This window comes from Flavobacterium hauense (genome assembly GCF_054457175.1).
In genome coordinates this window covers 1-57,671 of the sequence record NZ_JBTKVX010000005.1, presented here as the reverse complement: position 1 = coordinate 57,671, position 57,671 = coordinate 1, and the positions used below count along the sequence as shown (strand labels likewise).

At 41.5% G+C, this 57,671-nt stretch carries 53 protein-coding genes (1 of these 53 running past the window's edge); 26 read left to right on the top strand and 27 right to left on the bottom strand.

The features are described 5' to 3' along the window. Both ACX0HA_RS04540 and ACX0HA_RS04535 read left to right on the top strand, forming a co-directional pair. Nucleotides 1-239 carry the 3' portion of a hypothetical protein gene (locus tag ACX0HA_RS04540; protein ID WP_458844081.1) on the top strand. 22 nt of this gene lie to the left of the window's left edge, so the window shows 239 of its 261 coding nt (coding positions 23-261); its start codon lies off the left edge, out of view; the stop codon is at nucleotides 237-239. Beyond that, complete coding sequence (locus ACX0HA_RS04535) at nucleotides 226-471, top strand: hypothetical protein (RefSeq protein ID WP_458844080.1); 246 nt, start codon at nucleotides 226-228, stop codon at nucleotides 469-471. The genes ACX0HA_RS04540 and ACX0HA_RS04535 overlap by 14 nt, the downstream gene beginning before the upstream one ends. A 110-nt stretch (nucleotides 472-581) precedes the next feature. Here ACX0HA_RS04535 and ACX0HA_RS04530 read toward each other — a convergent pair whose 3' ends face one another. After that, complete coding sequence (locus ACX0HA_RS04530; RefSeq protein WP_458844079.1) at nucleotides 582-1,688, bottom strand: transglutaminase domain-containing protein; 1,107 nt, start codon at nucleotides 1,686-1,688, stop codon at nucleotides 582-584. Between the two features lie 90 nt (nucleotides 1,689-1,778). After that, the gene (locus ACX0HA_RS04525) at nucleotides 1,779-2,789 is read right to left on the bottom strand and encodes a nuclease-related domain-containing protein (protein WP_458844078.1); all 1,011 of its coding nucleotides are present in this window, start codon (nucleotides 2,787-2,789) and stop codon (nucleotides 1,779-1,781) included. A 482-nt stretch (nucleotides 2,790-3,271) separates the two neighbouring features. On the opposite strand from ACX0HA_RS04525, the gene ACX0HA_RS04520 reads away from it, so the two are divergent. The 9 genes from ACX0HA_RS04520 (at nucleotide 3,272) to ACX0HA_RS04480 (ending at nucleotide 12,024) form a co-directional block, all read left to right on the top strand. Further along, nucleotides 3,272-4,303 carry a head maturation protease, ClpP-related gene (locus tag ACX0HA_RS04520; protein WP_458844077.1) on the top strand — a complete coding sequence of 344 codons (1,032 nt, stop codon included), beginning with the start codon at nucleotides 3,272-3,274 and terminating at the stop codon, nucleotides 4,301-4,303. Beyond that, nucleotides 4,303-5,361, top strand: a complete 1,059-nt coding sequence (locus ACX0HA_RS04515) for a hypothetical protein (protein WP_458844076.1) — start codon at nucleotides 4,303-4,305, stop codon at nucleotides 5,359-5,361. Before ACX0HA_RS04520 ends, ACX0HA_RS04515 begins: the two co-directional genes overlap by 1 nt. Nucleotides 5,362-5,481: 120 nt before the next feature. Beyond that, entirely contained in the window at nucleotides 5,482-6,081 is a 600-nt protein-coding gene (locus ACX0HA_RS04510) for a hypothetical protein (protein WP_458844075.1), read from the top strand. Then, nucleotides 6,081-6,509: a hypothetical protein gene (locus ACX0HA_RS04505; protein ID WP_458844074.1), complete on the top strand. Its 429-nt coding sequence runs from the start codon at nucleotides 6,081-6,083 to the stop codon at nucleotides 6,507-6,509. The genes ACX0HA_RS04510 and ACX0HA_RS04505 overlap by 1 nt, the downstream gene beginning before the upstream one ends. Continuing rightward, entirely contained in the window at nucleotides 6,506-7,657 is a 1,152-nt protein-coding gene (locus ACX0HA_RS04500) for a hypothetical protein (protein ID WP_458844073.1), read from the top strand. Before ACX0HA_RS04505 ends, ACX0HA_RS04500 begins: the two co-directional genes overlap by 4 nt. After that, on the top strand, nucleotides 7,632-8,129 hold the full coding sequence (locus ACX0HA_RS04495; protein WP_458844072.1) for a DUF6712 family protein: 498 nt from the start codon (nucleotides 7,632-7,634) through the stop codon (nucleotides 8,127-8,129). Before ACX0HA_RS04500 ends, ACX0HA_RS04495 begins: the two co-directional genes overlap by 26 nt. Nucleotide 8,130: 1 nt before the next feature. Then, nucleotides 8,131-11,010, top strand: coding sequence for a hypothetical protein (locus ACX0HA_RS04490; protein ID WP_458844071.1), 2,880 nt, complete (start codon nucleotides 8,131-8,133; stop codon nucleotides 11,008-11,010). Between the two features lie 23 nt (nucleotides 11,011-11,033). Beyond that, on the top strand, nucleotides 11,034-11,513 hold the full coding sequence (locus ACX0HA_RS04485) for a phage holin family protein (RefSeq protein ID WP_458844070.1): 480 nt from the start codon (nucleotides 11,034-11,036) through the stop codon (nucleotides 11,511-11,513). Further along, nucleotides 11,494-12,024: a M15 family metallopeptidase gene (locus tag ACX0HA_RS04480; protein ID WP_458844069.1), complete on the top strand. Its 531-nt coding sequence runs from the start codon at nucleotides 11,494-11,496 to the stop codon at nucleotides 12,022-12,024. Before ACX0HA_RS04485 ends, ACX0HA_RS04480 begins: the two co-directional genes overlap by 20 nt. 262 nt (nucleotides 12,025-12,286) lie before the next feature. Here the strand turns inward: ACX0HA_RS04480 and recO are convergent, their stop codons facing one another. Next, on the bottom strand, nucleotides 12,287-13,000 hold the full coding sequence (recO, locus tag ACX0HA_RS04475) for a DNA repair protein RecO (protein ID WP_458844068.1): 714 nt from the start codon (nucleotides 12,998-13,000) through the stop codon (nucleotides 12,287-12,289). 8 nt (nucleotides 13,001-13,008) lie between these two features. After that, nucleotides 13,009-15,297 (bottom strand): type IX secretion system anionic LPS delivery protein PorZ, encoded by a 2,289-nt coding sequence (gene porZ / locus ACX0HA_RS04470; protein ID WP_458844067.1) that lies wholly within the window; start codon nucleotides 15,295-15,297, stop codon nucleotides 13,009-13,011. Nucleotides 15,298-15,464: 167 nt separating this feature from the next. On the opposite strand from porZ, the gene ACX0HA_RS04465 reads away from it, so the two are divergent. Then, on the top strand, nucleotides 15,465-16,043 hold the full coding sequence (locus ACX0HA_RS04465) for a DUF6705 family protein (protein ID WP_458844066.1): 579 nt from the start codon (nucleotides 15,465-15,467) through the stop codon (nucleotides 16,041-16,043). 55 nt (nucleotides 16,044-16,098) lie between these two features. Here ACX0HA_RS04465 and gdhA read toward each other — a convergent pair whose 3' ends face one another. Beyond that, nucleotides 16,099-17,439: an NADP-specific glutamate dehydrogenase gene (gene gdhA / locus ACX0HA_RS04460; protein WP_458844065.1), complete on the bottom strand. Its 1,341-nt coding sequence runs from the start codon at nucleotides 17,437-17,439 to the stop codon at nucleotides 16,099-16,101. 295 nt (nucleotides 17,440-17,734) lie between these two features. Continuing rightward, on the bottom strand, nucleotides 17,735-18,880 hold the full coding sequence (locus ACX0HA_RS04455) for a cystathionine gamma-synthase (protein WP_458844064.1): 1,146 nt from the start codon (nucleotides 18,878-18,880) through the stop codon (nucleotides 17,735-17,737). A 103-nt stretch (nucleotides 18,881-18,983) separates the two neighbouring features. Here ACX0HA_RS04455 and ACX0HA_RS04450 point away from each other — a divergent pair, with 103 nt between their 5' ends. Continuing rightward, a complete protein-coding gene (locus tag ACX0HA_RS04450) occupies nucleotides 18,984-19,778 on the top strand; it encodes a DUF3298 and DUF4163 domain-containing protein (RefSeq protein ID WP_458844063.1) in 795 nt (264 codons plus the stop codon). A 139-nt stretch (nucleotides 19,779-19,917) separates the two neighbouring features. Here ACX0HA_RS04450 and ACX0HA_RS04445 read toward each other — a convergent pair whose 3' ends face one another. The 4 genes from ACX0HA_RS04445 to ACX0HA_RS04430 all read right to left on the bottom strand — a co-directional run bounded on the left by ACX0HA_RS04445 (nucleotide 19,918) and on the right by ACX0HA_RS04430 (nucleotide 23,979). Further along, a complete protein-coding gene (locus ACX0HA_RS04445; protein ID WP_458844062.1) occupies nucleotides 19,918-20,694 on the bottom strand; it encodes a Bax inhibitor-1/YccA family protein in 777 nt (258 codons plus the stop codon). A 126-nt stretch (nucleotides 20,695-20,820) separates the two neighbouring features. After that, nucleotides 20,821-21,276: a DinB family protein gene (locus tag ACX0HA_RS04440; protein ID WP_458844061.1), complete on the bottom strand. Its 456-nt coding sequence runs from the start codon at nucleotides 21,274-21,276 to the stop codon at nucleotides 20,821-20,823. A gap of 111 nt (nucleotides 21,277-21,387) precedes the next feature. Then, nucleotides 21,388-22,833 carry an anion permease gene (locus ACX0HA_RS04435; RefSeq protein ID WP_458844060.1) on the bottom strand — a complete coding sequence of 482 codons (1,446 nt, stop codon included), beginning with the start codon at nucleotides 22,831-22,833 and terminating at the stop codon, nucleotides 21,388-21,390. An 18-nt stretch (nucleotides 22,834-22,851) separates the two neighbouring features. Further along, the gene (locus ACX0HA_RS04430) at nucleotides 22,852-23,979 is read right to left on the bottom strand and encodes a porin (RefSeq protein ID WP_458844059.1); all 1,128 of its coding nucleotides are present in this window, start codon (nucleotides 23,977-23,979) and stop codon (nucleotides 22,852-22,854) included. 156 nt (nucleotides 23,980-24,135) lie between these two features. On the opposite strand from ACX0HA_RS04430, the gene ACX0HA_RS04425 reads away from it, so the two are divergent. Both ACX0HA_RS04425 and ACX0HA_RS04420 read left to right on the top strand, forming a co-directional pair. Beyond that, on the top strand, nucleotides 24,136-24,486 hold the full coding sequence (locus ACX0HA_RS04425; protein ID WP_458844058.1) for an arsenate reductase family protein: 351 nt from the start codon (nucleotides 24,136-24,138) through the stop codon (nucleotides 24,484-24,486). Continuing rightward, nucleotides 24,486-25,376, top strand: coding sequence for a DMT family transporter (locus ACX0HA_RS04420; RefSeq protein ID WP_458844057.1), 891 nt, complete (start codon nucleotides 24,486-24,488; stop codon nucleotides 25,374-25,376). Before ACX0HA_RS04425 ends, ACX0HA_RS04420 begins: the two co-directional genes overlap by 1 nt. Before the next feature lie 205 nt (nucleotides 25,377-25,581). Here ACX0HA_RS04420 and ACX0HA_RS04415 read toward each other — a convergent pair whose 3' ends face one another. Continuing rightward, on the bottom strand, nucleotides 25,582-26,082 hold the full coding sequence (locus ACX0HA_RS04415; RefSeq protein ID WP_458844056.1) for a CvpA family protein: 501 nt from the start codon (nucleotides 26,080-26,082) through the stop codon (nucleotides 25,582-25,584). An 89-nt stretch (nucleotides 26,083-26,171) separates the two neighbouring features. Here ACX0HA_RS04415 and ACX0HA_RS04410 point away from each other — a divergent pair, with 89 nt between their 5' ends. The 3 genes from ACX0HA_RS04410 to ACX0HA_RS04400 all read left to right on the top strand — a co-directional run bounded on the left by ACX0HA_RS04410 (nucleotide 26,172) and on the right by ACX0HA_RS04400 (nucleotide 29,243). Beyond that, on the top strand, nucleotides 26,172-26,528 hold the full coding sequence (locus ACX0HA_RS04410) for a hypothetical protein (protein ID WP_458844055.1): 357 nt from the start codon (nucleotides 26,172-26,174) through the stop codon (nucleotides 26,526-26,528). 1,148 nt (nucleotides 26,529-27,676) lie between these two features. Then, nucleotides 27,677-28,696, top strand: coding sequence for a phenylalanine--tRNA ligase subunit alpha (pheS, locus tag ACX0HA_RS04405; protein ID WP_458844054.1), 1,020 nt, complete (start codon nucleotides 27,677-27,679; stop codon nucleotides 28,694-28,696). A 121-nt stretch (nucleotides 28,697-28,817) separates the two neighbouring features. Beyond that, nucleotides 28,818-29,243, top strand: a complete 426-nt coding sequence (locus tag ACX0HA_RS04400) for a response regulator (protein WP_458844053.1) — start codon at nucleotides 28,818-28,820, stop codon at nucleotides 29,241-29,243. A 42-nt stretch (nucleotides 29,244-29,285) separates the two neighbouring features. Here the strand turns inward: ACX0HA_RS04400 and ACX0HA_RS04395 are convergent, their stop codons facing one another. After that, nucleotides 29,286-29,765, bottom strand: coding sequence for a copper resistance protein NlpE (locus tag ACX0HA_RS04395; RefSeq protein ID WP_458844052.1), 480 nt, complete (start codon nucleotides 29,763-29,765; stop codon nucleotides 29,286-29,288). 138 nt (nucleotides 29,766-29,903) lie between these two features. Between ACX0HA_RS04395 and ACX0HA_RS04390 the strand changes: the two genes are divergently transcribed. Both ACX0HA_RS04390 and ACX0HA_RS04385 read left to right on the top strand, forming a co-directional pair. After that, entirely contained in the window at nucleotides 29,904-30,311 is a 408-nt protein-coding gene (locus tag ACX0HA_RS04390; RefSeq protein WP_458844051.1) for a hypothetical protein, read from the top strand. A gap of 106 nt (nucleotides 30,312-30,417) precedes the next feature. Next, a complete protein-coding gene (locus ACX0HA_RS04385; RefSeq protein ID WP_458844050.1) occupies nucleotides 30,418-33,231 on the top strand; it encodes a GH92 family glycosyl hydrolase in 2,814 nt (937 codons plus the stop codon). 73 nt (nucleotides 33,232-33,304) lie between these two features. On the opposite strand, the gene ACX0HA_RS04380 is transcribed toward ACX0HA_RS04385, so the two are convergent. The 14 genes from ACX0HA_RS04380 to ACX0HA_RS04315 form a co-directional block, all read right to left on the bottom strand. Then, nucleotides 33,305-34,285: a TerC/Alx family metal homeostasis membrane protein gene (locus tag ACX0HA_RS04380; RefSeq protein WP_458844049.1), complete on the bottom strand. Its 981-nt coding sequence runs from the start codon at nucleotides 34,283-34,285 to the stop codon at nucleotides 33,305-33,307. Between the two features lie 16 nt (nucleotides 34,286-34,301). After that, complete coding sequence (locus tag ACX0HA_RS04375; RefSeq protein ID WP_458844048.1) at nucleotides 34,302-35,297, bottom strand: NAD(P)H-dependent glycerol-3-phosphate dehydrogenase; 996 nt, start codon at nucleotides 35,295-35,297, stop codon at nucleotides 34,302-34,304. Nucleotides 35,298-35,569: 272 nt separating this feature from the next. Beyond that, nucleotides 35,570-36,730 carry an iron-containing alcohol dehydrogenase gene (locus ACX0HA_RS04370; protein WP_458844047.1) on the bottom strand — a complete coding sequence of 387 codons (1,161 nt, stop codon included), beginning with the start codon at nucleotides 36,728-36,730 and terminating at the stop codon, nucleotides 35,570-35,572. Nucleotides 36,731-37,259: 529 nt separating this feature from the next. Next, nucleotides 37,260-37,841 (bottom strand): nicotinate (nicotinamide) nucleotide adenylyltransferase, encoded by a 582-nt coding sequence (nadD, locus tag ACX0HA_RS04365; protein ID WP_458844046.1) that lies wholly within the window; start codon nucleotides 37,839-37,841, stop codon nucleotides 37,260-37,262. A gap of 80 nt (nucleotides 37,842-37,921) precedes the next feature. Next, nucleotides 37,922-38,494, bottom strand: a complete 573-nt coding sequence (gene gmk / locus ACX0HA_RS04360) for a guanylate kinase (protein ID WP_458844045.1) — start codon at nucleotides 38,492-38,494, stop codon at nucleotides 37,922-37,924. A gap of 35 nt (nucleotides 38,495-38,529) precedes the next feature. Further along, nucleotides 38,530-39,390: a YicC/YloC family endoribonuclease gene (locus tag ACX0HA_RS04355; RefSeq protein ID WP_458844044.1), complete on the bottom strand. Its 861-nt coding sequence runs from the start codon at nucleotides 39,388-39,390 to the stop codon at nucleotides 38,530-38,532. A 219-nt stretch (nucleotides 39,391-39,609) separates the two neighbouring features. After that, on the bottom strand, nucleotides 39,610-40,359 hold the full coding sequence (locus ACX0HA_RS04350) for an SH3 domain-containing protein (protein WP_458844043.1): 750 nt from the start codon (nucleotides 40,357-40,359) through the stop codon (nucleotides 39,610-39,612). A gap of 48 nt (nucleotides 40,360-40,407) precedes the next feature. Then, nucleotides 40,408-42,180, bottom strand: a complete 1,773-nt coding sequence (locus tag ACX0HA_RS04345) for a BatD family protein (RefSeq protein WP_458844042.1) — start codon at nucleotides 42,178-42,180, stop codon at nucleotides 40,408-40,410. 170 nt (nucleotides 42,181-42,350) lie between these two features. Then, nucleotides 42,351-43,178 carry a tetratricopeptide repeat protein gene (locus ACX0HA_RS04340; protein ID WP_458844041.1) on the bottom strand — a complete coding sequence of 276 codons (828 nt, stop codon included), beginning with the start codon at nucleotides 43,176-43,178 and terminating at the stop codon, nucleotides 42,351-42,353. Next, the gene (locus ACX0HA_RS04335; protein ID WP_458844040.1) at nucleotides 43,178-44,212 is read right to left on the bottom strand and encodes a VWA domain-containing protein; all 1,035 of its coding nucleotides are present in this window, start codon (nucleotides 44,210-44,212) and stop codon (nucleotides 43,178-43,180) included. The genes ACX0HA_RS04340 and ACX0HA_RS04335 overlap by 1 nt, the downstream gene beginning before the upstream one ends. Before the next feature lies 1 nt (nucleotide 44,213). Next, the gene (locus ACX0HA_RS04330) at nucleotides 44,214-45,218 is read right to left on the bottom strand and encodes a vWA domain-containing protein (RefSeq protein WP_458844039.1); all 1,005 of its coding nucleotides are present in this window, start codon (nucleotides 45,216-45,218) and stop codon (nucleotides 44,214-44,216) included. 3 nt (nucleotides 45,219-45,221) lie between these two features. Next, nucleotides 45,222-46,841 (bottom strand): BatD family protein, encoded by a 1,620-nt coding sequence (locus ACX0HA_RS04325; protein WP_458844213.1) that lies wholly within the window; start codon nucleotides 46,839-46,841, stop codon nucleotides 45,222-45,224. A 31-nt stretch (nucleotides 46,842-46,872) separates the two neighbouring features. Further along, nucleotides 46,873-47,739, bottom strand: coding sequence for a DUF58 domain-containing protein (locus tag ACX0HA_RS04320; protein ID WP_458844038.1), 867 nt, complete (start codon nucleotides 47,737-47,739; stop codon nucleotides 46,873-46,875). Between the two features lie 86 nt (nucleotides 47,740-47,825). Then, entirely contained in the window at nucleotides 47,826-48,830 is a 1,005-nt protein-coding gene (locus tag ACX0HA_RS04315; RefSeq protein WP_458844037.1) for an AAA family ATPase, read from the bottom strand. A 408-nt stretch (nucleotides 48,831-49,238) separates the two neighbouring features. Here ACX0HA_RS04315 and ACX0HA_RS04310 point away from each other — a divergent pair, with 408 nt between their 5' ends. From ACX0HA_RS04310 to ACX0HA_RS04300, 3 genes are all read left to right on the top strand, one after another. Continuing rightward, entirely contained in the window at nucleotides 49,239-50,108 is an 870-nt protein-coding gene (locus tag ACX0HA_RS04310) for an aldo/keto reductase (protein WP_458844036.1), read from the top strand. 121 nt (nucleotides 50,109-50,229) lie between these two features. Beyond that, on the top strand, nucleotides 50,230-50,982 hold the full coding sequence (locus tag ACX0HA_RS04305; RefSeq protein WP_458844035.1) for an SDR family NAD(P)-dependent oxidoreductase: 753 nt from the start codon (nucleotides 50,230-50,232) through the stop codon (nucleotides 50,980-50,982). Nucleotides 50,983-51,077: 95 nt separating this feature from the next. Next, nucleotides 51,078-52,226, top strand: a complete 1,149-nt coding sequence (locus ACX0HA_RS04300; protein ID WP_458844034.1) for a DUF5929 domain-containing protein — start codon at nucleotides 51,078-51,080, stop codon at nucleotides 52,224-52,226. A gap of 53 nt (nucleotides 52,227-52,279) precedes the next feature. On the opposite strand, the gene ACX0HA_RS04295 is transcribed toward ACX0HA_RS04300, so the two are convergent. Next, the gene (locus tag ACX0HA_RS04295; protein WP_458844033.1) at nucleotides 52,280-54,490 is read right to left on the bottom strand and encodes a DUF7619 domain-containing protein; all 2,211 of its coding nucleotides are present in this window, start codon (nucleotides 54,488-54,490) and stop codon (nucleotides 52,280-52,282) included. Between the two features lie 171 nt (nucleotides 54,491-54,661). Between ACX0HA_RS04295 and ACX0HA_RS04290 the strand changes: the two genes are divergently transcribed. From ACX0HA_RS04290 to ACX0HA_RS04280, 3 genes are all read left to right on the top strand, one after another. Next, nucleotides 54,662-55,390, top strand: coding sequence for a metallophosphoesterase (locus ACX0HA_RS04290; protein WP_458844032.1), 729 nt, complete (start codon nucleotides 54,662-54,664; stop codon nucleotides 55,388-55,390). Nucleotides 55,391-55,516: 126 nt separating this feature from the next. Continuing rightward, nucleotides 55,517-56,671, top strand: coding sequence for an ergothioneine biosynthesis protein EgtB (gene egtB / locus ACX0HA_RS04285; protein WP_458844031.1), 1,155 nt, complete (start codon nucleotides 55,517-55,519; stop codon nucleotides 56,669-56,671). Nucleotides 56,672-56,674: 3 nt separating this feature from the next. Then, on the top strand, nucleotides 56,675-57,625 hold the full coding sequence (locus ACX0HA_RS04280; protein ID WP_458844030.1) for an L-histidine N(alpha)-methyltransferase: 951 nt from the start codon (nucleotides 56,675-56,677) through the stop codon (nucleotides 57,623-57,625). Nucleotides 57,626-57,671: the final 46 nt, after the last annotated feature.

The following is a 57,671-nucleotide window of genomic DNA, read 5'->3' as shown; positions in this document are numbered from 1 at the left end:
TCCTGTCAGGCTGGAAGAACTACCTCGACAAGAGCGAAGTAGCCGAAAACAATGCAATACAAAGGGCTGCGGTGTGTGCCGCCTGCCCTCACGCAAAACAGGGTATGCTGCTCGCCTTTATAAAAGACAGCCTTACCGAAATTGAAGGTGTTTACTGTGCCCTGTGCCACTGCCCTCTTAGCGCAAAAGTGCGCTCTACCGATATTTGTCCTGATAACCGATGGAATGACCCGATATGAAACAATAACAAGCTTAGGTGAAGACCTTATAAAACTCATGGGAAAGAGCATCGTTCCCGTGCATATCCTCGACTGGAAGGTGTATTATGAAGCTTACCTGAAACAAACCGAACTGCTCCTGAAAGAATACGGCAAACCCAAAAAGACCTGGGCTGCCGGCATGGTCGCCGATGAATACAACATTAGCGAACGCACCATGTTTAACGTGATATCTTTTATGGAGGGAAGTTAGGCTGCGCTGGTTTAAAGTTTAGGTTCGGAGTTACAATAAACCAAAGCGAAAAATGAACACAGATTTAGAAACGCAAGCCTGATTACTGCGAACTGAACACTGAACAATTTTTAAGGCTTCGCCCAGAAAAGCTCAGGGTTATTGGTCACATAGAAAGTTCGTTTATCACCGCTGTTGTAGGTCATTTCAGAAACGTGCTTTTGGTTTAGTCCATCCAGCGGAACAAGCTCGATATAATCCAAGTGAGGGTGGCTTTTATCCGTCTCGGTATCATAGGTACTTATAGCAGTTGCCTGAATGCGGTACAGGTTTTTAGCCATGTAACCATCAAGATAGTCTTCTTTGGTTCGCTTGTTTTTATGGTTCCAGTTGGCTTCCTTATTCAGCTTAAGCGGCTTACCGGAAATTAGCCTTTCGCGTACTTCTTCCACACTCAGCAGGTTCTTCTTATCGTCCATAACAAAGGCTTCAAAGGTAGGATCCATCCACAGCCATTTGCCCAGTTGATTGCTATACACTATGTTGATTACATGACAGTCGTCGAACTCAAGGTCACGAGGCATGCAGGTAATAAAACGTGACTTAAAGCCCATTGCCAGGTAGCATTCGTTAAGAACGGTAGCCATCATACGGCAGTTAACGCCAAGGCCTTCAGCCTTGCATACTTTTATGATTCCATTGGCATTCTTCACCAACGGATTATCGCCGCCGCCATCGTGGGTGATGGTATTGTGCACCCATCGCATCAGGTTCTTTATCTTAAATACCTCATCACCTTTTCCGGCAACCGAATCAAGGTTGTATTCCTTGCGCAGCTTTTGAAGGTTTGCATCGGTTGAAGGTGTATAGGCAAAGGCAGGGAATTCCCTTGTATCCTGAAGATTGTATGCTTCCCCTTTTTTCAGCAATTCAAGATACGAAGGTTCATATTGCACACGGGTCAACGCCTTCTTGCCATTCAGGTCAATGATGAAATCGTAAGGTTTTCCCTCGGTGGGATGTATGGTTATCTCTTCTTTATCAGTATAAAAAACTACTGTTTTGGCATTGGTGGCGTAGACATCGGGAGAAACATCGGGTGTAATCCTCCATGCATTTTTCTTAAGCTTCCCGTCAATTTTCAGGTTAACAGAATTTGTATTAGCGATAATGGTTTTCATTTCCTGCGCAAAAGAAAGCACAGGGACAAGCAGTAATAGTGCAAATAGTTTTTTCATTTTTGATTGATTGATTGATGATGTCGTAAAAATAGGAAAAAACCTAAGGAATTATCATAATTAATACTAACTAATGAAAGGGTAATTCAACTAATAGCTAATATCTAACAAATTACTTGCAATGTTCTTCACTTCTCTTTGAGAAAAGATAGGTTGAAAGTAAGCTACATAATTTTGAAGTTCATTTAAGGTCAAAACCTTTACATGTTGAAATTCTTCCTTAGGCTTTCGATTAATTAATACAATAAGATTTTTTATAGGAATCTTTTTCTGTCCCCAATGATGTAAATCTAAGGACTTTGAGATTCTTGTATTTAAAATGTTATATAATGCAAAATTTGCTCTTACAATCTGTTCCACTGGAGATCGTAAGCTTAAATTATTCATAGAATCTTCACTCCAATTTTTTGTTTCAATTATAAAAACACCAACGGGAGAAATTAAAAGATGATCTACCTGTATAGATTTTATATAATCTCTTGTTTTTGAATTATAAATTGCAGGATTAAAAGAGCATCTGAAATCATTTATTACAATATAATCATCAGATAACTCCTCAAGTACTTTCAAAACCTTTTGTTCACCTATTGCTCCATAAATTGAACTATTAACTTTGTCAATTACATTTCTCTTTCTTTCAAGCTCAATTAATTCATATTTCCCACTTTCTTTTACTGCCTCATTAAAATGAGATGCTATAAATTGATATCGACTTTTCATCTCGTTAAGTTTATTTTGAGAGGGCTGAACAGAACTAGTGACTTCAAAACTAAAATTAAACTCTCTGAACTTAATTTTTTTCTCAACACTTCTCTTACGAAAATAGTTACAAAACGCCTTAAAAGCATTAGACTGAATAGAAGACAATATTTCAAACCTTTGCTTTAATAAATCAATTTCCAATAGAAGTTCCTGTTCAATGTCTTTTCTTTTTAACTCAATAAAAGCTTCTAATTGTGGCATCTCTATTTCAAGAGAGGCTTCTTCCTTCTCAATTAATCTTGAGTGATTGGAAATAAGCTCTAATCGTAAATTTGAGTAGTCTTTTTGAAATTTAATAACCTCTTTTATTGATTTAAAATCATTTACATTATTATTCACCAAATGAGATTTTACAACTCTTAAAGACCCTATTGTATTGTGAATTATGCACATATAAAATAAAAAATCAAATTAGACGCATCAAATATAACAAAGTTTACTTATAATTAATTGTTGCCGGATTCTGTCATTGCGAATGAAGCGTAGCGGAATGCGACAATCTTTTTGTTAGATTGCTTCGTCGTACCTCCTCGCAATGACAAGAGAAACCGTAAATATCACTGCAAAACCCATTGCAGTAAACACCCAAAAACCCGCCGTACCTTTGTACTGTTAAAACGAACGACCCTCAGCGCTGATTTTACCACGTTTTAATGAGTTTGTTTTGTCATCCTGAACGAATGCAATGCAGTGAAGATCTGAGATTCTTCCTTCGTCAGAATGACAGAGCACCCCACAAGATTTCCGCCAAGATTTATACGTTACCCTACTCCCCTCTCCTTTGGAGAGGGGCCGGGGGTGAGGACACAAATCCACCAAAGATGACAGGAAACATTTATATCTACGGCCAGATAGGCAACTTTGATGGTGTTAAGGGCGTAGAGCTTATTGATGTTGTCGCACAGGTTAAGCATCAGCCCAAAGCCACTGCTTTTAATGTGCACATCAATAGCGAGGGCGGACTCGTAGATGTGGGTTTCGACATCTATCACTACCTCAAATCGCTCGGCAAACCCGTTACCACCATAGGCAGCGGTATCGTAGCCAGCATTGCCACGGTAATCTTCATGGCGGGCAGCAAAAGGCAGATACGCGAAAACACACCGTTCATGATTCACCTTCCTTGGGGCGGCTCGATGGGCACTGCCGATGAACTGGAACTCTTTGCCGACCAGCTTCGCATCATCGAGACAAAGATGATAGGCTTTTACACCAAAGCCCTGAGCATCGAAGAACAGGCCATTATGCCGCTCCTGAAGAACGAAACCTGGCTCACGGGCAAACAACTCTCTGCCCTGGGCTTCACCACCACCTCGCAGCAGGTTAAAGCTGTCGCTAAAGCCTTCATTAAACCACAAACCCCTCTTATGAACGGAACGTTTACCGAGAAAGACAGGCACTGGATGGAAAGCCTGTTTACCAAAGTGCTTGCCAAGTTTAAGCACCACAACATGTTCAACAAAGTAATTCAGGACGCCACAGGCACCGAACTCGACTTCGACGACCTGCCCGATGATGCAGTGATTGAAGTTGGCGCCACCGCCACCATAGACGGCAAACCCGCTGAAGGCGAATACTTACTCCCTGATGGTTTTACTTATGTGTTTACCGCAGGTGAGCTGACCGAGATCATAGAACCCGAAGAAGATGCCGAAGATGCCGCTGCCCTTCGCAGCGAGAACAAAGCCCTTAAAAGGCAGCTTACAGCTATAAAAAGCGAAGTGCTAGCCCTCAAACGACAGGTAACATCAAACTTTAATGTAGACGGTAAAAAGGCTACCTATCGTAAAGCAGGCGAAGGCGACAAGCTTGCAGGAATGAAACAATATTTGAACGCAAAAAACAAAAAATAATGGCTCTTATAAACGCAGATGCACTGACTCTTAATGCCCGTGAGGCCGAAACGGTAAGCGAGGTAATCTTTCAAAGGGTTTTTAATGATTCTGACCTTGCCGAATTCCACGAAATAGAAACGGGTATCGACGTAAAAACCCAAATAGCTTTTGCCGGAAGGCTTGGCCTATTAGGTAAAAAAGCATCAGGCTGTACGCCAAACGAGGCAGGAGGTTTTGAACTGACCGAAAAATTCTGGACTCCGGTACTGGAAGACTTCCGCATCAAACACTGCCAGACTGATATGCCTGCACTATTAAAACTTTTCAGGAAATCACAGCGCATCAACCCGGATTTCTTCGATGCTGTAGGTACGCAGGAGTTTGGCGTAATCATCTCGGCTGTTGAAACAGCCATGTTAGAGAACATGCACCGCAAGATATGGTTTAACGATACGGCTGCCGAAACCATTGCCGATGGCGGGGTATTCAAAAACGGAACCGACCTTGGGTATTTCGATTCGTTCGACGGGCTTTTCAAGCAGATCTACACTGAAGTACCAAGCAATGCTGCTAACAGAGTAACTATTTCGGCGAATGCCGGAAACTCATATGCCAATCAGGCACTGGCCGAAGATGCCGCGCTTGCCATCTTTGAAAAAATGGTTACCACTGCCGATGAGCGACTTGTTTCTGCCGAAGATAACTTTATCCTTGCCACACGCTCCCTTGCCGATAACTACCGTGCTACCCTTCGCAACAAGAACCTGGGTTCCGGTTTTTTAGAAGTGGTTGAAGAAGGCCGCCCTAAACTATACTTTGACGGTATCGAAGTAAAAGTGCGTTACGACTGGGACAGGTACATTAAGACCTATCAGGATAACGGCACCAAATGGAACCTTCCGCACAGGGCTATATTCACGACTAAGAGTAACATCCCTGTAGGTACGCTAAGCGAGGAAGACCTTACCAAACTGGATGTCTTCTACGACAAAACCCTTAAGACAAACATCATGGATGCCGCTTACACCATTGATGCCAAGCATCTGGAAAGTTATATGACGGTGGCGGGGTATTAAAGTTGCTAAGTATCAAAGTCGCATAGTTTTAAAGTCTTACGTATAAACTTTGCCTCTTTGCGACTTTGAAACTCTGTAACTAATTCTTCATCAATCTTTCAATTTAAAAACAAAAACAACATGCCAGTAGATTGCACAGGAACTTTAACCGCAGATATATTATTCGATTGCTCTAACGCACCTGTAGGTGGTATAGAACAGAACGTTATCCTTATCGCCAAAGACGATATAGACGTAGTAAACACTACAACCGATGCCACTAACCGTGTGCTGGTGACTAACCTTCAGCTAAAAGCGGGCAAAACAGGCCACCTTTTGAGTGGTGTGAAACAGAGTAACGGCAAGGCCTGGGAACTCGTGAAAAAGGAAAACGCTCCCGACAAATTCAAACACACTTTTAGCGGAGTCATCTTTAACCCAAGCGCTGCCAACAAACAACAGGCCGATGCTCTTGCCAAGGGCGCTAAATATGTGGTTGTTGTAGAACAGGTTTGGAAAGGCGGCGACAGCAAAGATGCTTTCGAGATCCTTGGATTGACATCAGGCCTTGAGCTTACAACCATGACCAACAGCTCTAAAGAAAACGACAACATGATATTGTTTGAGCTGGCTTCGTCTGACGGGTTTGAGGAAACAACCATGCCTCGCACCCTGCTTGATGTAGATTATGCCGCTACCAAAACGGCCTTTAACAACAAGTTCTTACAGGCCGCAGGATAATGGATTTTACCACCATGGATATTGCCACCGTTACCCGTAGCGTTACGGGTAGCGGTGAGCGTTATCTGGAGCTGTTCTTAAAAGAGTACACCTCCATCTTTAAGGAAAAGGTAAACCCTTCCTGCCCTAAATGTCTAAACAAATACCTGAACCGGTATAAAAACCATTTCAACACCATGTCAAACACCTGCAATTACAGGCTTCACGCCAAATATGAGAACATTCCGCTCGAGTTTGGTTCGCCCATACTCGTAAACAACGGTAACATTACCGATGAATATGCCCAGAAGCTTTTGGAACACAACAATGGGCAGCGTTATTTTTCGCAACTACCCACACCGATTAAAGCCTCGGCTTCAAAACCAAAAAAGACAAAACAAAGACAAGCATTCGCCAAAGATATTCCGAACAATGAAACTGCCGAATGAAGACCCTGCTGATAGATGTATGGAAAAGGCTCACGCCATGGAGCAAGTCGGCAGACGTTTATGCGAATGATACCGACAATGCGTACCCGGAGCGCATGGACAGGCTGATAAACAATAGCGTTACAGCAAAATCCGCAGCAGCGATCATGGTGCAATATCTCATCGGGAAAGGTTACGGACCAGAAAATGACAGCCTTATCATTAACAAAGACAAAAACCTGAAACTAATCGATTTTGCAGATGATGTGGCTGATGACCTTGTAAAACAGCGCGGGGTTTTTATCCATGTAAACTGGAATGCGTTGTATCAGGTGTCTGATTTTAGTGTGATTCCGTATGAATCGTGCCGCATTGGGAAAACCGACAGTAACGATTATGCCGGAAAGATTGCTGTCTGTAAAGAATGGCTCAAGCCAAAGAAGGCAGACATTCAGCTAATAGATATTTTCAACCCCCGTAAAAAAGTGATTGATGCACAGGTAGCAAAAGCTGGCGGATGGGAACATTACAAAGGTCAGGTGCTTTTTGTAAATATGGACACTAAGCTAATATACCCGCTTTCACGAATAGATTCCGTTGCCGAAGACTGCGACAGTGAGGCACAGGCATCGGTTTACAAGAACAGGCTGCTCCGCAAAGGCTTTTTTGGCAATACGCTGGTGGTTACTCGTCCACTCGTTGGCGAAGGCCTTGACGACAAAGCCCTGCTTGATGCCGAAAGCGAAAGGGAACAGTTCCAGAAAGCCATCAAGGACAGCCTTGGTGCCGAAAATACAGGTGGCGTGTTGTGTCTGGAAATGGACTTTGCAGGCGAGAAGCTGGAAGATGCCATACTCATCAAACAGATTGAAAGCAAGATAGACGACAAACTCTTTGATTATACCGAAACCAGCGTTCGCGAAAATATTCTGGTAGCTTTTAATAACCTGCCTTCGGGATTGGTAAAGACCAATGAATCGTCATTGTTTGGTAATTCGGGCGAGGCTATCCGTGAGATGAAGCGCACCTATTGGGAGAACACTACCAAAGAACGTAACCTGCTTACATCGGTCATTAATCAGTTGCTCGCACGTTCACAGGATTTTTCAAGCCTTAGTATTGAACCCCTAAAACTGATTGAATATGCAGCCATTGATAACCCGCAATGATATCGCTAAATACAGGCAGATAAGCAAATCGCCCAACGATGCCAAACTCAAGGAGATGATACTGGATGCCCAGATGCTAGACCTGCAGCCGCTCATTGGCGAAAGCCTCTACAATAAACTCCTGGCATCACCTGAAGATTATAATGATTTACTTGAAGGAGGCGCCTATGAAGTTGATACCATTGATTATACCAATTATGGTTTAAAAATGGTACTCGTCTATTTTGCATATGCAAGACAAATTATGTTCTCATCAGTAAAAGATACGGCCTATTCGGTAGTGGAAAAATTAAATGATAACAGCCGTCCGGCAGATATCTTGTCAAAAAAAACCATTTATACCCTTAACCGCGAAGCAGCTTTTCAGGTTTGGGAAAACGTCAAACAGTATCTTATCAGGACACAGCATCCCGATTTTATCCATTGCCAAAAGACATCTGCAAAAGGCTTAAGATTCAAAAAAATAGTATAGTATGAACTTTATAAATTCGCTAAACGACAAGTACTTTACTCTGAATGGGGTACAATATTTCAGGAATTATGTGTCGGCTGTACATGGCAATAAAATAGAAATCTACAATTGCTACGAACGAAAGGATGTATTGGTGCCTCTCACTCACTTTTCAGAATTTACTATAGATGGATCGGTTTACACATCCGCTTCACTGCTTCAGGCAGCTTTACTTGATGTTATGTACTCAAGGTTAACCACAGGTGATAGTTCATCAATCGATCAAAACAATGTGGGCAGGGTTATAAATGCGGGTAATATTGGTCCCGCAGAGAATATATTCTTCAATGCGGCATCGGATGTAGCTTATAAGCTAAACAATATGGAGGTCGTTATTACTGCCAAACAGACTCCTGTAATTATAACGGCATCACTTTTGGCATCGGCAAACACTTATAATTATGTTGCCAAAAGGTACAAATACTTGTTTAAGCCAGGCAAAGGTAACTGGGGACGGAACGGCACTCCTATAAGTTGGCTCCAGCTAGAGCTTATAACTGTTGAAAACTATCTGATAGATCATTTACTTTCTGAACCAAACGCTATCATAAATAATCTTGGAGAGCTCCCCGATGGTAATTTTGTGACTGCCGCCAATGTATCTTCATGGGATTTTTCAGATAGTGGCGCGGGTGGTGAATCAGGCCTTAAAACGTATTACTTCAGCTATGAAACAAATGATGTATTATATTTTGTACAATTTGTTGGCGTTCCTGGCCTATATGGTTCAGACTACATCGCCCAGTTTACAACAGCAGATTTTGTCTCAAGCACGGACAGCAGGATTACTGAAGTGCCAACGCTTGAAGATATTTTAGAACAAGGGGGGAACACAAATGTATCTCAGCTGATAAACGATGGTGATGGTGCTTCGCCTTATGCTACAATTGCTAACGTAAACGGATTGACAGTAACTATTAATCAGGCTGCTGCCGAATTGTATCTAAAAAATAGTTCTGGCGTTACCCTAGCCACCGTTAATCTTGGATTTCTGAATAATGAAGGAACAACATTTTTCTTCAACATAGTAACTCAAAATCTTGAGTTACGAAATGATGCGGGAGTTATGCTTAGTGAAATACCTGTCAGTGCATTTGTATCAAACATTATGCATTCGGTCGACTTTAATACCGTTTCTCCACAGGTACTCGAATTCAAAGATGCGGAGGGGAATATTCGGGATTCGATTACTATAACCCTTAATAATATACTCGGGTTACAAACTATATTGAATTCAAAATCAAATGTTGACGGATCAAATGCGACCGGGAACTGGCCGATAAGTATTACGGGGACATCCGAATCATCTAATAAAACTTCAAACTGGCTATCAACGCTTGTCACGGATTTTAACCTTCCTACCGGATTCAAATTGCTGGAAGCAGTAAGCGGGGCAATGAACAGACCCGGACAGGGGCAATGGGGACAGGGAATACAGTTTAGTGCAAATAGTAATACCTTTTTTGTCAATCAGCTTGTATTTGATGTCGTCGGCAACATCTTTACTCGTACTAAAAGTAATAATGACTGGTCATCTTGGTCAGCGATACCTTTTGATGAAAATGTGCTACACAAAGAAGGTGATGAAACTAAATCGGGAAATCTGACTATTAATGGCAATAACAAAGGTTATTATTTAGGTAATTCCGGAAACAATGCTTCTATAATATACAATGATAATGGAAATCTTGATATCACGCCACGGTCAGGCTATGATACGGTATTTACCGCCGGAAGGATAGGCATAGGCAAGTTGCCAGAATATAAATTGGACGTAAATGGCAGTATTAAAGCTAATGGCTCTTTGCTTATAAATACAAATACTAATCCCGGATTTGCCATTCTTAAAGCAAAAGGTGCAATTGAGTTTGATGGAGACAATTTTAACCTTACAAAATATACTGTAAACAGCAGTCTTCTTGGCAGTATTGGACAAGCCGATTATACTATGACAGGAGGGAATCCTTCTTCTTTTGGAATATCGTCAAATGGAGATTTACAGTTTGGCGCAGGGTATTTACCTTCAGTAATGCTTAAGGTCAGTGGTAATATTGGCATAAGAACTATCAGTCCACAAGCAAAAACTCATATTGCGGATGGCCAAGCTGGCAACCAGCTGATGCTTACCAGAGGTACAGGAGGAGTATTGTTTAGTCAGTCACTAAATGAAGATGGCTTAATGCTATACAATAAAGCCGGAACCGAAATATATCAACGATGGCATCAGACTGGTAACATTACTATTGGCAATTCTATTGACAATGGTTATAAATTAGACATTAACGGCAACGGTAGATTTGTTGGACAGCTAATTATCCCTGACGGTGAAACTGACAAAAGCGCAATAAATAAAGCTCAACTACAAGTATCAAATAATTCGATGTTATTCAATATTTCGAACAGCTACATCCCTAAAATAGGGGAAACAACAAAATTGGGTGTAATGACATTCGTTGACCCTCCTATTGTACCTGATGCAATTGCAGATTACAATCCAATTACCCGAAAACAATTTCGAACTACAAGATTTGCCGATTTTGTTCTTATAAAAGGAATTGATTATACCATTGACACTGTTAATGACATGGGACAAACAGGAATATTCACCATTTACATCAATGCTATATCTAATAATGTTACTATTACCCTGCCGACAATATTACAAGTGTCACCTTATTACACTTACAATTTTAAAAGAATTGACAATAGCACTTTTACTGCTAAAATTGTTTCACCGATGACAATAGACGGACAAACACTTTTTACATTAGGGTATTTACATTCTATTTCTATAAAAAGTGTAGATAGCAGGTACTGGATTTTTTCTAAATATACTCCATAACAATATTTCTAAAATACATATTCATGGAAAATATATTAAATACTAAAATCTTCATTGCACTCCCACTTTTCACAACCCCACAACAAGCCTCATTACTTTTATTACTTTGCCTATTCTCAGATTTAATTACTGGTTTATTAGCAAGTTGGATTGAATTTAAGAATAATACATTAATAACCAATACTGAAAAAAGATATTTTATTGAATCCAAAAAGCTTCGCCTGACTGCAGTAAAGTTCACAACCTATGCGATGGGGATTTTAGGAGCATGGGGAATTGAAATAATATTCTTTACTAAGAAAATTTCCTTGGATTATATAATAACTAAAGATTTGACACTAACTACTTTTGTTATTGGTTACTGTTGTATGGTTGAAATGTATTCGATATTTTTTGAAAATATTAAACGAATGGGGTTTGACATTATACAAAAAACAAAAACTATGATTTCTGAAGTTTGGAAGCTTTATAAAACTATAAAAAATGGATCAGCTAACAATTGAAAGAATTCAATTACTACATCCAAAAATTAGACAAGAAATACTTGAAGGATATTCGTATATTAATTCCAAGCTATTAGGAAAAGGCGTACGTCTGCGTTTCTCACAGACTTACCGGACTTTTAAAGAACAGGAGACCCTATATTCCAGTGGCCGATCAAGAACAGGTAAAATTATAACCAATGCCAAAGAAGGTTTATCGTCGCATAACTATGGGTTAGCATTTGATATCGTCCTGTTGCAAGACACAGATTTAAACGGCTCTTTTGAAACCGTTTCCTGGAATATCAAAGATGATTTTGATAAAGATCAGATGGCAGACTGGATTGAGGTAGCCAACCATTTTAAATCATTAGGATGGACATGGGGAGGAGATTGGAAATCTTTTCCTGACTATCCCCATTTCGAAAAAACCTTCGGCTTAACAACTAAACAATTACTCAGAAAGCACAATGAAGGACACACCTTTGATGAGAAAATTGATAAAAAAATTTACAAATGGGTTCGCTTATGAAAAAGTATATCTTCATACTTATATGCTTAGCCAATTTTGTTATTTTTCTATATAGGATGCTTATGAAATTTAAAGGTAATATCAGACGCTATAAGTTTTTATGCACAAATCACATCCGCAAAGCACTACTGGTAAATCACTTACATTTAATAAATTACAGTTAGAAAATATCTTGATAAAAATACATGGAGCTTACTGCCTTAAGTTCAGGTATGTTTGGATGACAACAGGAGCTCTTTGCGGATGGCTTGCTGTAAAGTAGCTAACTGAAAATTTCTTTAAGCACTTCCAATGATTTAGGCCTTCTGAAACCATCAAGATGAAAAGCATAATAATCAAGGAGGATTTTTAAAAGTTGCTGCCTTTCGGTTACATGAAATGCTTTACAACTACTATCAAGTTTTAATGGCAGCAAACGTCTTAAAAGCTGGCTTTCTTCTAATGTAAGACAACTCACAGAGGCATAGGGCACAAAAATCCCTTCTGTCATTTCAAAAAATGGCCATTCGTTGTGAGAAGAGTCGGGATAAAAACCTAGGAATTTGGTAATTTCCATGAGCAGGATAAGGTGAAAATTAGCAACCTCATTATGGCTATCAAGCCATAGTAAAGCCGTTTCAAGGAAAGAATACAGGCTTTGGTTTTTTTCTTCTTCCTTTATACTGTGATGCAATATTTCTGCTACAAAAATGGCTATTGTGGTCTTCGCTATATCAGTACTAATAGAGAAATAAGGATAAGCGAGCTTAACTTCCTTAAAATATTCAAGTGTTCCTTTATTTTTGTGAGAAGCTTCTAATGCAAGTATATTAAGCGGCCGGAAATAAACTGTTTTCTGGCTGCTTTTTTTTGATGTAAAAGCATCCCTGACATAATATGATTTAAGCCCGTCAGACTCTGTAAAACATTTTACGATAAGGCTTTTATCCTGATATCGTAATGCACTCAAAACTATAGCTTTAGTCTTTACCAGCATCTTTACAACTATCTTACGATCATTACCTTCTTTACTTTGGTTTGGGTGCCATCTTCAGATGATATAAAGATCATATAAACCCCTGATGCCACCTTATATTTACCAAAAGCTTTAGTATCCCAAAGTACAGTTCCTCCTTCTGAAGTAGTTTCATATACAAGATTTCCTTCAATATCAGTAATCTTGACATTCGCATTATCTGTAAGTGCACTTATATTTACATCTCCGTCAAAACCAGGACGCACCGGATTAGGAAAAACATAAACTTTGCTTAGATCCTGAGAAGCCTCGGTAGAAGTTCCTCTGTAAGATACCATGCCTTTGTCTGTAGCAAAAAAAACTTCACCTGTGGCATTATCAATCTCCATATCTACAATATTATTACTAGGCAGCGGAGAATTATCCTTAGTAAAATGAAATAATGTTTCCTGACCGTCGGGCGATACTAAAAAAGCACCCGCCCCTGCTGTGGCAAGCCATTTATTGTTAGCTCCATCTACAGTAATATCTGTGAGAGGTTGTTCAAACATCAGTTCCTGAGCAAGCCCGTCTTCCATAATGATTATAGGATTTGTAGTCAACTCATCCTGAGTAGTAAAACGGTCTATTCCAGGCAATACTCTTAAACCCTTATCTGTGCCTATCCACAAACGGTTATTATTATCTATAGCAACACATTTTGTGGTTACAGATGGTAAATTACCATTATCGCCTTCCGTAATAATTATCTTTTTATCTATCGCTTCATTGTAAGCTAAAATTCCGTTAAATGAAGTAGGTATCCATTTAGTCCCGTTTTTGTCAATTACCATTTTACCGTAATTATTTATTTCAGGATTAGCGATTACTCCTTTCACACTATATGAAGACCATGAAACTGCAGTGCCATTCATTTTAAGCTGCTTTAACGGTTTTTCTATTCTTGTATTGGTCATCCATAAACTACCGGCTTTATCAAAAGTGAGACTGTTTATCCTTTCGCTGTTATCACCGGCCATTCCCTGAAGATTCCCATTAGTATTCTGATCATTATACAATATAACCGGTACCTCGTCCTGAATTTTTATAAGTCCGTTAAAGTAAGACGCCGCGTATATAAGGTTTTCATCGACAGGGCTAATAGCAATATCTGCTATACATGCTGCATTAAACAACTGAGAGTTTGGAATCGTCGACCACCCGGCTTCGGTAAATTTACTTATCCCAAAATAATCAAGATCAGGACTTGATGGATTATATGTACCTGTAAAATCGCCATACACAACCCATAATGCCGAAGGCGCTTTCTTTACAGTAAAGATATAGCTTCGTTGAGGTCCATTTGGCGTAATATTCTGAAAAGTAAGGCTGCTAAAGCCCGCCGAAAATAAACCTCTGTCTGTAGTACCTATAAACAATGTTTCGCCAACCACGGTAGCACAGCTAAAGACTGCATTTTCAGCTTCGGGAAGCGGTATCACATTAATTTGGGCTATTTGCGTTAATTGTGCATTATACGCATTTACCCTATTTGCGCAGGTTGCTACTAAAAACCCATTTGCGGAACGTAGGTCTTTAATAGCCGACGGAAGAGTTGCAAAAATTGAAGGGGTATTATTTACCACCCTGTAAAGCCCTCCGGTTTTGTCAGCAACAAACAGTGAGCCTTCAAAGGAGACGACTCCAAGATAAGTTTGTGGAAGGTATTCTGACCATTGGCTGTGATCATTAAGATTTGGGTTACTGAACTGTGCCGATTGTATACCATTATACTTTGTTGAGGCAAATATGGTTCCGTTGAATATCGCGGTTTGCGCAATTTCAAGTTCGCTGCCTCCCCACCCCAACCTGTAGGTGTCGCCAAACTCAAGCGTGGCGAGATTAAAGACAACGATACCAAAATCGCAGCCTATATAGGCCTTTCCTTCATATTCATAGATATCGTTAATCCTTTTTTTAGATGCTGAAATAGTATTCTCCTGAATGATGTCAATTTTATTTATGACAGTGCCATCACTATTGATGACGTTAAGCAGTCCGTTGCTGTTACCTACCAGTGTTTTTTTATACTGAGAACTATAAAGAACAGCCGTTATGGTCTCTACCTTAAGCCCGTCTACCGATGTTATGGTCTTTAGCTCGTGGTTATTCAGGTTTTTTTCGAACATGGCACTGCTGGCAGCACCTACCACTTTACTATCAGACTGTGAGACATCTACAATATCGTTATACGAGAAAAAGCTTCTCCACGGCTGGTTGCCCTGCCCAAAAAAGCTAAACGAAAGCAATAGAAAATATAATGAGAAAAGGTTTTTCATCGAAGCATTTATTTGCACAAATATAAGCTAAAACGCCATTATTGCCTTTTTTGTATAAAGCATTGTAAAAAGATAAGTTACAAATACCAAATCTTCAAATTGTTGCTGAGCCCCTTTAAAAGCTTTGGGAATATTAGCTATCTTTAAAATTCGATTCCCGATATTTCATGAAATACCTATTCTCCATAATAAGTTTTATCTGTTGGGCATGCAATGCACAATCCCCTGTATTAGCATTATATAATAACTCTCCAGATATACAGGGAGCCTACTATAAAGACCTAAATAATCAACTTGATCCTTTTGTGGGAACATGGAAATATACAAATGGTAATACTTCATTAACAATTACACTCCAGAAAAAACTGATGCAAGAGTTTCAGGATGGAGGTTATCATTTTTTTCATGATATATTGGTAGGTGAATATAAATACATTGAAAACAACATTGAAAAGATAAATACTCTATCAGAATTATCAGTGCAAAAAGCGCCTTTTGAATATAGTATTACCGGCAACATTCTTTTTGGCCAAGGTAAATATCTAAGAACGGAATTCTCTCAATATGATGTGAATATTCCGGGAATGGAAACAGCTATGTTTTTTGAACGCGTAGACTTTAATGGGGTTCAGAAGTTGAAGTTAATATTTAAAATGACAGAGGGGCCAATTGAAGTCGAAGGTCAGTCATATCCTAATCCATATTTTACATTACCCTTCGGAGAATATATCTTAATCAAACAATAAAAAGGGGCTGTCTCAAAGGTGAGACAGCCCCTTCGCTTTTTATATAGGCTGGTAATTATACCACTCCCTGAGCAAGCATTGCATCGGCAACTTTAACGAAGCCTGCAATGTTAGCGCCTTTTACATAGTCAACATAACCGCCTTCGGTACCATAAGTAATACACGCTGTGTGAATAGCCTCCATGATGTCTTTAAGCCTCTCGTCTACCTCTTCCCTTGTCCAGCTAAGGCGAAGTGAATTTTGAGACATTTCAAGACCCGATGTAGCAACACCGCCGGCATTTGATGCCTTACCCGGCGCAAACAATATTTTAGCCTCCAGGAACGCTATAACGGCCTCCGGCGTGCTTGGCATGTTAGCACCTTCAGCTATGCAGATGCACCCTCCGGCAAGAAGCTGTTTTGCCTCTTCGCCATTAAGCTCATTTTGTGTGGCACATGGCAATGCGATATCACATTTTACTTCCCATGGTTTTCCGCCGTCAACATATTTCGCGTTAGGATATTTAGCCACATACTCACTTATCCTTCCATATTTTTCATTTTTAAGTTCCATTACAAAAGCAAGCTTCTCTTCGTTGATGCCTTCAGCATCATAGATATAACCTGCAGAGTCAGAGAAAGTAACTACTTTACCTCCCAGCTGCATTGCTTTTTCGGCAGCATACTGTGCCACGTTTCCTGAACCTGACACTACTACGGTTTTGCCTTCAAAGCTCTGCCCTTTTGTGTTAAGCATGCTTTGTGCAAAATACACACAGCCATAACCTGTAGCTTCTGGACGGATAAGCGAACCTCCAAAAGAAATTCCTTTTCCTGTAAGTACTCCTGTAAACTCGTTTCTCAGCCTCTTGTACTGGCCAAACATAAATCCTACCTCACGGCCTCCTACACCTATGTCTCCAGCCGGAACGTCGGTATCAGCACCTATATGTTTGGAAAGCTCTGTCATGAAGCTTTGGCAAAAACGCATGATCTCGTTGTCTGATTTTCCTTTGGGATCAAAGTCAGATCCTCCTTTACCTCCACCCATTGGCAGTGTTGTAAGGCTGTTTTTGAACGTTTGCTCAAAAGCAAGGAATTTAAGGATACTAAGGTTTACCGATGGGTGAAAACGAAGTCCTCCTTTGTATGGGCCAATAGCCGAATTCATCTGAATCCTGTAACCTCTGTTTACCTGAGTATTACCTTTGTCGTCAAGCCACGTAACGCGGAACATGATAACTCTTTCAGCCTCTACCATTCTTTCCAGAAGCATCTTGCCCTGGTACTTCGGATTGTTCTCAATAAAAGGAAGCACGGTCTCGGCAACTTCATGTACTGCCTGAAGAAACTCAGGTTCGTTGGGGTTTCTTTTAGAAACCATGTCCATAAAAGACTGTAAGCTATTGCTCATAAAATGAATGGTTTATGTTTTAAGAAAACGTTTTCGTAAATTTCGGCAAATATACATTTTATTTAAAATAACGAATTTTTCAGCGCAACTTTTTTTAACACATTGCTAAGCCCTTTTGTGAAGCGGCTTAACATAAAAAACGCGGATAACACTGTGAGGGCTTCTTACAATTTACTACTGTAAATTTGCAAAAACATCTCCAAATCAGCGTTATCCACGTTGCTAAATATATATTAAATTCTATGTTAACTTGTTCATCCGGCTTAAAATCGAATAAACAATTTCACAAATCAATTTACGAAAAAGCCTGTTCAATATCTTTTATCAGGTCTTCAACATCTTCTATACCTACGCTAAGACGCACAAGGTCGTCACTAATGCCTATTTCTTTACGTTTCGGCTCAGGGATAGAGGCATGTGTCATTAGTGCCGGGTGGTTTGCAAGCGACTCCACTCCTCCAAGTGATTCGGCAAGTGTAAATACTTTCAGGTCTTCAAGAAACTTTATCGCATCGGCTTTGGCTCCGCTCTTAAACGTAAAAGACACCATTCCGCCAAACTGTCCGTTCATCTGCCTTTTGGCAACTTCGTGGTTAGCGTGGCTGGCAAGTCCCGGATAATATACTTTCTCTACTTTCGGGTGGCTGGCCAGGTATTCGGCAACTTTTTGTCCGTTCTCGCTGTGACGCTGCACACGCAGGTGAAGTGTTTTTATACCCCTAAGCACCAGGTAAGAATCCTGTGGGCCAAGCGTTGCTCCTGTAGCGAATTGAAGGAAATGCATCTTTTCGCCAAGCTCGGCATCTTTAATGATAAGCGCACCCGCAATAACATCACTGTGCCCCCCAAGGTATTTAGTAGCCGAATGCATTACGATATCTGCACCTAAGTCGATAGGACGCTGCAGGTAAGGCGTTGCAAAAGTATTATCTACGGCAAAAAGTATCTTTTTAGCCTGTGTGATCTTAGCTATTGCGGCAATGTCAACTACTTTCATTAGTGGGTTGGTAGGTGTTTCTACCCAAACCAGTTTCGTGTTTTCGTTTATAAGCGACTGGAATTTGTCAAGGTCGTTCATATCCACAAAGTGGAATTTGATTCCCATGTCCTGATAGATACGCGTAAACATGCGGTATGTACCACCATAAAGGTCGTCCATTGCGATAACCTCATCGTTTGGCTTAAGCAGTTTCATCACGCAGTCGGTCGCCGCAAGTCCCGATGAGAATGCAAGTCCGCGCGCGCCGTTTTCAATGCTTGCAAGGGCATCTTCAAGAGCTGTACGCGTAGGGTTTGCCCCACGGCTGTATTCATATCCGTTTATAAGCACTCCCGGGCTTTTTTGTGCAAATGTAGATGTCTGGAAAACCGGCGGCATTACGGCTCCGGTATGCTCTTCATGGTGCTGGCCTCCGTGTATGGCTTTTGTGTTAAATTTCATATAATCGTGAGTTTGTTGTCATTAATTTTGAGCAAATTTACTGTAATTTAATTTCCCCTGTATGGGGATAACTGTGTTTTACATAACTATAACACTTACATATATGAAACGCCTTCTCCCATTAGCCCTTACTTTACTGCTGTTTACAGCCTGTAAAAAGGAAACCGAAAAAACAGACGAAACAACCAAAACTACCGTTGTCCAAGCCCTTAAACTGGCTTTAGACACAAAAGAGTACAGCCAGAGGTCAAAGGTGGGCTGCCGCGATACGCTTTGCACTTATGTTCGAATATCTGTACCGGAAGCATCTGGCATGGGAGAAGTAAGCGACAGCATTAACAACAGGGTATTCCATGTAGTCAGGAGCATCGTTTATTTTGGCGAGAAGCCTACCAATGCCAAAAGCTATAATGAGCTAATGACCTCTTTCATAAAATCGTATGAAGAGCTGAAAAAAGATTTTGCCGAAAGCTTTCCGTGGGAAGCCAAGATAAAGGCAAGGGTAGATTATATGAGTGACAGCATCATTAACATAAAAATGAACAACTATATGTTTACAGGTGGTGCACATGGCTATGAAGGTAACCGTTCGCTGCTATTCGATGCTAAAACAGGGCGTAGCCTGAATTATGACCAAATCTTTAAAAACAAAAAAGCTTTTACAGCATTCGCCGAAAAGAAATTCCGTGAAAAATATAAAATTGCTGCCGGCAAAAGCATCAACAGCACCGGACTAATGTTTGTAGATGACAAATTTATCCTTCCGCAAAACATTTTTTATACCGATAAAGGATTGCTGTTGCTTTACAACGCTTATGAAGTAGCCTCTTTTGCCGACGGCACTAAAGAGCTTGTGATCCCGTATAGCGAAGCAAATGCGTTTTTGAAAGTGAAGTAATAGGTTTATTTGGTGATTTGTGAATTTGGTGATTTGTTTCACCACATAACACATCAAATCAACGAATCAACGAATTACTTAATCGACAATAAATAGAGAAGCCCGCTAATATAGCGGGCTTCTCTATTTATTACAGGAATTAATCCCTGCTTGATAGCTTAGCGAATAGCCTTAAGAACTCAACATAAAGCCATACAAGAGTAACCATAAGGCCCATAGCCCCAAACCACTCCATATATTTAGGCAGGCGCTGCTGCGCGCTTTTCTCTATCATGTCAAAATCAAGGAAAAGGTTAAGTGCTGCAATAATAATCACGAATATACTGATACCGATACTCATTAAAGAGTTGTTCTGTATTGCGTGCACCGGAACAAACCCGAAGAAACTCATAATCCATGTGATCAGGTAGTAGGTTGCGATAGCAAGAGTTGCAGCGATAACCACTGACTTAAACTGCTCGGTAACTTTTACAATTTGAAATTTGTATAATGCAAAACATACTCCAAAAGTTACAAACGTAGCAGTAACAGCCTTCATTGCAATACCCTGACCCGGATACATTGCGTCAATAATTAATGTAATTCCGCCTATGAACAAACCTTCAAACAGGGCATAAGCCGGAGCCAGATAACGGGACGTTTCAGGCTTAAAGCTTGCAATAAGTACAGATATAAAGCCCAAAATAGCTCCGCCAATAGTCATTGGCAGTATATTAGTTCCGTTTACAGCCATGTACCATACAGTAAATGCACCTGTTAGCAGCAACAGCAAAAGAATGAAACTTTTGTTTACTGCACCGCTCACGGTCATAGTGTTGTTGTAATCTACGAGTACATTACCTTCAGCATCATAAATAGTATCAGCCTTTGCAAATGATTTGTTACTCAAAAAGGGATTTTTCGATTTAAATTCCATGGTGTTTTATTTTGTAGTCCAAATATAGAAATTTTTTTATTGTTCGTTGTCAGTTGTCGGTTGTTGGAAAAATAGCATTTGATCATTCTGTGCCGGCAACCATCAATTGGAAACCATCAACCAAAACTATACCAGCTTTTTTAATCTAAGCACCATGCCAAGGTGAATTCCTTCATGGTAATTATTAAAAGCGATAGCATCTTCGGTGGTATCAAGGGCAAAACCCAGTTCGCTCTTGCGTGGGCTATAGGCAGTAAAAATGCCGTTTCGGTAATCTTCTTCGGTTTTCTGGATGGTAGAGAACAACAGGTTTTTCATTTCGTCAACCTCAGCCTGAGTTACATCGCGCTCAGGTTTTGTACCGCGCATGTACATGGCTACAAGCTCATCGCTTAGGCTTGTCGCCAGACCTGAGCCTTTGTAAACCAATATCTGCTGCGAAACCATAATATGCCCTATATGCCACATCAGGTTATTGCTCCAGCCATTCGGAATTTTGTTAAGCTGCTCAAGGGTATAAGTATCCAGTAATCGGGCATAGATCTCCCTGCTGGTACGGGTAATTTTAAATTCGGTTTCCATTGTAGTTTGTTGTTTATTCGGTTACGAATTTATGGAAAAACAATCAAACCAACACACCGATTTCAGACAACCATCAACTAACAACCATCAACTAACAACCATCAACAAATCCTACCAATACCCCAGTACCTTCCACCATGCACCTCCAACCACAAAGAAAACAAACAAGTAGACAAGGCTCAGTAAAAATCCGTCTTTCCACCAGCTGTTAATGTCTACATAACCGCTGCCATAAAGTATTGGTGCCGGTCCGTGGCCATAATGCGTCAGCGTACCAAAGATACCTCCGCAATAACCCAGGAATAATGCGAGTAATAAAGGAGGCACACCCACACCAACCCCCACCGACAGCATGGCAAAATACATCGCAGCCACGTGAGCAGTAGCGCTCGCAAACATATAGTGGATATAGAAATAGATGAGTACAATAATAGGGAATGCCCAATACCAGCTCAGGCCGCCTATCTCGCTTTTTATATTTTCAGAAAGCCATGGAATGAACCCGAGCTTAGACAGGTAGCTCGCCATCATAACCAGCGAAGAGAACCACACTACCGTATCCCAGGCGCCTTTTTCAGATTTTACATCCTCCCAGGTAAGCACCTGCGAAAGCAATAGTATGCACAATCCTAACAGGGCCGCAGTAGTAGCATCGATATGTATCATATCGCCAAAGACCCAGAGTATCAGCAGCAGGAAGAACACTCCTACCATTATCCACTCCTCTCTTTTCATCGGGCCCATTTCTCTCAGTTTCTCCGAGGCTGTTCTTGGGGCATCACCCGTGTTTTTCATCTCCGGCGGACTCACTTTATACAGCACCCAAGGCATGAGCAACATGCAAAGCAATCCCGGCACCAGTGCGCCAAGTGCCCACCCGCCCCAGGTAATCTCGATACCCAGCTCGGCAGCAAAGCGTTGCGCCATGGGGTTGCTTGCTGTACCGGTAAGGAACATGGTCGACGTGATAAGGTTAGCATTATAGGTAGACAAGGTCAGAAAAGAACCTGCCTTTTTATGCGTTTCGGGTTTTGCAGGATCTGAGCCCAGGCTCATTGCCACCGATTTCATGATCGGATATACGATTCCCCCTGCTCTTGCGGTATTGCTGGGAACAGCGGGAGCTAACAATAAATCGGCAAAATTAAGTCCATAGGATAATCCAAGCGTTGTTTTGCCCAGTTTGCTTACAAAATAATAAGCTATGCGGGAGCCAAGCCCTGTTTTTATAAATCCGCGGGCTATGAAGAAAGCCATCCCTATCAGCCAGATGATGGAATTCCCAAAACCGCTCAACGCCGCAGTGATACTGTCAGCCGCAGGATTTTTTGAATCTTCGGGTGCCAGAACCAATGAAAAGGCACACAGCGCAATTCCCAGCATCGCCATCGTACCCATTGGGGCTGCCTTCACAATAATACCCATAATTATAAACACAAAAATACCAAACAGGTGCCAGGCATTATCCGTCAGGCCTTCGGGAGTTGGCACATACCATAGGGCAATACCCACTATGGCAGCTATGATCATCATTTTGTAATTGATTTCCGGTTTCATAAGCGGTTGGTTTTATGGTTAGAAGTGCACCTGTATCTGTAGTATAAAAATATTGCTGTCGTAATGACTGGTGTCAGGAATGTTGTATTTATAGCGGTTGAACACCCCTACCGCCGATATCTTAGCATTATAATCGCCCGAACCAATTACACTTATCACCGGAGTAAAAGTTTGATAGGAACTATTACCCGTATTGATGGACGGATCCAGGATCTCGTACCTGAAACTGGCTTCAAAAGCCCTTACCCGTGGTTTGTTGAAATTGTAGCGCAGCTTAGACACGATATAAAAACCCTGCATCTCATAATCGTCTACCCTTACAGTAGGTGTTGCTGTTAATGCGGCATAATAATCAGAAAAGTTATTGCCTCTTTTATATTCGGCATCGGTATTCAGGTCGAATAATGGCGACAGCTTGTGTATCAGCTGAACATCGCCGCCATAAGCCGCACCTGTCTGCCCATTAACTCTGGCTGATGCGCCGTTTGCAGCAACACGGATATCGGGAGTAATAAAATATTCAAGCCTCAGCGCATAATTCTTTTGATTGTCGTTATCGCTTGCCTGGTTCTTTCCGTTGCCATTATATACCGTGAAATAATAATTCAAAGGTATCTTCTCCTTTTTTAGCGATCCGGTAAGCGCAGCCCCCATTTGAAATGATTGCCAGTTACTTTTACCAAAGAGATTGTATTGATTGGACCAGTCATAGGAGTTTTCGAGTTGGAATGCAAAGACATCCTCCAGCCCAAAGAAAGGCCTGAATTGCCCAAACTGCACATTGATATGCGTATCATAGGCATATTTTACAAAAGCGTTTTCCAGCACTTTGCTATCGGTCTTAAAGTCGGCAAGGTTTACGAGCACGTTGGTGCTTATCTTATCGTTGAGGTTAAAAATTCCCTGCAGCCTCACATACTTCATGTCAAACGAATTGGTTACCGCCTCTCCCGGCACACTGTTTTGCACGCCTTTAAAATCGACATCATCATCCATAGACATATTGTATCTGCCTACAAAGAAAACAGAGGTTTGGAGCTTACGGTTATAATGCGAATAATCGGTTATCGTATCTTTGCCATCCTGGGCAAAACCAAAGTGGGAAAGAAGTAGAAAGCATGGTAAAAAACGGGTAATTTTCTTCATGCAGCGGGAGGTTTTAGATTGATTTCTAGACTTAAATCATAAAATTAACAAATATTTAGTCACGGATTACGAACAAAAGTTAAATTACTGTTAACGGAAAAATATAGAAGATATACAAAAACGATACTTTACATTTGCAGCATATTTTACAAATAAATGAAAGCAATATTTTACCTTAAGACCTGCGATACCTGTAGGAAAATCATAAAATCACTGCCAACAACCGAAGGTTTTATGCTTCGCGAAATAAAATCGGAGCCAATAACCGCTGCTGAACTTGAAGAAATGTACCGCCTTGCCGGAAGCTACGAAGCGCTTTTCAGCCGTAAGGCTACACTCTACAAGGAGCGCGGCATGAAAGACATGATCCTTACAGAAGCCGACTATAAAAAATACATACTTGAGCACTACACCTTTTTGAGCCGACCTGTAATTGTAGATGGCGACACAATATTTGTGGGCAACAGCAAACCCGTGGTCGAAGCTGCCATTGCACATTTAAGCTAATGAGCAAACGCACCCTCGCCCTTATTGCCGCTACAGTAGTATCCATTATTTACGGCATTACTTTTACTATTGCCAAAGATGTTATGCCCGCCTATGTAAAACCTTTTGGGTTTATCGTGCTGCGTGTAGGAGGTTCGGCCATACTGTTCTGGCTGTGTTCATTGTTCGTAGGCAAAGAAAAAGTTGTTCTTAACGATTTTCCACGCATTATAGCCGCAGCTTTTTTTGGTGTGGCCTTTAATATGCTTACCTTCTTCCAAGGACTGAGTCTAACCTCGCCCATTATGGCATCGGTACTTATGGTTACCACACCCATGATCGTGCTGGTGCTATCGGCCATTATAATGAAAGAAAAGATAGTCGGCAAAAAAGCAATTGGCATACTCCTTGGCCTTGGCGGAACCATACTGCTCATCCTTTACGGAAAAGCTGTTGGTACTACCGACAATGCATTGTGGGGTAACTTTCTGGTATTTGTAAATGCCATTTCTTATGGCCTTTACCTCATCATAGTAAAAAAGCTGATGGAAAAGTATAATGCCTTTGCCTTTGTAAAATGGATCTACCTCTTCGGGTTCATTATGGTACTGCCCTTTGGGTGGCAGCAACTGGCTGAAGTAAACCTGTCCGCCCTACCTTTTGATATTACAGTAAAAGTAGCCTTCGTGGTTATGTTCTCCACCTTCCTTACCTATTTGCTCAACCTGTTATCGATGAAAGAGCTGAAACCCACAACCGTTGCAGTATTCATTTACCTGCAGCCGTTTTTTGCTACGGTATTTGCTATCGGATTGGGTAAAGATGAACTTAGTATAGTAAAACTGCTATCGGCACTGTTGATATTCGTTGGGGTATATCTTGTTACTATGACGAGGAGGAAGGCTAGTTAGGAAGTTATACCACAGAGATTCGCAAAGAAATTTCAGAGATTCGCTGAGCACTATTAATATTGCTATTAAGCCCACGGAGAATTCTGCCTAGGCAGAATAAACTTTGTGTACTCTAATTTATTGTCCTAATAAATCTTTGCGCATCTTAGCGTCTCCTCTGCGGAACTCTGTGTAATAGCTCCGAATTCTTCTTAATGCCCAACAACTACTTTCTGGCATTTACAAACCATTCTTCCAGTGTTGGAAATATAATATTCGACACCTTAAGTATCGGATTAAAGAAAAACGATTTGTCGAGTGTTTCTTTTGAAGCAAAAGTATTATTGAAGTTGATCTTTACAAAAAAACTAAGCACTACGCTAAGTACTAATATCATCCTTAGCAACCCGAAGAATGCACCAAGTATGCGGTTCATCAGACCAAGACCGGAGAAATCAGCTATTTTGGTCAATACTTTGGCTAAAAGCGTAATTCCTACTACCACAGCAATAAACGTAATGATAAATGCTGTTATAGCTGCCGTTTTAGGGTCTTCGGGCAAATGCCCGTCGAAGAAGTGCCCCACGGCACCGGAGAATTTAATGGCGATAAAAATCCCTAACAATAGCGAAACCAGCGACGCCAACTCAACAAACAGTCCTTTGCGAAGCCCGTTTATTACACCCCATACCAAAAAGCAGAACAAAAAAATATCTAAACCTGTCATGCTGCAAAGGTAAGCCTCGCGGTACAGAAACAAAAGGCTGCGGCACATTAAATTTCAAGTCACTATCTTTGCGCCTTTAAATCACAACAATGTCAAGAGACGAACAACTGAAACACCGCTGGGAACAGCTTGTCACTATATTATCCGACCGTTTTGCCGACGGCGACACCCTTGACCTCGATGCCATAATTTATCTTATAGGCGTACAGGAACTGGGACAGTTCAACAAAAAATTCAAGAAAGACGAAAAGGTAAACCTGATGCATATTGCCATCTGCCGTTTGCTGGAGCCTTTTGGCTATTACGAATTTGCTTTTTTTGACGAAGACGGCTGGCCGCACTACACGGTCAAAGAAGAACTGCCACCATTAAAGGCCGGAGAACAAAGCATACTCATGAAAGGCGCTATAGTTGACTATTTCCTGGAAAAAGGGCTTATACAATAGCCTGGACTCAAATAAAAGCCCCCGTTAAAACGGGGGCTTTCTTTTTTGGAAAAAACTGCATATTTGTGGGGGCAGAAATATGCATGCCTGCTTTGAGACAGGACTTTGTAAGGGAGATTAATCCCTTTACTTAAACTTAAACCGGAGTAAAACTATCATTATCCGGTATGCTTGCATAATTTATGAGGTGAAAGGCTGCATAATGCAGGTAAACGCATATTTCGTTCGCTATAAAACATAAAAAAACCGGTGCAGTAAGTCCACCGGTTTAATTCTGTAAAAATCCGGCATCCCTGCCGGACGCCTGCCGAAGCAGGACTTTTCCCAACCAACCAATCTATTAAATCAAACCTTAACGGCTTAATCTGTAACAAACATACGGCGGGTTTTATAACCCTGAAAATTTTTGAGGTTAAGCCTTAAAAAATGTCGGTAAAAAGAATCTTTATCGATAAACGGCATGAAATTTTAAGAGTTACCGGTTTGTCAATAAAAAAGCCTGAGTGTAATACTCAGGCTTTTTTATGTTTAGCTCATTTGGGGGAAAGGAGCTCTTTCTTTGTAAGGTGTGCCTGCCGTGGGGGAGCAGCAGGCCGTAAAACCAATCAACCAATCTTAAATCTGAAGCAAACATACACCCGTTTTTGATGCCAAAAAAGTTTATGCGGTAAAGGGCTAAAATGTGTCGGTAAACCATAAAAAAAGCCTGGCCGTGGGGGCGGCACAGGCATTGTGTTAAACATAACCCGATACAAAGTTATCTTTGTATGGTATAGGAGCCCCTATTTTAACATAAGACTGATACTATGTCTATTAAGAGTAATTTTTATCGATAAAGCGACCAAAAAGAAACCCTGTGCCAATAAGGGTAAGCACAGGGTTTCCGGATTTAGCAGCTCTGTTTTAATGCAAAGCCGCTGCTGTTGTTTAGTATAAGAGCGGGAGTTTACTGTTATTGTGTCGCAACGGTAAACTCACCCTCTAAATACTAACGCAAAATCGTTGCCAATATTTAAATTTTGAAACAAAAAATTTGAATATGCCGGCAAACCATAACGCATCTGCCTTTAAGCATAAAAATTATAGGATGGTATTGATGGCACAACAATTAAAAAATGACTAAATTTGCGGCACTTTACTAAAGAACGATGATAGATAAGATTAAAGGATATATTGCAGAAGCAGAAGCTTTTACCACAACAAATAAAGAAGAACTGGAAGCATTCAGGATTAAGTTCCTTGGCAAAAAAGGCCTTCTTAATGACTTTTTTGCAGAATTTAAAGCTGTTCCTAACGAACAGAAAAAAGAATTCGGGCAGGTTGTCAACAACCTGAAAAAGACTGCCGAAGAAAAAGTGGCCTCTATTCAGGAAGCGCTTGAAAGCAAAGAAGAAGCTAAAGGAATTTATGGTGACCTTACCCGTCCGGGAGAGCCGTTTGCCATAGGTTCACGCCACCCTATATCTATCGTTAAGAACCAGATCATTGATATTTTCTCGAATATAGGCTTTAACGTGAGCGAAGGTCCGGAAATTGAAGATGACTGGCATAACTTTACAGCGCTTAACCTACCGGAATACCACCCGGCACGTGACATGCAGGATACTTTCTTTATCCAGACCAATCCTGATGTACTGCTTAGAACGCATACCTCATCAGTTCAGGTGCGTTACATGGAAGAGAACAAGCCGCCTATCCGTACCATTTCTCCGGGAAGGGTTTTCAGGAACGAGGCCATATCATCGCGTTCGCATTGTATCTTCCACCAGATAGAAGGACTGTATGTAGACAAAGACGTATCGTTTGCCGATCTTAAGCAGACACTTTTATACTTTACCAAAGAAATGTTCGGCAAGAGCAAGATCCGTCTTCGCCCGTCGTACTTCCCCTTTACCGAGCCAAGTGCCGAGATTGACATTTACTGGGGTCTTAAGACCGAGACCGATTACAGGATCACTAAAGGTACCGGATGGCTGGAAATTGGCGGATGCGGTATGGTAGACCCTGCGGTTTTGACCAACTGCGGTATCGATGCAACAAAATATAACGGATTTGCCTTTGGTATGGGTGTAGAGCGTATCGCGATGCTTCAGTACCAAATAGGCGATATCAGGATGTTCTATGAAAACGATGTACGTTTTCTGGAACAATTCAAATCGAGCATATAATAAAAAACCCACCCATACGGTGGGTTTTTTATTGGTATTAATTCAATGATTATTAACGAATTATAGGTCTTCGGCATTTTTAATGCCTACCTTGCGAAATTACTAACCTTACAGCGACAAAATGAACAAATCAGGCCCTATTATAATTATTGAAGACGACCGGGACGACCAGGAAATTTTTTCACAGGTATTTGAAGAACTGGAATACAAAAATGAAATTATTTTTTTTGGTGATGGTGAAGAAGCGTTACTGTACCTTTCTGACACAAGTGTAGAACCTTTTATAATTTTCTCAGACATAAATATGCCAAAATTGAGCGGAATGGAACTGAGGGCTAAAATTCATGAGAATGAAGATTTAAGGCTTAAGTCTATCCCCTATCTGTTTTTCTCTACTGTTGCCGAACAGCAGAGCGTTGTTGATGCCTATTCAAAATCGGTACAGGGATTTTTTATAAAACCATCAAGTTTCGGGGAGATAAAGGACACTATCAGAAGTATTGTGGAATACTGGCAAAAGTGCATCTCTCCCAACTACATAAAATAGCCGAAAACACAAAATTTTCTGCAAAACAGAGAGTTTTGTGTTTTATCTCACCTTCTTCAGATCAAAATCTTCAGGTTTTCCTCCCTGCTTCGGATCACCAAACTTATCAAGCATCCTTAGTTTCCCTTCCATTACCTTAAACTTATGATGATCGCCATCGGCATCAAGCGTAATGACGCTTTCTGCTTCGTCCCAGCTAAACGTCCCTTTAAAGGTTCGTGGTGTTTTTTCCTTTTCTAAGTATTGCTCCTGTAGCGAGTACGTATTATCATTAGCAAGAGTGATATCAGTCTTTATACCGGGGCAATCGGCACAAGGTGACACACCACTGTATGCACCTGCCCAGTCAAGTGAATTGGCGCTATTATGGGCTGTACCAACAGCTGCATTTTCATTATCAACTGAATCGACCACTTCTTTAGGCAGAATTTCGTTATTCAGCGCTTCGGGTCTCTTTTCTTCCTTACAACCTATGGCAGTTGCCATCAGCAGCGAAAGGCATGTTATTTGCAATAGTTTCATATAATTATTTTTAGTAATTTAAAGGTACTTAAAACTTAACAACAGGGTTCACAAGGAAAACACAAAGTTACCATCGCTCCAGTATTTTAGAAATAGGGTATTTAGAATTACCTTTGTGACCCTTAATGAATAAATGAAATGAAAAAAGATATAATAATCCCGCAGGTAGAGAATGTATATATAGCAGCAGTTCAGGAATGGAACGACGACTTCATGCAGAAGACCTGGTATGCCTACCTTATCAACGACAGTGATTTTACCCTTGAGGGTGCCATGGTGGTATCAAGTGCATCGGGCACGATCGACGGTGAACCCCGTAAAACATCGATGCTTCGCCATGCGTTTGTTGAGATTCCGCCTGTATCTGTGGTTAAGATAGAAATGATCGAAGACAGCGTACTGGTACTGGACAATCAGTTCATGGTAACATACTTTATTGATAATAAACTTTACGACAAAACCTATACTTTCAAGGCACATTCCATCCACGAAGATTATGTAGAAGAAGTGCCTATTTTGTTTGTAGACGGGATAATGATAGGGTAGCACCGTTTTCAGTAACCACTCCCAAACTGCTAACTGCGACTGAATACTGCTAACTATTTCATTTTTTCCAAAAAATCCGCATCTTTATCAAAATTTTGGGTCAGAAATGAAAAAGCTATCGCTACTCGCATTCAGTTTATTATCAGTTTTATCGTATTCGCAATCGGCTGACTTAGCCTCATACGTAAATCCATTTATCGGAACCGGAGGCCACGGCCATACTTTTCCGGGTGCTACCGTTCCTTTCGGGATGGTACAGCTGAGCCCCGATACCCGCATTGATGGCAGTTGGGATGGTTGCAGCGGTTATCATTACTCTGATAGCGTTATCTACGGCTTTTCGCATACCCACCTGAACGGAACAGGCGTTTCTGACTATGGCGATATAATGCTGATGCCAACCATGGGCGAACCCAGCCTCGATAAAAAAGACTACTCCTCGCCTTTCTTTCACATGAACGAAAAAGCCACGGCGGGCTATTATGCCGTGAAGCTTAACGACGACGACATCAATGTAGAGCTTACCTCCACCGCACGTGTGGGGCTTCACCAATATACTTTCACCAAAAGCGGGCAGGCCAACATCATCCTTGACCTGAACCACCGCGACCAGCTCATTATGGGCGAAGTGCGTGTAATTGACAGCAAAACTATTGAAGTGCTGCGCCGCAGCTCGGCATGGGCAAGAGACCAGTATGTATACGCACGTATCGAGTTCAGCAGCCCCATGAACATCACCAAAGTGAACAATAATGCCTTTGCCCCTGCAAAAGTTACCGATACGTTCTTTGCAGGTTCACTGCTTGCCATCAGCTTCAGCAAGAATGTAAAGGCCGGTGAAAAGCTATTGGTAAAAGTGGCACTGTCGCCTACAGGCTATGAAGGAGCCGCTAAAAACATGAAAGCAGAAATGCCAAAATTTGATTTCAAAAAAACAAAGAGAGCTGCCGAAACCCTTTGGAACAAGGAACTGCACAAGATTGAGATTACCGAAAAAGACAACGATAAGCTCACTGTTTTTTACACTGCCTTATACCATACCATGATGCAGCCCAATATTGCTATGGACGTAGATGGCATGTACCGTGGCCGTGATAACGAAATACACAAAGCCGAAGGTTTCGATTATTATACCGTATTCTCGCTGTGGGACACTTTCAGGGCAGCACACCCTCTTTATACTCTTATCGACAAAAAACGCACCAGCGACTTTATAAACACCTTCCTGAAGCAATATGAGCAGGGCGGCAGGCTGCCCGTGTGGGAACTGGCAAGCAATGAGACCGACTGCATGATTGGCTACCACTCCGTTTCGGTAATGGCCGATGCCATGGCAAAAGGCATTAAAGGTTTTGACTATAATAAAGCATTTGAAGCCGCAAAACACAGTGCCATGTTGGATCATCTTGGGCTTGATGCCTATAAAAAGAATGGTTACATCAGCATAGACGATGAGCACGAGAGCGTTTCTAAAACCGTTGAATATGCCTACGATGACTGGTGTATTGCCCAAATGGCCAAAATACTGAACAAGACCGAAGATTATAACTACTTCATGACACGTTCCCAAAGCTGGAAAAACCTGCTTGACCCGGAGACTAAAAATATGCGCCCGCGCAGGAATGGCGGCTGGGACAAACCTTTTGACCCACGTGAAGTAAACAACAACTACACTGAAGGCAACAGCTGGCATTATACTTTTTTCGTACCTCAGGATATTCCGGGCATGATTGAAGCCTTTGGCGGCAAAGAGCAATTTGAGGCCAAACTTGATGAGATGTTCAATGCACCAAGCGCCACTACCGGCCGTGAACAAGTCGATGTTACAGGACTTGTTGGCCAATATGCCCAGGGTAACGAACCAAGCCATCACATGGCTTATTTATACAATTATGTTGGGAAGCCCGAAAAGACGAAAGAGAAGATTCATTATATACTAAATGAATTCTATAAAAATGACCCTGACGGACTTATAGGCAACGAAGACTGTGGACAGATGAGTGCATGGTATGTGCTGAGCAGTATGGGAATGTATCAAGTGACTCCGGGCGAAACAGGATGGGACACCGTTACGCCTTATTTTACCCACATAAAGCTTCATTTAGAAGATGGTACAAGCCCCGTAATTACACCCGAAACTCCACAACGCTGGCTATTGGATGTAAAATCTGAGGAACATGAAGATATATTGGTTGATGATATAGTTCCTGTACCTGCAATTGAAGCAGAAAGCAAATCATTTAGTGATAAGATGAAGATTGAGATTAAACCTTCTGAGACTGGTGGCGAGATATTCTATCAGATAGAAGAAAATCCTAATGCTCAGTTTATGGCGGCTACACAAAAATATTCAGGCCCATTTTTTATTGATACAACTTGTAAAATAGAAGCTTGGGTAAGCAATAATTTAGGAAGCAGTAAACATGTGATTGCCTCTTTCATCAAAAAACCGAATAACTATACCATAAAGCTTACTTCAAGATATAACAGGGCTTACCATGCCGGAGGTGCCAACGGGCTTATTGATGGCATACTTGGCAGCGAAAACTGGCGCAAAGGCGACTGGCAGGGCTATCAGTCACAGGATTTTGAGGCAGTAATCGATTTGCAGAAGAACATGAAAGTGAACGATATCTCAGCGCGATTCCTTCAGGACAGCCGTGCCTGGATACTGATGCCAACCAAAGTTGAGTATTATGTTTCTGAAGATAATGTGAACTTCACACTTATACAGACAGTTGAGAACACCATTAATCCAAAAGACGATGGGTCGATAATAAAAAGCTTTGATGTACACATAAGCAAGATCAAAGCCCGTTACGTAAAAGTAAAAGCCTATAATTTTGGAAAATTACCGGAATGGCACCAGGGATTTGGCGGCGATGCGTTTATTTTTATTGATGAGATAACGGTTAAGTAGTTGATGGTTGTTAGTTGTCGGTTGTCAGACCAACAGCCGATAAATCCAACAACTAACAACCATCAACCGACAACTATTTCTCCTTAACCGGAAACATCAGCGATGCCACTACAGCCACAACAAGTACTCCTCCCACCACCATTAGCGAATGTGGCGAAGAGATATGGTAGAACGGACTTAGGAGCATTTTTACACCTATGAATGCCAATATTACCGCAAGGCCATAATGCAGCCTGCTGAACATGTGCATGAAATTGGCCAGTAAAAAATACAATGCCCTTAGTCCTAATATTGCAAAGATATTTGAGGTGTAAAGGATAAAAGGGTCGTTTGGCGCAATCGCGAAAATAGCAGGGATAGAATCTACAGCAAAAATCAGGTCGGTAAACTCGATAACGGCAACCACAACCAATAGTGGTGTCGCCAGCCTTTCGCCATTTATTTTTACAAAGAACCTGTCTCCTTCATAATTTTTGGTCACTTTAAAAAAACGGTAGATAACACGTGCACCCGGACTTTTGGAAAAATCCTTGTTTTCGTCATCATCCTCGTGGGCTGTCCATGACTTGATGCCTGCTACAATCAAAAAGAGGCCAAATGCCGAAAGAACAACATTGATCTCTCTTGGCTTACCGAAAATATCGATAGGTGGCAGATAGGTCATGTTAATAAGCTCTACACCGGTAAAGATAAATATGGCGCGGAACAGCAATGCCCCTATGATTCCCCAGAACAATACTTTATGGTGCAGGTGCTTTGGCACGTTAAAGAAACCAAAGACCAGTATGAATACGAAGAGATTGTCTACCGAGAGGGCTTTCTCAATCCAGTAGGCGCTCTGGAACTGTGTAAACTGTTCAAAGCCCATAACATAATAAATAACCCCACTGAATAGCATGGCTAATGATATCCACACTATCGACCATGTAAGTGCCTCTTTGTTAGACACCACATGGCTGTTCTTGTTGAAGACACCTAAATCCAGAAGCAGCATTACTACAATAACTATCGAAAATGCAGCCAGCACTCCCGGGTGGTTTATCAGGTGATCCATAGGTATTTATTATTTATTAGTCCAATTTTTCGGTTAGCTTGCTAAACACAGTTTTGGCATCTTTGCCTTCATACAAAATACTGTAAACGGCATCAATAATAGGCGTTTTAGCCTCATATTCCTTATTCAGGTTATAGGCACTCTTCGTTGCATAGTAACCTTCGGCAACCATGCTCATCTCCATCATGGCCGATTTTACGGTATATCCCTTGCCTATCATGTTACCAAACATCCTGTTTCGCGAGAACACAGAGTATCCTGTAACCAACAAGTCACCAAGATATGCCGAATTATTGATATTACGCTTCATCTTATGCACTTTACGGATGAATTTCTTCATCTCACGGATAGCGTTGCTCATCAGCAAAGCCTGAAAGTTATCTCCATAGCCAAGTCCATGTGCGATACCGGCCGCAATAGCATAAATATTTTTTAGCATGGCAGCATATTCCGTGCCAACAATATCATCAGATGTTTTTGTTTTTATATAATGGCTGTTCAGGTGCTTGCCCATTATCTTAGCCCTTTTCTCGTTACCGCAGGCAATGGTAAGATAAGAAAGACGCTCCAACGCTACCTCTTCGGCATGGCACGGACCGGTAATAACACCAATGTTATCATAAGGGATATCATACTTATCATGAAAATGTTCCCCTACAATAAGACTGGTTTCAGGAACAATACCCTTAATGGCCGAGAATATTACCTTGTCGTCCAGGCTTACCGTAAGCTTTTCAAGCTCCTGGCTTAAAAATGCCGATGGTATAGCAAATATTACATAGTCGGCATAGGCCACAGCTTCATTGATATCGCTGGTAAGTAAAAGCTTATTGGTATCAAACTCAACAGAACTCAAGTAGTTTGGATTGTGCTTTTGCAATTTCAAATGCTCAATTGCGTCGTTATTTCGCATATACCATGCAATCTGCGGCACATTGGAGCACAGCATTTTAGCAATAGCTGTCGCCCAGCTTCCACCGCCTATAACAGCGAACTTAGGAGTATCACTCATGTTTTATTAGTGTTTGAAAGGCCAAAAATACTTAAAAATAAGTAAATCTGTCCTTCATTTACATTCAATACGTTACCAGTAGAAAAATTTCATTAAGAAAATATTAACATTTAATTATGATGCAGCCATACAATGTAATCACTCCGGCAGCCGTTATTCATAAGACTTCTGTTGACATTGGGGGTGTACAACATAAGGTTAATAAAAATTTTTTGTTTTTGGTGTTTAAAAGGCATTCAGGTTACAATACTGAATGCCTTTTATTTTTTATATTAATAGCTCATCTCTACAATAGCCCTAACCTTCTCAGGTGTAATATTCTGGCGTTCGCCAAGGCCTTTCCATCCGCGCTCTTCAAAACGTTTCACAATAAAGTCGGCTGTCTTGTCAAAATCAGCAGTATAGTTTGATATTTTGGTCTCCATCCCCATTGTATGGAAAAATGTTACCGTTTTCTCAATGGCTTGCAAAGCTGCTTTGTCGGTATCTGTTTCGGAGATATTCCAAACCCTTCTACCATACTGTGCAAGCTTATCTTTTTTGGTTTCAAACATAACACGGTACAGGTTCGGGCCAATGATTGCCAGCGTTCGGGCATGGTCAATTTCATATAAAGCCGTCAGTTCGTGGCCTATCATGTGCGTAGCCCAGTCGGTAGGGACACCTTTCTGGATAAGTCCGTTCAAAGCCATAGTAGCACACCACATAAAATTGGCTGCCAGTTTATAATCCGATGGCGTTTCGGCAACACCCGGACCAATTTCGATAAGGGTCTGCAATATCCCCTCGGCGATCCTGTCCTGTAGCATGGCATCGTGCGGGTATGTCAGGTATTGTTCTAAAACGTGGGTGTAAGCATCTATGATTCCGTTCTGCACCTGGCGTTTTGGTAACGAAGCCACAGTTTCAGGGTCGCATATTGAAAACACAGGAAATACAGCAGGACCTCCAAAGCTAAGTTTCTCCTGAGTTTTATTGATTGTGATAACCGAACCGGAATTCATCTCACTCCCTGTTGCCGGAAGCGTAAGCACGGTACCAAAAGGAATGGTATTGCCGAGTATCCTGATCCTTTTTACCAATATATCTACCGGGTCGCCTTCAAATTTAGCTGCAGCCGAAATGAACTTTACTCCGTCAATAACCGATCCTCCGCCCACAGCAAGGATAAAATCGATTCCTTTTTCGCGCACTATCTCAACCGCTTTCATGGCTGTTTCAAAACGCGGATTAGGCTCAATACCACCAAACTCGGTAATATCGAAGCCTGCAAGGGCCTCGGTAACCTGTTTGTGTACTCCGTTATTAAAGATGCTTCCTCCACCATAAGCCAAAAGTACTTTAGCGCCTTTAGGTATAAGAGAAGATAATTTAGCAATCTGGCCCCTGCCAAACACATAGTTCACAGGGTTATAATATTCAAAATTCAGCATGATTTTATAAAAATTTACCCAAAGGTACGAAATAGGTCAATTGAGTCTGATAAAGTATTGTTAAGCGTTTTTAAGAGTTAACCGACACATTTTCGTTCCTGACCTCATAAAATTTTCTGGTATCAAAACCCGCCGTATGTTTGTATCAGATTTAAGATTGGTTGGTTGATTGGTTTATCGCTTGCTGCTGCCCCCACAGTACAGGCAAAATTAAAAAACAGATTATTTGCCCCCATAAATAGGCTGTTACATAAAAAATCCTGAGTATTGGTTCTCAGGATTTTTTATTTGTTGTAATTCAAAGATCTGGAATATTTACCGACACTTTTTCACCCTTTACCTCATAAAATTTTCTGGTATCAAAACCCGCTGTATGTTTGTATCAGATTTAAGATTGGTTGATTGGTTTATCGCCTGATGCTGCCCCACAGCGCAGGCAAAATTTTACACAAAACAGATTATTTGCCCCCATAAATAGGCTGTTACATAAAAAATCCTGAGTGTTGGTTCTCAGGATTTTTTATTTATGCTACTTCTTATAAAAGAGATTATGCTCTATGTACTGCCAAACTTTGTGCGATAATAATGGCTGTACATTCTTACCTTCTTTTATACCATTGCGAATGAATGTACTCGATATCTCTACCACAGGCGCATCGATCATGTGGATGTGCGGGTGGCTTTCAAATTCAGGATTTACTGCCTCTGTACTTATTCTGGGATAAACATAGATATGGTGATTTTGAAGCAGTACCTCATAATTTTTCCATTTGTGGAGTGAGTTGAGGTTGTCTTCGCCCATTATCAGCGAAAATTCATGTGTTGGGAATTTCTCCTGCAAATGCGCCAGCGTGTTTACCGTATAATTCGGCTGCGGCAGGCGAAATTCGATATCGCTTGGTTTTAGCTTTGGGTAATCTTCCGTAGCCAGAAACACCATCTGTAAGCGATGATGATCCTCCAGTAGGGTACTTTTCTTTTTTAGTGGGTTATGTGGCGTTACCACCATCCATATCTGTTCAAGGCCGCTGTATTCGGCCATGTGGTTGGCAATAATAAGATGCCCGGTATGTATGGGATTAAATGTCCCGAAGTATAACCCTACTTTCATAGTATTAGAATCTTTTGTCATTCTGCTTCGCGCCGTTCAGAATGACAAACCGCGACTAAAAAATCGCGGTCATTATATAATTAATCTGCTAAAAACTGCTTTACAAGCTCGTAAGCTTCGCCTTTGGCAGTATCAAGATCATAGTTCTTTATGATGGTATCAAACTGGGGTGCCGTTGCCAGCTCTACCGATGCTTTTGCGATACGCATGTTTATCTTATCATCGCTTTCGGTACTGCGTTTTTTAAGACGTATCTTCAGTTCGTCAATGCTTGGCGGCTTTACGAATACAGCCAGTGTTTCTTCGGGGAATTTTTTCTTGATGCGAAGGCCTCCCGCCACATCAATATCAAATATCACATTTTTGCCTTCTGCCCAAATGCGTTCTATCTCGGTTTTAAGCGTGCCATAAAAGTTGTCTCGGTACACTTCTTCCCACTCTACAAAATCGTCATGCTTAATGTGCTGCTTGAATTCCTCAAGCGTGATAAAATGGTAATCTTTACCGTTAACCTCACCGTCGCGTGCCTCACGTGTTGCTGCCGAAACAGAAAAAGCAAGATTAAGATCCTGCTGTCCCAGCAAATGTTTTACTATCGTTGTTTTTCCCGACCCTGATGGCGCCGAGAACACTAATAATTTTCCTTTTTTCATTCTCTATCTTTTGCCTGATGCCTTTTGGCTATTGCCTAAAGTACATTCAGCACCTGTTCTTTAATCTTTTCAAGCTCATCTTTCATCTGCACTACCAGCTTTTGCATTTTGGCGTGGTTCGATTTAGAGCCCATGGTATTTATCTCACGGCCCATCTCCTGGGTAATAAAGCCAAGCTTACGTCCGTTAGCTTCAGTTCCCGCAAGGGTTTCAATAAAATAGTTCAGGTGGTTTTCAAGGCGCACCTTCTCCTCGGTAATATCCATTTTCTCAAGATAATAGATAAGTTCCTGCTCAAAACGGTTTTCATCCACAGTCACGGTAAGCTCGTCTATTGCAGTGCGAAGCCTTGCTTTTACATTAGCAATACGCTCACCGTCAAGAGAAACGGCTTCATGCATCAACGCCATGATATTGGCAATACGCGAAAGAAATTCTTTCTCTAATGCAACACCTTCGCTCGTCCTGAAACTCTGTATGTTTCCTAACGCCTGCTCTATTACGCCTTCAATATTTCCCCATTCGTTAGGGTCGATCTCCTCGCGTTCTGTTTTAAGGGCATCCGGCATACGCACGGCCATCTTCATCAGTTCGGTAGGATCTGCATCAGGAATAACATTCTGCATTTGTGCTATGTAAGCCTTAATGATCGGGGCATTGATCTTAGATGAGGTTTCTTCGCCGGTAACTTCTACAAACAGCGAAAAATCTATTTTTCCGCGTTCCAGCTTTATGCCTATCTTGTTGCGAAGGCCAAGTTCCATCTCACGAAAAGACGATGGCATCCTTACGCTCACATCAAGGCCTTTGCTGTTAAGCGATTTAATTTCTACGGTAATCTTTTTTGTAGGCAATTGTAAAGAAGCTTTACCAAAGCCTGTCATCGATTGTATCATGTAAAAAATTTAGTGCGACAAAGTTAAGAAAAATATATTGGCCGAAAGTTTAAAAGTCGAAAGTCATAAAGCCTGTTGAATATTCATTATACTCTCCTGTGACTTTACGACTTTCGACTTGATGGCTTATTTATATCGTTAGACGTTGCACTGCAACGTCTCTACTACGTTATTGAAGCTTCCTTTCGACTTGATGACTTTATCACTTTCGACTAAGGTCTATTTCACCTCTTTGATGGCGCTGCTTTCTATCCAGCCCACACTATCATCGGCAAGTTCTATTTTTTTCCAGTTGTCTACGGTTTCCAGTATGTAAACCTTAGTTCCTTCATGGAGTACAAAGGCATCTTCGGAATTGTCTGATGGCTCACTCTTAACGGCTACAACCTCGGCAAATACTATGGCCGGGTGCTCTCCTGCAGTAACCGATTTTACGAATACAGCAGATAATACACTTATAACGATTACCAAAAGGGTAACGAACATGGCAAAGAAGAATATCCTTTTAATGACTGTTGTACCTGCAAAATAATAACCTATGAACATCGCAAGGAATCCAAATGCAAAGCCTACCGCAATCCACGCCCAGGTGTCATAATGATATGTTCCCGTTAGATTATAAAGCATCTTAGAAAAACCCACTTTAGGAACTTCTTTGATGTTATCTATCTTCATTTTATTGGCATAGCCAAGGTTTATCTCAGCATCTTTGTAGTTAGGATTCAGCAGCAGAGACTTTTCAAAATTATATATCGACGGCGCTATCTTACCCATCTTGTAATAGGCGTTGCCAAGGTTAAAATACACCTCAGCCGATTCCTTCTTTCCTTTCAGAATATTCTCATACTCTTGTGCCGCTTCAGCAAATTTTTGCTTACGGTACAGTTCATTAGCCTTCTCAAAAACACCCTGTGCAAGGGCTGCCTGTGTAAAGAATATCGTTATTAAAATATATACTAGCTTTTTCATTACTTCTTATAAGTATCGATTTGTTATACAACCTTGCAGGAAATCGAATTATATCTGCTTCTCTAATGCTGTAATTACCGCCACTGCACTCTCATAATCGTTATGCATTGCCGACTCTGATGAGGGTGCGTACCTTGCAAACTCACAGCTGTCCATTATCTTACCGAATTCCGCAACCGTTTCTTCTTTGGCTTTGCGCGATAATAGCAGTTCCTTAATGTTATCCCTGCTCATATCGCCCGTTTCAATGTGAAGTTTAGCTTTCAGGAAATTGTGCAGCGCTTTTTCCAGCGCAAGATAGAAAGCAGCCTTATCGCCAAGTTGCTTTTTAGCTTCGCCAAGGAATTTCTTAGCCAGCTTGTTGCTCTGCCTTATTTTGCTTCCTGTTACATCACTGTCATACGCTTCTTTTTTCTTCCTTCCAAGTATGATGAAAGGTATCAGCAGGAACGGAGCAAACAGCAATCCGTAAAACAGGGCTGAGCCAAAGAAATCGTCACGGCCCATTGGTTTGATAGAACTTTCCAATGCTATAAAGCGAAACGGTTCTGCCGATTTAACTTCTTTCTTGTTCGTATCATCTTTATCGGCACTTTCCGGGTTATCAGACACCTTAAGGACATTAACCATTATCTCATCATGGGTAACGGTTTTATAGCTATGTGTAGCAAGGTCAAACCATGAGAACGACAATGCCTTGATAGGATATTTCCCTTTGTTTTGTGGTACGATCGTATAACTGTCAGAGATACTTCCCTGCATACCAGTCAGCGGCGTAGTAACGTCTTCTTTATGCTCCGGGTCATACATTTCCAGTGCAGCCGGCACCTGTGGCTTCGGCAGCGTAAAAAGCTTAAGGTTACCTTTACCCGCCACTTTTATATCAAGCTGCATGGGCTCACCATTCTTTATGAGCGTAGTCGATGGCTTTACCGTAAAAGTAAAGTTACCTACAGCCCCGGTAAAGTCGGCAGGTTTTCCTTTTTCAGGAAGGGATTTTACATTAATATATTTTTTTCCTGCAGAAACAACCTTATTCGTTGCTACCATTAGTTGTCGCCCAAAGAAATCCCTTCTTCCGTTAGGCACTTCCATAGAAACATCAAGGGTTAGCGGTTCAATTTCAAGCCTCCCGTCTTTTTGCGGATACAATACGGTTTTACGCAACACTACCATGCGGTACTCCTGACCCTGGTAGTTTTCCATTTGCAAAACAAGGTTTTTTATATCAATATTCTGACTCCAGAAGTCGTTATACTGCGGACTCGAAACCTCTTTCCATCCGCTTACCGATGTGGTAGGGCTTACATATATCTTATATACTACCGTTACCGGTTCGTTTACATAGGGAGTAGTTTTACTAACCTCAGCAACAAGGTGTACACCCTGGTCTGCGTTTTGCTGCATTTCCTGCTGATGCTGCTGGTTATTGGCATAAGGGTTAGGGTCGGCACCCGCAATAGCATCGCCAATCTTAATTTTTAAAGGGCTCGTTTTATATTCATACCCATCGATGATGATCGTGGCAGAGCCAATGGTAAAAGTTCCTTTAGCTGTAGGAATAAGAAGGTATTTGTAGCTTTTGCTAAAACTGCGCTTGCCGTTTATCCACGAATTGCTTACCATCTGGCTTGGCCCCGAAACCCTAAAGCCCGGAAACTGCGGCGGCGTGAAGTTATCTCCATCCTGATTCATGGTAAAATCAACAATAAGGCGTTCGTTTATACCCAGCGATGTCTTGCTGGGTACAGCCTTAAATTCTACCTGTTGGGCATATACGCCCTGTACAAAAAGCAATAATAGTAAGATGTATCTTTTCATCGTTCTTTAAATCCTTAACCTGAAAAATATTGCGTTTTTTTAATTACTATGTTATGTATGTCATCCTGATGAAGGAAGGATCTCTCTCATTATTGAGATTCTTCGACTCCGCTGCGCTGCGCTCAGAATGACACGCGACTCTGATATTAGTAGCATAAAGCCAAAAAATGTTACCAGTCTTTCTGCTGATTGTTGTTTGGCCTGACTTTTACTTTTCTGCCATTCACTTTATCCTGAATTTTTTTCTCTTCATTATTCATGGCGTCAAGTAGGTTCTCCATTCGTTGTTTAGAAGGGCTCGGGCCTGCTTCAGGCTTTGGCTGACCTTTGTCTTTCTGGTCGCCATCATCCTTAGGCTCTCCTTTGTCTCCGTCTTTCTTTTGGTCACCTTTATCTTTATCATTCTTGTCCTTCTGGTCACCCTTATCGCCTTTGTTATCCCCTTTATCGCCTTTATCCTTTTGGTCGTTGCCTCCGCCTCCGTTAGGCTGTTGCTGCTTGTTATCCTTATTTTGGTCTTTTTTATCTTTATTATCCTGTGGCGGTTTTTGTGGGGGCGGCGGATTCTTTTTCAGCATTTCTTTTGCCAGTGCATAATTGTACCTCGTCTGATCATCAGAAGGGTTATTACGCAACGCATTCTTATAAGCTTCAACGGCTTCCTGGTAATTCTTCTCTTTCATGAAGATATTGCCAAGATTATGAAAAGCCATGTGCTTTTGCTGCTTTGACCTCGCATTTTTAATCGATTCAATATAAGCATAAGCCGCCTCGGCACTTTGCCCCTGCCTGTAAATAGCATTACCCATGTTATAGGCTGCAGATGATTTTGTAGGCGAATTAGATTTTGATACCCTATAGTCGGCCTCAGCCTCCATATAGTTGTTCTTCTCAAATTCTTTATTCCCCTTTTCCTGATATTTATCTTTTTTAGGTTTAGCCTGCGCAAATGAAAGCACGGTAAATAACAGTAGGCTGTATGTAAATAGTCTCCTCATTATTCTTTCTCATTAAACAGGTTAAGTTTGCTTATCCATGCGGTTTTTCTCTCCAGGAAGAACACATCTATGAACAGCAATAAAAATGCGGCACCAAGGAACCATTGGTATTGAGAATCATATACTGCCATCTGTTTGGCTTCAAATTCTGTCTTTTCCATGTTGCCAAGGGCGTTCTTTACATAGTCAGATACCTCGCGGGTGTTTTTCCCATATACATAGCCCCCTTTAGTAACCGCAGCAATACTCTTTAAATCCTGCGGATACAATTTGGTAACCACTACATTGCCGTCACTATCGCGTTTAAAGCTATCGGTACGGCCATTGGTCTTAAGCGGAATAGGCCCACCTTTTTCGGTACCTACGCCCACTGTTATCAGCTTGATCCCTTTATCTTTTAATGCAAGTGCTGCCTCACGGCTGCCTTCGCCATGGTCTTCGCCATCGGATATCAGTATCACTAGCTTGCTGGTCTGCGGATCATCAAAGTAGGATACCGCCAGTTCCAGCGCATCGCTGATAGCTGTACCCTGAGAAGAAACCATATCGGTATTCATATTTTGCAGAAACATTTTTGCTACGCTGTAATCACCTGTAATAGGCAGTACAGGATAAGCGCTTCCTGCATAAGCTACAATTCCTATCCTGTCGGTACCTAACTGGTTAATAATTTGCGAAACAATCTGTTTTGATTTCTCCAGCCTGTTAGGCGCCATATCTTCGGCAAGCATACTCTTCGATACATCGATTGCAAAAACAATGTCTACACCTTCACGCTTTACCGTTTCGACCTTAGTGCCAATCTTTGGGTTTACCAATGCAATTATGATGCCCGAAAGAGCCAAAATCAGCACTACTAATTTAAGCACGGCTTTAAAGACCGATCTGTTCGGGGTTAGCTTCTTCACCAGTTCGGGATCGCCAAACTCACGCTGTTTTTTCTTCTGCCAATACAAATTAAGCAGAAACAGCAGCACCAATATTGGGATTATGCCCAACAGGTATAAGTATTTTGGTTCGTCTAATTCGTACATACTAAATAAAACTTCTGTAAAGGGTTTTTCTTGCTACTATCTCTGCAAGCAGCAATCCTAATGCCATCCATGCAAACGGATAGAATTTTTCGTCGTAATTATAATATTTCATCTCCTCGATCTCGGTGGTCTCGAGTTTATTGATCTCGTCATAAATAGCCTTCAGCTTGGTCTTAGACGTAGCCCTGAAGTATTTGCCATCGGTTTTTTTGGCAATTTCCTTCATGAGTTCCTGGTCTATCTCTACTTTCATCATTTTGTAAACAAAACTACCATCAGGCTTCTTTGCATAAGGAAACTCAGCATTACCATTAGTACCAATACCTATCGTGTACACCTTGATACCATATTCTTTAGCAATATCGGCCGCCATGCGGGGATCTATAACACCTGAGTTATTCACACCATCGGTAAGCAAGATAATAACGCGGCTCTTAGCCTTGCTCTCCTTAAGGCGGTTTACCGCCGTAGCAAGCCCTACACCAATCCCTGTTCCGTCTTTGAGCACAGTCTCATCATACTTAACCGATTTTATCGCATCTATAACCAATGCCTTATCGCTGGTTACCGGTGTTTTTGTGTATGCTTCACCGGCATATACCACCAGTCCGATACGGTCATTGGGACGTCCATCAACAAATTCGGCTGCAACATCTTTTAGCGCCTCCATACGGTTAGGCTTAAGGTCGCGTGCCAGCATACTTCCCGAAACGTCCATTGCGATAACAATGTCTATACCACGGGTGGTCTTGGTCCGGTTATTAACATCTACCGTTCTTGGTCGTGCCATAGCAACTATAATTGCGCTTAGTGCCAATAACCTCATTGCAAACAATACCGGCTTAAGCCTGCCTAATAGCGATGGCTTTGCCTTAAAAGCATTGAGCGAACTTATCTTTAATGTAGCCGTCTGGTGTTTTCGCGTCCAGATGTACCAGCCTATGGCCAACGGCAGCAGAACAAACAGCCAAAAGAAACCCGGATGTAAAAAAGTAACGTCTTTCATAAATTAATTTACTTTTAGTTCTACGGAGTTCTTTATTCTTTCCAATATCTGCATGGCATATTCATCACCTTCTTTATGCATGATCATAACCTGTTGCAGGCCTTGCTTCTGTTTAAAGAGAAGCATTTCATAATATACCCTCACCGGAGATTTGGTAACCGGGTCCGGCATAGACATGTTACCATAGGCTCTTACCCCGGTTATACCTTTGTCTGTATTAAACTCTTCACTCTTAACCAGTATATTAGTGGCTCCCTGAGCTTCCATGCTTTTTAGCGCAAGCTCCACAGTCATATTAAGGTCTACCTGAACAGTATCTTTATAGGTTGTTGTCGAGACCGTTATATAAAAATTATCGGTCATGGAACCGTATGCAAATATCGCTGCCTCTCTTACTACAGGATTCGCCTTTTTCGTAAGTTCAGCCATCATGGCAGAACGTTTAAGTACCCTTGGCGTTTCTACCATAACTCCCGGGTCGCCATATTCGCTCTTCACCCATTCGCCTTCAAGAAGTTCTTTTGTAGGATGCCCCATGATGTTATCTTTAAGATATTGTGTTCCTAAAGAAGTGACAAGGAATACAACCACAAACGAAACTACAAATGAAACAACGGTTATAATGATCGTTCTTTTCTTTTTCGCTTTCTTTTTTTCCTGCGCATCAAGCCAAAGCTGAGTGTGGATATCATCTTCTTCTTTCTCTTCAGGAATGCTTCGGTCTATGACTACAATTGTTTTTTCAACCCTTTTCCTGTCCTCGGTAATTTCAAAATCAAGCGGTTTCGACTTGGCGAACTTCACCATATCAGCAGTACGCAAAATCTTTTCGAGCTCTTCAAATGTTTCCTGTGTCAGGTTCATCTTCTTTTTAACCACTGCAGCACGCATGGCCTCAATAAGTTCGCTTGTTGTGCTTTCCATCGCCGGTACATGTATTGCCTCTTCAATATAATTACGGGCAATATCTGTAAGCTGACTGTAATAATCTTTTACAGCACCTTTTTCAAGCAGCTCTTTCTTTTCCAGTTCCTTAAGCTCTCGCGATGCTCTCTCTATCGGGCTGATGATTTCTTCTTTTTTGGCTTTTGCAACAGCAGGTTTTTTACCTTTTTTGCGGTAGTACCATATACCAAAAAATAGTGCCCCCAAGATTACCAGTACAAGCAAAAGCCTTAACCACGGAGACACAGAAGAACTGCTTTTAAGCACGGGCTTAATATCATAGAGTTTCTGTTTGAGGGTATCAACTTTAATGTTGTTCACCTCAACACGCAGTGAGTCAGTCTTAATGCTTTTGTTGTTGATGATAACCGGTAATGATGGAATCACATATTTACCAGAATCAAACTGTGTAAGCCCATATTTTTTTATAAGTTCATACATTGCACCATCCCTGATAGTATCTACAGGGTATGATTCCAGTACCTCCAGCTGTCCAAAGCTCCTGCCTTCAGGAAAACTTACCCTGGAGGCAGTGTCAACTTTTGTTTTTAGCGTAAGATTGAACTGCGAACCAGTTTTTATTTTGGTAGAATCAATACTTGCCTGAACCTGCTTTTGCTGCCCGAAAACAGTAATGGCGGCCAACAGGAAAAGTATGGTATAAAATTTTGTCCTAATCATTTCTTTTTTCTTTTCACCAATGGTTATACTACCTTGACTTAAAATAGCCCAGCAGCTTGGTTACATACGATTCGTCTACCCTGCTGCTCACTGTACCGGCACCGCAGCGGCTAAAGGTTTCTTTAAAATATTTCAGCCTGTCTTGATAGTAAGCGCCATATTGCAGCCTTACCGACTTAGATCCTGTATTTACCAGCATGCTTTTTCCGGTTTCGGCATCAAGCATGTTTACAAGGCCTATGTTTGGCATTTCTTCCTCGCGGATGTCGTATACCCTTACTCCGGTAATATCGTGTCTTTTTGATGCTATCTTTAGGGTATGCTCATAATCGGGCGTTGCCATAAAGTCGGATATCATGAACACGATAGCCCTCTTTTTAAGCACGCCGCTAAGAAATTTAAGCGCCTGGCCTACATCGGTCTTTTTACTTTTTGGCTCAAACTCAATAAGCTCACGGATAATGCGCAACACGTGCGACTTCCCTTTTTTAGGCGGAATGAAAAGCTCTATCTGATCCGAGAAAAGAATAAGCCCAATCTTGTCGTTGTTTTGTGTGGCGCTAAAAGCCATGGTTGCAGCAATCTCGGTAACGATATCTTTCTTGAATTCATTTTTGGTACCAAAGCTCTCCGAACCCGAAACATCTACCATAAGCATCATGGTAAGTTCGCGCTCTTCTTCAAAAACCTTTATATAGGGTTCGTTATAGCGTGCGGTAACGTTCCAGTCTATAGCACGCACGTCGTCGCCAAACTGATATTGGCGCACCTCGCTAAAAGTCATACCCCTACCCTTAAAGGATGAGTGGTACTCTCCCGAGAAGATATGATTGCTCAGCCTCCGGGTCTTTATCTCGATCTTGCGAACTTTTTTTAATATATCTTTTGTATCCATAATTTTAGTCTAAAGTCTAAGGTTCTTAAAGTCATTAAGTGCCGAACACGGACGTTCGACTTTATGACATTTGACTTTATGACCGATTAAGGCACTTCAATCTCGTTAACGATCTTGTTGATGATATCTACAGAAGTGATGTTCTCAGCCTCGGCCTCATAGGTAATACCTATCCTATGACGAAGCACATCGTGCACTACTGCCCTTACATCTTCAGGAATAACGAACCCCCTACGTTTTATAAATGCATAACATTTTGCCGCTGTGGCTAAGTTGATACTACCCCTTGGAGATGCCCCAAAACTGATAAGTGGTTTTAGTTTTTCCAGCTTATATTTTTCAGGATAACGGGTAGCGAATATGATATCAAGAATATATTTTTCTATTTTTTCGTCCATGTATACCTCACGAACAGCTTCCTGCGCACGAAGTATCTGGTCTATAGAAACGACCTGGCTTACTTTTTCAAACGCCCCTTTAAGGTTTTGGCGAATAACCATGCGCTCATCGTCCATTTTAGGATAATCGATAACCGCTTTAAGCATAAAACGGTCTACCTGAGCTTCGGGCAGCGGATAGGTTCCTTCCTGTTCTACCGGGTTCATGGTAGCCATTACAAGGAATGGTTTTTCGAGCTTAAAGGTCTCTTCGCCTATGGTTACCTGTTTTTCCTGCATGGCCTCAAGCAAAGCCGACTGCACTTTGGCAGGAGCCCTGTTTATCTCATCGGCAAGCACGAAGTTGGCAAAAATAGGTCCTTTTTTGATCGTGAATTCATTTTGCTTGATATTATAGATCATAGTACCTACCACATCGGCAGGAAGCAGGTCGGGTGTGAACTGTATACGGCTGAATTTTCCGTGTACTGCCTGGCTTAGCGTATTAATAGCAAGCGTTTTTGCAAGACCCGGCATACCTTCAAGCAGTATGTGCCCCTGGCCCAAAAGCCCTATAAGCAGGCGCTCTATCATATACTTCTGCCCTACGATAACCTTATTCATTTCCATGAATAGCATATCTACAAAAGCACTTTCTCTTTCTATTTTTTCATTAATCGCCCTAATATCGAACGTTGATGTGTTTTCTTCCATATCCTGTAATTTTTTGGAGTGTGAATTTAGCAATGTTAAAGTAACGAAACAAATAGATTTTTAATATTATTCATCTTTGTTAACGAGTTGTTAAAGTAAATCGTATAATGTTACCGAAAGTTAATAGTAGGGTAAAGTCGATTTTTTGAAATAATCTTACAACACATAAATTCGGGCTCACTGCAAATATTTTATATTTGCCCCTTAATTAATTACAGGGCTGCAGCTACGGGGTTCTTCATGCCTGTACTGCCTGCCCTGCTGCAAAATATTGATTAAGCTACCTAATGGGCCTGAAGATCTGCGTTAAAACAGTGAACAGGCCTTTGTTAGTATCTTGAGCATTTATTGTAGCTAACTAAATAATGATTTCATTATTTTTATAGGCATAAAACATTATTTCCTACTATGGATATTACATTATCGCCCATAATTGCCGGCGCCATGAACTGGGGCGTATGGCAGGCCAATTTCACCACTTCGCAAATGGCCCAAATGATACACTCCTGCCTGGACCATGGCATTTCTACCTTTGACCACGCCGATATTTACGGAGGCTACACCACCGAAGCTGAATTTGGGAAAGCTTTTACCCAAAGTAAAATAGCCCGCGAAAAGATACAGTTGATATCAAAATGCGGCATCCAGCATACCATTGGTAACAGGCCAACCAGGGTAAAACACTATGATTATTCCAAAGAATACATACTGTGGAGTACAGAGAATTCGCTAAAATTCCTTCAGACCGATTATCTTGATTTGCTGTTATTGCACCGCCCCAGCCCACTGATGCAACCCGACGAAATTGCCGAAGCAGTAGAAAAACTGAAAAAAGAAGGAAAGATAAAGGCCTTTGGATTGTCTAACTTTACCAATAGCCAAACCGACCTTATCCGCTCAAGGACTGAAGTATTTGGTAATCAGATAGAATTTTCGGCTACTCATATTGACCCAATGCTCGATGGCAGCCTTGATTATATGATAGTCAACACTATAAAACCTATGGCATGGAGTCCCATAGGCAGTGTATTCAAAGAACATAATGACCAGACACACCGCTTGAAATTATTGATGGCAGAACTGGTAGCTAAATATAATGTTAGTGCCGATGTTATTCTGCTTGCCTGGATAATGCAGCATCCGGCAGGTGTAGTTCCTGTATCGGGCTCTACAAGTGCAGAAAGATTTAAGAACCAGATGAAGGCTGTAAACCTGAAACTTGAGCTCGAAGACTGGTTTGCGATATGGACAGAGAGTATTGGGAACAAAGTCCCTTAATAGTCAAACATTGAAAGTAATAAAGTCTAAAGCAAGCTTAAATACTGCAGTAGAGATGTTGCATTATAACGCCTGACAATCGAAAAATCCAAATTATCTAAATATCTAACCTCCACTATAAATGAAAACAGCATTAATAACAGGCGCAACCAGCGGTATAGGCCGTGCCACAGCCCGATTATTGGCAAAGAACCATTATAAGCTCATCATCTGCGGAAGGCGCGAAGACCGCCTAGCCGAATTGCAGGATGAATTCTCGGCATTGACTAAAGTGCATACACTGAACTTTGATGTTCGCCATAAAAAAGAGGTGGCGCAATCCATACAATCAATCCCAAAAGAATTTGCCAATATAGATGTGCTTATTAATAATGCCGGCAATGCGCATGGGCTCGATCCTATTGAAAATGGTGATGTGCACGATTGGGATGCAATGATCGATATTAATGTAAAAGGACTGCTGTATGTTTCTAAAGAAATTATTCCCGGAATGGTAGACCGCCGAAGCGGGCATATTATCAACATAGGCTCGATTGCCGGTAAAGAAACATACACCAACGGCAACGTATACTGTGCAACAAAACACGCTGTAGACGCCATAAATCAGGGCATGCGCATGGACCTGAACCAATACGGCATACGTGTTGGAGCCATTAATCCCGGTATGGTAGATACCGAATTCAGCGAGGTGCGCTTTAAAGGCGATACTGAACGCGCTTCAAATGTCTACAAAGGTTTTGAGCCGCTTAAACCCGAAGATATTGCCGATGTTATACACTTTGTGGTTTCAAGGCCGTATCATGTAAATATCGCTGACCTTTTGATTTTGCCTACGGCTCAAGCGTCAGCGACAATTGTAAATAAAAAATTGTAAGTTTTATCACCTGCAAGGTCTTGGAGACCTTGCAGGTGTAATTTAAACCTACAAGGTTTCGAAAAACCTTGCAGGTTCCGGAATCACCAATTAAAATGATTAACAAAAGGCTGCTTATTAAGAATTTACTCGCTCACAATGATGAGAGCAGCTTTTATGACAAAAAGCGCCAACTGAACCTGCATACCAAAGAAGGTAAGGCAAAGTTTGTAAAGCATATTTGTGCACTGTCTAATTCGAATCCCGAGAACAATTCATACATCGTTGTTGGTGTAGAAGATCATGACAACGAGATACTGGGCACCGACTTTTATGATGACAGCCGCATACAGAACCTGGTTAACGCTTTCCTTGAAAATCCGCCTACAATACAGTATGAGAATATCCCCTTCCCTAACCTGCCAAAAGACAAGGTTATAGGACTGGTTACCATAAAGCCAAAAAGCGGCACTTCCTATTTTAAGAAAAATGTATATACCATACCCGCCGGAGCCATATTCCTGAGGCGTGGCAGCAACTCGATTCCGTTAGAACCGGGCATGGATGTTACTAATAACAACCGAAATGCTGAAACTGTGTATGGCATAGAAAACAGCTCCCGAAACAGCATAGAACATACACTTGAAGGGGTTATGGATTTTGTAACCAATCGCCACAAAGACATGACAGCCAAATACAAAGTATTCAAAGAGCTCTTTGTAGTATGTTGGGCGGGGCATAAGAAAGTAGTAAAAGGACAAACTTACTATTCGCGTGTTGATATAGAGTTGATAAACGAACAGATCAAATTATTCTATTCAACACTGGACGAAGTAAGTATCAGTTATAGTGAAGACAGTTTTTCGATTACCGAATATGTGGCTCTTGGCCTTAATGATAAAACGAGCTTTTATGCGTTGGAACAGGTAAACATAAGTTTTCAGGAGAATGGATACTACAAGATGGACTCGGTATTGCTTTTTGACCCTCCGCAGTACAACCGCAAGATGATGTATCATATTTACAATGCAAACATTGCATTGCTGAATAAGCTCGAAAAAAGGATTCCCCTGACCGAACGGGAGCAAAAAGATTTGCTCAACCTCCCTTCTACCCTCATGATTTGCCATTTAAACGGCTTTACTGAAGCAAAACAAAAACTTGCAGAAGCAAAGCCACTGCTGAAAGAATGGCCCGATGACCAGGCTTATATTTCGTTTAAAGAAGCCATGCGTGTATTACGCAAAATGAAATATGATGTATAAAAAAACCCGAACTGATAAACAGTCCGGGTTTCACTCTCAAAAAAATTAAATCATTACTGCTTTATTATCTTGTAATTAGCGCTACCTGTGTCGGTAGTTACCTTTACAAAATAGATTCCGCTATTCAGCGCGTTGGTATCAATTATTTCAGTATTTACCGAAAGACACAGCCTGCCATTGATATCATAAACCGCAACCGATTGCAGGTTGCCCTGTGTCACCTTAACATGAAAGCGGTCTTTTACTGGGTTAGGATATAATGTCGCTATCGCAGGAGCATTTTCGTTAAGCCCTGCTGTTGTCATAACTTTAGTTTCTGCTGTATTAGTCATGATAACAGGGTTAAAGTCAAAATAAATACCTGCCTGGTTATACACGGTATCTCCTAATCCAAATTCAGCCGTAGGTTTTATCCTGTAGGTCACAAAGCCATGACTCCCCTGCTCATCTGCATTTTTAAAAGGCAGCTGTATATCCGGGAAAAAGAATTCCAGTTCACCACCCGTGCGCTTTATGGTATAATCAGGATGGCTGGCGGTTACCATCTCGAAAGTATCCCAATCCAGCAATTCGTCAAGCGTATCCTCAAGCCTGATATTTATCGCATCGCCATTTCCTTCATTCTGGAAACGGATGGTATAGGTCAGATAGTCATCTGCCTGATCTTCGGTTATCTCTGCTCCTTCGTGAACAACGATTTCGTTTGGATCGTAAGAATTCACAATTACCTGATCCATACTATTGGTATTATTAAACAAATAAGCATCGTTTGGTATCTCTGACAGAGCAGCTTCAAAATGTACCGTTTCTCCTCCCATATTCACCGGAGGCGCTTTTGTAGTAAATGTGAGCAGACTTTGCTTGTTGCCAACAACAGTACCAAAATCAATGGTCACTATATTACCGCTTACTGTAGCCGGCAATTGAGACGAAACGTAATCTAATCTGTCATTATCAAAGGTAAAGGCAACAGTAACATTCTCATTTATTACACCGCCATAATTTTGTACGACTACTATGTCTTTTGCATCAAATCCCGGTCTTGGATAAACAATAGGGATGATCTGTACCGACAGATTATTTACCGGTGTGGGCTGCGGAAGGCAATGTTCGATAGTAATTTCGTTAATTTCTTCATCAAATACAACGTCCTGTGTCAGTAGAGGTATTGCAGGGAATTCAATTCCGGAAGATACCTGAAGGCTCAGTGAGTTAGTGCCATCGGGAATGTCATATAAAGTATATTCCCCCTGTTCGTTAGCATAAACGCTATATGCATACGCACCATTTATACTAACTGCCACTGATGCTCCGGCAAGCACAGAATCAGATTCGTTACATATATCGTCTCCATTTGCATCATATCTAACAACACCATGAACTAAATTGTTGAACGTAATATCTGTAGAGAAATAGAAGGGTCCGGACCAGGCACTCTTATTCTCAGGCCCGCATACCGACCTTACATAAAACTTATAAGCCCCGGGTGTCAGGTTGGCAATAACAAAAGGATTAGCGTTTGCCGCTATGCCTGCTATTCCCGTGGGTACAGCAGGGGCAGGTAAAACCTCAATTTCCCATGAAGTCGCAACAGCCTGCTCTATCCAGCCTAAAGCAACAGAAGTATCGGTTATACTCGCCACATACAGGTTTGTAGGTGCATAGCAGGCGTTTGTAACCGTAAAATCATCAATAATCCATCTGTCCTGATTGTCTCCTTCCATAACAAAGGCAATACGCACAGGAGTTCCGGCCATATTTTGTGGTATGGCTATTACTTTTTCAGTCCATTGTTTTTGCTCCGGATTCATCTGAAGCTCAGTATAGGTGCCAAGCAAATAAACGGGATCAGGATTAAAGCCTGTAGTCAGGTCTGTATCTCCCGGAATGGCATATATCTTATAGATACTGCCCTGGTCTTCGTCGAGGGTAAGTCTTGACTGAAACTTAACCTGTGAATTGATCTGTGGATTGATAATAGGCGAAATAAGCCAGTCTTTAGGTACGGGTCCCGCAGGGGATACATTCTCTTTGTGCAAAAATGCAGCATGATTGCCACCGAATGGAGGCTGGTCTACAACATTGCCCACAGATTGTGTCCACGTAACAATTGGTCCAAACTCGTTAATCACAACCCATCCGGGAGGAGCTTCGGGCATGTTTGGCCCGGGTGAAACCCATGGAGATTCAAACCCTTCAACCGGTGTCTGCGCATAGCTGCACAGCGACACCATTGCCATGACGGCAAGTAAAGTTTTTTTCATAGTTTATAAATGTTTAAGTTTAAGTGCTTTAAAGTTAATGAATATTTAAATTACTTCTTAAAATAAGTAAAGACCTACATCTTTTTAACCTGTTTTTTCGATAAACGGTACTTTTTGGCAGACCAAAACAATGAAGTCCATTGCTTTTTAATTTTTTCGTAAACTTGTAGTATGAGCAGGACATTAGTTATAGGCGATATACATGGCAGCTATAAGGCAGTACTTCAACTGCTTGAGCGCGCAAAAGTTACCACATCCGACAGGCTTATCTTTTTGGGCGATTTTGTAGACGGATGGGGGCAATCGCCCGAGGTTATCGATTTACTCATAAACCTCAAGGGCACCCATCATTGTATATTTATGCGTGGCAATCACGACGATCTGCTACTGCAATGGCTGCAATCGGGTACCTATAACGACGAATGGTTTAACCACGGTGGCCGCCTGACGACCGAAAACTACAATGCGCTGACTCCTGAAAAAAGACAATTGCACATACTTTTTCTTGAAAGCCTGGAAGACTACTTTCTTGATGATGACAACCGTCTTTTCATTCATGCCGGATTTACCAACCTCAACGGTGTAAATCACGAGTACTTTAAGCGCATGTTCTACTGGGAGCGCACACTCTGGGAAACAGCCCTCGCGCTAGACAAAACCATGGAACGCACACACCCTAACTACCCTAAGCGCTTTACGCTTTACAAAGAGATATTCATAGGCCATACACCTGTAACACGTATAGGGCAGACGGTTCCTGTAAACATGGCCAACATCTGGAATGTTGATACCGGTGCGGCCTTTATGGGCCAACTAACCATTTTGGATGCTGACACTAAAGAATACTGGCAAAGCGACCCCGTTCATACCTTATATCCCGAAGAAAACGGAAGGAACTAGCCTGCAGTGGTCGGTAGCAGTAGGCAGTTACCCCTAAAACAAAAATGTTAGTGTTACGTTAAATTGAACTGCAAAAAAATAACGACAAGGCATTCTTTGTAAATTAGTAGTTACAACAAACTACGAATGACACTTTTAGACCAATACCATCATGTACGCAGGCATACAGAATATATCTGTTCGCTACTGCAGCCCGAAGACCATGTACCGCAGCCGGTACCTTTTGTGAGCCCGCCCAAGTGGCATCTTGCACATACTACCTGGTTTTTCGAGGAATTTCTGCTTAAACCACACCTTCCGGGCTACAACGTGTTTAACGACGATTTCAGCTATCTTTTCAACAGCTACTACAACAACGTAGGTAAAAGGGTGCAGCGCAACAACAGGGGCGCTATAACGCGCCCTGCAACAGCAAGCATCATAGAGTACCGCCACTATGTAGACATGCACATGGAATTACTGTTGCAGCTTAAAGCCGGACATACTGATATTCATGACCTGATCGAGCTGGGCCTTAACCACGAGCAGCAGCACCAGGAGTTATTGTATACCGATATTAAGTATATCCTCTCCTGCAACCCTATTTCCCCCATATACAATGAAGATATTTCGTGGGAAAGCCAGCATAACATCGAAGAAGATTTTGTAACCGTTGAAGAAGGGGTTTATGAGATTGGCTTTTCGGGCGATAGTTTCAGTTTCGACAATGAGCACAACCGCCATAAAGTATACCTCAACCAATTTGAAATTTCAAAAGCATTGGTAACCAATGGGGAATACCTGGAATTCATCGAAGCTGGCGGTTATAGCGACTTTAACCTTTGGCTTGATGAAGGCTGGAGCTGGGTCAATGAAAACAATATTAGCGCGCCGCTCTACTGGCATAAAGCCGATGAGGGATGGCAGCACTTTACCTTATCGGGCATGCAGGAGCTTGATGCGGATGCCATGCTAACGCATATCAGTTTTTACGAAGCTCAGGCATTCGCCGAATGGAAAAAAATGCGCCTGCCAACAGAAGCAGAATGGGAAGCAGCATCACACAACCTCAACTGGGGCCGAAGATGGGAATGGACACACAGTGCCTATCTGCCCTATCCGGGATTTGCAAAGCCCGATGGTGCCGTAGGCGAATACAACGGCAAATTCATGATCAGCCAAATGGTACTCCGCGGGGCATCTTGTGCCACCCCCGACGGGCATAGCCGCAATACTTACCGAAACTTTTTTCATCCTGACGAACGCTGGCAGTTTAACGGCATTCGTCTTGTAAAACAATAATATATGAAGATAGCACTATACAGCCATTTTGCCGAAGATGTCCTTAACGGGCTTACCGCCAAAGACAAACAACTTTCCTCTAAATATTTTTATGACAACGCAGGAAGCCGCATCTTTATGCAGATCATGCAGATGCCCGAATATTACCCAACAGCCTGTGAGTTTGAAATTCTCTCGCAGCAATCAGGTGCGATATTTGACAGGGTTCATTTTACCAAAAAGTTCAATATAGTGGAATTTGGCAGCGGCGACGGATCGAAAACCAAACAGCTGCTAAAGGTCTTTCTTGAAAAAGGAGCCGATTTCACTTACATTCCCATAGATATTTCGCAGGAGGCGAATGACGCTCTTGAGCAGAACATGAAACTGGCCCTGCCCAATCTTGACATACAGCCGCGTACCGGCGATTATTTTGATGTGCTGAATGAGCTTTCGGCTACGGGAGTGCCCAATCTTTTTCTCTTTCTTGGCGGAAACATTGGTAATTATAAAAGACCGGATGCCCTTGACTTACTTAAAAAATTCAATGCCGATATGAACGTAGGTGATATGCTGCTTATGGGCATGGACCTCCAAAAGAATCCGCGTACCATCCGTAATGCCTATGACGATCCACACGGCATAACACGTACATTTAACATGAACCTGCTAAACCGCATAAACCGTGAGCTGGACGCTGACATAAACCTTGACCAGTTCGATTTTTATTGCGACTATAATCCGCAAAATGGTGAGGTTAACAGCTATTTGGTAAGCCTTAAAAAACAGCATTTTCACAGTACCGTCCTCAACACCACATTTCATTTTGAAAAGGATGAGCTGATCTGGACCGAACTTTCAAAAAAATACAGCTTTGCAGAGATAGAAGCCTTGGCAAAAGCATCAGGATTTGAGGTCGTAAACAACTTTATGGACTGCAGGCACTATTTTACCGATACTTTGTGGGTAAAATAGTTTTGAGCTATTGGTTTATGAAACACATCCATCCCGAAAGTTATCG

Bases quoted from the DNA above. Each gene is read 5' to 3' on its own strand.
- ACX0HA_RS04430 (WP_458844059.1), bottom strand. From the start codon at position 23,979: ATGAAGAAAATTACCCGTTTTTTACCATGCTTTCTACTTCTTTCCCAC.
- ACX0HA_RS04450 (WP_458844063.1), top strand. From the start codon at position 18,984: ATGAAACGCCTTCTCCCATTAGCCCTTACTTTACTGCTGTTTACAGCC.
- ACX0HA_RS04290 (WP_458844032.1), top strand. From the start codon at position 54,662: ATGAGCAGGACATTAGTTATAGGCGATATACATGGCAGCTATAAGGCA.
- ACX0HA_RS04340 (WP_458844041.1), bottom strand. From the start codon at position 43,178: ATGAGGAGACTATTTACATACAGCCTACTGTTATTTACCGTGCTTTCA.
- ACX0HA_RS04375 (WP_458844048.1), bottom strand. From the start codon at position 35,297: ATGAGTGATACTCCTAAGTTCGCTGTTATAGGCGGTGGAAGCTGGGCG.
- ACX0HA_RS04280 (WP_458844030.1), top strand. From the start codon at position 56,675: ATGAAGATAGCACTATACAGCCATTTTGCCGAAGATGTCCTTAACGGG.
- ACX0HA_RS04445 (WP_458844062.1), bottom strand. From the start codon at position 20,694: ATGGAATTTAAATCGAAAAATCCCTTTTTGAGTAACAAATCATTTGCA.
- gmk (WP_458844045.1), bottom strand. From the start codon at position 38,494: ATGAAAAAAGGAAAATTATTAGTGTTCTCGGCGCCATCAGGGTCGGGA.
- ACX0HA_RS04500 (WP_458844073.1), top strand. From the start codon at position 6,506: ATGAAGACCCTGCTGATAGATGTATGGAAAAGGCTCACGCCATGGAGC.
- ACX0HA_RS04380 (WP_458844049.1), bottom strand. From the start codon at position 34,285: ATGGATCACCTGATAAACCACCCGGGAGTGCTGGCTGCATTTTCGATA.
- ACX0HA_RS04395 (WP_458844052.1), bottom strand. From the start codon at position 29,765: ATGAAACTATTGCAAATAACATGCCTTTCGCTGCTGATGGCAACTGCC.
- ACX0HA_RS04415 (WP_458844056.1), bottom strand. From the start codon at position 26,082: ATGACAGGTTTAGATATTTTTTTGTTCTGCTTTTTGGTATGGGGTGTA.
- ACX0HA_RS04310 (WP_458844036.1), top strand. From the start codon at position 49,239: ATGGATATTACATTATCGCCCATAATTGCCGGCGCCATGAACTGGGGC.
- ACX0HA_RS04335 (WP_458844040.1), bottom strand. From the start codon at position 44,212: ATGTACGAATTAGACGAACCAAAATACTTATACCTGTTGGGCATAATC.
- ACX0HA_RS04425 (WP_458844058.1), top strand. From the start codon at position 24,136: ATGAAAGCAATATTTTACCTTAAGACCTGCGATACCTGTAGGAAAATC.
- ACX0HA_RS04440 (WP_458844061.1), bottom strand. From the start codon at position 21,276: ATGGAAACCGAATTTAAAATTACCCGTACCAGCAGGGAGATCTATGCC.
- gdhA (WP_458844065.1), bottom strand. From the start codon at position 17,439: ATGAGCAATAGCTTACAGTCTTTTATGGACATGGTTTCTAAAAGAAAC.
- recO (WP_458844068.1), bottom strand. From the start codon at position 13,000: ATGCTGGTAAAGACTAAAGCTATAGTTTTGAGTGCATTACGATATCAG.
- ACX0HA_RS04455 (WP_458844064.1), bottom strand. From the start codon at position 18,880: ATGAAATTTAACACAAAAGCCATACACGGAGGCCAGCACCATGAAGAG.
- ACX0HA_RS04485 (WP_458844070.1), top strand. From the start codon at position 11,034: ATGGAAAATATATTAAATACTAAAATCTTCATTGCACTCCCACTTTTC.
- porZ (WP_458844067.1), bottom strand. From the start codon at position 15,297: ATGAAAAACCTTTTCTCATTATATTTTCTATTGCTTTCGTTTAGCTTT.
- ACX0HA_RS04465 (WP_458844066.1), top strand. From the start codon at position 15,465: ATGAAATACCTATTCTCCATAATAAGTTTTATCTGTTGGGCATGCAAT.
- ACX0HA_RS04350 (WP_458844043.1), bottom strand. From the start codon at position 40,359: ATGAAAAAGCTAGTATATATTTTAATAACGATATTCTTTACACAGGCA.
- ACX0HA_RS04295 (WP_458844033.1), bottom strand. From the start codon at position 54,490: ATGAAAAAAACTTTACTTGCCGTCATGGCAATGGTGTCGCTGTGCAGC.
- ACX0HA_RS04410 (WP_458844055.1), top strand. From the start codon at position 26,172: ATGTCAAGAGACGAACAACTGAAACACCGCTGGGAACAGCTTGTCACT.
- ACX0HA_RS04385 (WP_458844050.1), top strand. From the start codon at position 30,418: ATGAAAAAGCTATCGCTACTCGCATTCAGTTTATTATCAGTTTTATCG.
- ACX0HA_RS04400 (WP_458844053.1), top strand. From the start codon at position 28,818: ATGAACAAATCAGGCCCTATTATAATTATTGAAGACGACCGGGACGAC.
- ACX0HA_RS04520 (WP_458844077.1), top strand. From the start codon at position 3,272: ATGACAGGAAACATTTATATCTACGGCCAGATAGGCAACTTTGATGGT.
- ACX0HA_RS04490 (WP_458844071.1), top strand. From the start codon at position 8,131: ATGAACTTTATAAATTCGCTAAACGACAAGTACTTTACTCTGAATGGG.
- ACX0HA_RS04510 (WP_458844075.1), top strand. From the start codon at position 5,482: ATGCCAGTAGATTGCACAGGAACTTTAACCGCAGATATATTATTCGAT.
- ACX0HA_RS04345 (WP_458844042.1), bottom strand. From the start codon at position 42,180: ATGAAAAGATACATCTTACTATTATTGCTTTTTGTACAGGGCGTATAT.
- ACX0HA_RS04320 (WP_458844038.1), bottom strand. From the start codon at position 47,739: ATGGATACAAAAGATATATTAAAAAAAGTTCGCAAGATCGAGATAAAG.
- ACX0HA_RS04530 (WP_458844079.1), bottom strand. From the start codon at position 1,688: ATGAAAAAACTATTTGCACTATTACTGCTTGTCCCTGTGCTTTCTTTT.
- pheS (WP_458844054.1), top strand. From the start codon at position 27,677: ATGATAGATAAGATTAAAGGATATATTGCAGAAGCAGAAGCTTTTACC.
- ACX0HA_RS04330 (WP_458844039.1), bottom strand. From the start codon at position 45,218: ATGAAAGACGTTACTTTTTTACATCCGGGTTTCTTTTGGCTGTTTGTT.
- ACX0HA_RS04305 (WP_458844035.1), top strand. From the start codon at position 50,230: ATGAAAACAGCATTAATAACAGGCGCAACCAGCGGTATAGGCCGTGCC.
- ACX0HA_RS04535 (WP_458844080.1), top strand. From the start codon at position 226: ATGACCCGATATGAAACAATAACAAGCTTAGGTGAAGACCTTATAAAA.
- ACX0HA_RS04435 (WP_458844060.1), bottom strand. From the start codon at position 22,833: ATGAAACCGGAAATCAATTACAAAATGATGATCATAGCTGCCATAGTG.
- ACX0HA_RS04300 (WP_458844034.1), top strand. From the start codon at position 51,078: ATGATTAACAAAAGGCTGCTTATTAAGAATTTACTCGCTCACAATGAT.
- ACX0HA_RS04420 (WP_458844057.1), top strand. From the start codon at position 24,486: ATGAGCAAACGCACCCTCGCCCTTATTGCCGCTACAGTAGTATCCATT.
- ACX0HA_RS04505 (WP_458844074.1), top strand. From the start codon at position 6,081: ATGGATTTTACCACCATGGATATTGCCACCGTTACCCGTAGCGTTACG.
- ACX0HA_RS04390 (WP_458844051.1), top strand. From the start codon at position 29,904: ATGAAAAAAGATATAATAATCCCGCAGGTAGAGAATGTATATATAGCA.
- ACX0HA_RS04495 (WP_458844072.1), top strand. From the start codon at position 7,632: ATGCAGCCATTGATAACCCGCAATGATATCGCTAAATACAGGCAGATA.
- ACX0HA_RS04315 (WP_458844037.1), bottom strand. From the start codon at position 48,830: ATGGAAGAAAACACATCAACGTTCGATATTAGGGCGATTAATGAAAAA.
- ACX0HA_RS04515 (WP_458844076.1), top strand. From the start codon at position 4,303: ATGGCTCTTATAAACGCAGATGCACTGACTCTTAATGCCCGTGAGGCC.
- ACX0HA_RS04355 (WP_458844044.1), bottom strand. From the start codon at position 39,390: ATGATACAATCGATGACAGGCTTTGGTAAAGCTTCTTTACAATTGCCT.
- ACX0HA_RS04370 (WP_458844047.1), bottom strand. From the start codon at position 36,730: ATGCTGAATTTTGAATATTATAACCCTGTGAACTATGTGTTTGGCAGG.
- nadD (WP_458844046.1), bottom strand. From the start codon at position 37,841: ATGAAAGTAGGGTTATACTTCGGGACATTTAATCCCATACATACCGGG.
- ACX0HA_RS04480 (WP_458844069.1), top strand. From the start codon at position 11,494: ATGGATCAGCTAACAATTGAAAGAATTCAATTACTACATCCAAAAATT.
- egtB (WP_458844031.1), top strand. From the start codon at position 55,517: ATGACACTTTTAGACCAATACCATCATGTACGCAGGCATACAGAATAT.